At 33.9% G+C, this 57,671-nt stretch carries 57 protein-coding genes; 30 read left to right on the forward strand and 27 right to left on the reverse strand.

Translation table 11 applies throughout. The annotated features are described in order from the left end of the window. Together ABD940_RS09040 and ABD940_RS09045 are read right to left on the reverse strand one after the other, a co-directional pair. On the reverse strand, positions 1 to 5,929 hold a 5,929-nt coding region (locus ABD940_RS09040; protein ID WP_345202656.1), incomplete at its 3' end, for a beta strand repeat-containing protein. Between the two features lie 119 nt (positions 5,930 to 6,048). Further along, complete coding sequence (locus tag ABD940_RS09045) at positions 6,049 to 6,678, reverse strand: hypothetical protein (protein ID WP_345202659.1); 630 nt, start codon at positions 6,676 to 6,678, stop codon at positions 6,049 to 6,051. A 570-nt stretch (positions 6,679 to 7,248) separates the two neighbouring features. On the opposite strand from ABD940_RS09045, the gene ABD940_RS09050 reads away from it, so the two are divergent. Then, positions 7,249 to 8,859 carry a helix-turn-helix domain-containing protein gene (locus ABD940_RS09050; protein WP_345202661.1) on the forward strand — a complete coding sequence of 537 codons (1,611 nt, stop codon included), beginning with the start codon at positions 7,249 to 7,251 and terminating at the stop codon, positions 8,857 to 8,859. Positions 8,860 to 8,971: 112 nt separating this feature from the next. On the opposite strand, the gene ABD940_RS09055 is transcribed toward ABD940_RS09050, so the two are convergent. The 3 genes from ABD940_RS09055 to ABD940_RS09065 are packed head-to-tail and all read right to left on the reverse strand — an operon-like array spanning position 8,972 to position 12,441. Continuing rightward, positions 8,972 to 9,397, reverse strand: a complete 426-nt coding sequence (locus tag ABD940_RS09055) for a hypothetical protein (RefSeq protein WP_345202664.1) — start codon at positions 9,395 to 9,397, stop codon at positions 8,972 to 8,974. 6 nt (positions 9,398 to 9,403) lie between these two features. Beyond that, entirely contained in the window at positions 9,404 to 11,950 is a 2,547-nt protein-coding gene (locus tag ABD940_RS09060) for a beta strand repeat-containing protein (RefSeq protein ID WP_345202666.1), read from the reverse strand. Between the two features lie 5 nt (positions 11,951 to 11,955). After that, complete coding sequence (locus ABD940_RS09065) at positions 11,956 to 12,441, reverse strand: T9SS type A sorting domain-containing protein (protein ID WP_345202669.1); 486 nt, start codon at positions 12,439 to 12,441, stop codon at positions 11,956 to 11,958. A gap of 257 nt (positions 12,442 to 12,698) precedes the next feature. Here ABD940_RS09065 and ABD940_RS09070 point away from each other — a divergent pair, with 257 nt between their 5' ends. After that, entirely contained in the window at positions 12,699 to 14,615 is a 1,917-nt protein-coding gene (locus ABD940_RS09070) for an ATP-binding protein (RefSeq protein ID WP_345202672.1), read from the forward strand. Here the strand turns inward: ABD940_RS09070 and ABD940_RS09075 are convergent. Beyond that, the gene (locus tag ABD940_RS09075) at positions 14,595 to 15,302 is read right to left on the reverse strand and encodes a LytR/AlgR family response regulator transcription factor (RefSeq protein ID WP_345202674.1); all 708 of its coding nucleotides are present in this window, start codon (positions 15,300 to 15,302) and stop codon (positions 14,595 to 14,597) included. The two genes, ABD940_RS09070 and ABD940_RS09075, sit on opposite strands and share 21 nt — an antisense overlap. Positions 15,303 to 15,504: 202 nt before the next feature. On the opposite strand from ABD940_RS09075, the gene hflX reads away from it, so the two are divergent. From hflX to ABD940_RS09125, 10 genes are all read left to right on the forward strand, one after another. Beyond that, positions 15,505 to 16,737: a GTPase HflX gene (gene hflX / locus ABD940_RS09080; protein WP_345202677.1), complete on the forward strand. Its 1,233-nt coding sequence runs from the start codon at positions 15,505 to 15,507 to the stop codon at positions 16,735 to 16,737. After that, complete coding sequence (locus ABD940_RS09085; protein ID WP_345202679.1) at positions 16,737 to 17,366, forward strand: DUF4919 domain-containing protein; 630 nt, start codon at positions 16,737 to 16,739, stop codon at positions 17,364 to 17,366. The genes hflX and ABD940_RS09085 overlap by 1 nt, the downstream gene beginning before the upstream one ends. A 30-nt stretch (positions 17,367 to 17,396) precedes the next feature. Next, complete coding sequence (locus ABD940_RS09090; protein ID WP_345202682.1) at positions 17,397 to 18,677, forward strand: cation:proton antiporter; 1,281 nt, start codon at positions 17,397 to 17,399, stop codon at positions 18,675 to 18,677. Between the two features lie 20 nt (positions 18,678 to 18,697). Next, positions 18,698 to 19,345 carry a DUF4919 domain-containing protein gene (locus tag ABD940_RS09095; RefSeq protein WP_345202684.1) on the forward strand — a complete coding sequence of 216 codons (648 nt, stop codon included), beginning with the start codon at positions 18,698 to 18,700 and terminating at the stop codon, positions 19,343 to 19,345. A 4-nt stretch (positions 19,346 to 19,349) separates the two neighbouring features. After that, positions 19,350 to 20,060, forward strand: a complete 711-nt coding sequence (locus ABD940_RS09100; RefSeq protein ID WP_345202686.1) for a DNA alkylation repair protein — start codon at positions 19,350 to 19,352, stop codon at positions 20,058 to 20,060. Positions 20,061 to 20,081: 21 nt separating this feature from the next. After that, on the forward strand, positions 20,082 to 20,750 hold the full coding sequence (locus ABD940_RS09105) for a hypothetical protein (protein WP_345202688.1): 669 nt from the start codon (positions 20,082 to 20,084) through the stop codon (positions 20,748 to 20,750). A gap of 11 nt (positions 20,751 to 20,761) precedes the next feature. Next, positions 20,762 to 22,834, forward strand: coding sequence for a hypothetical protein (locus ABD940_RS09110; protein WP_345202690.1), 2,073 nt, complete (start codon positions 20,762 to 20,764; stop codon positions 22,832 to 22,834). Then, entirely contained in the window at positions 22,835 to 24,070 is a 1,236-nt protein-coding gene (locus tag ABD940_RS09115; protein WP_345202693.1) for a hypothetical protein, read from the forward strand. A gap of 23 nt (positions 24,071 to 24,093) precedes the next feature. Beyond that, a complete protein-coding gene (locus ABD940_RS09120) occupies positions 24,094 to 24,432 on the forward strand; it encodes a DUF6122 family protein (RefSeq protein ID WP_345202696.1) in 339 nt (112 codons plus the stop codon). A 64-nt stretch (positions 24,433 to 24,496) separates the two neighbouring features. Further along, a complete protein-coding gene (locus ABD940_RS09125) occupies positions 24,497 to 25,567 on the forward strand; it encodes a calcium:cation antiporter (protein ID WP_345202699.1) in 1,071 nt (356 codons plus the stop codon). A gap of 15 nt (positions 25,568 to 25,582) precedes the next feature. On the opposite strand, the gene ABD940_RS09130 is transcribed toward ABD940_RS09125, so the two are convergent. From ABD940_RS09130 to ABD940_RS09140, 3 genes are all read right to left on the reverse strand, one after another. Further along, entirely contained in the window at positions 25,583 to 25,963 is a 381-nt protein-coding gene (locus ABD940_RS09130) for a group III truncated hemoglobin (RefSeq protein ID WP_345202701.1), read from the reverse strand. 158 nt (positions 25,964 to 26,121) lie between these two features. Further along, a complete protein-coding gene (locus ABD940_RS09135) occupies positions 26,122 to 26,619 on the reverse strand; it encodes a hypothetical protein (RefSeq protein ID WP_345202703.1) in 498 nt (165 codons plus the stop codon). Between the two features lie 97 nt (positions 26,620 to 26,716). Next, positions 26,717 to 27,166 (reverse strand): hypothetical protein, encoded by a 450-nt coding sequence (locus ABD940_RS09140; protein ID WP_345202706.1) that lies wholly within the window; start codon positions 27,164 to 27,166, stop codon positions 26,717 to 26,719. A gap of 593 nt (positions 27,167 to 27,759) precedes the next feature. On the opposite strand from ABD940_RS09140, the gene ABD940_RS09145 reads away from it, so the two are divergent. The 3 genes from ABD940_RS09145 to ABD940_RS09155 all read left to right on the forward strand — a co-directional run bounded on the left by ABD940_RS09145 (position 27,760) and on the right by ABD940_RS09155 (position 29,664). Beyond that, complete coding sequence (locus ABD940_RS09145; RefSeq protein WP_345202708.1) at positions 27,760 to 28,731, forward strand: ion channel; 972 nt, start codon at positions 27,760 to 27,762, stop codon at positions 28,729 to 28,731. Then, positions 28,732 to 29,223 (forward strand): YkgJ family cysteine cluster protein, encoded by a 492-nt coding sequence (locus ABD940_RS09150; RefSeq protein ID WP_345202711.1) that lies wholly within the window; start codon positions 28,732 to 28,734, stop codon positions 29,221 to 29,223. Positions 29,224 to 29,340: 117 nt separating this feature from the next. Then, the gene (locus ABD940_RS09155; protein ID WP_345202713.1) at positions 29,341 to 29,664 is read left to right on the forward strand and encodes a hypothetical protein; all 324 of its coding nucleotides are present in this window, start codon (positions 29,341 to 29,343) and stop codon (positions 29,662 to 29,664) included. A 46-nt stretch (positions 29,665 to 29,710) separates the two neighbouring features. On the opposite strand, the gene ABD940_RS09160 is transcribed toward ABD940_RS09155, so the two are convergent. From ABD940_RS09160 to ABD940_RS09175, 4 genes are all read right to left on the reverse strand, one after another. Further along, positions 29,711 to 30,076 (reverse strand): iron chaperone, encoded by a 366-nt coding sequence (locus ABD940_RS09160; protein ID WP_345202716.1) that lies wholly within the window; start codon positions 30,074 to 30,076, stop codon positions 29,711 to 29,713. Positions 30,077 to 30,352: 276 nt separating this feature from the next. After that, positions 30,353 to 31,711 carry an NADP-specific glutamate dehydrogenase gene (gene gdhA / locus ABD940_RS09165; RefSeq protein ID WP_345202718.1) on the reverse strand — a complete coding sequence of 453 codons (1,359 nt, stop codon included), beginning with the start codon at positions 31,709 to 31,711 and terminating at the stop codon, positions 30,353 to 30,355. Positions 31,712 to 31,901: 190 nt separating this feature from the next. Further along, positions 31,902 to 33,011 (reverse strand): DNA-processing protein DprA, encoded by a 1,110-nt coding sequence (dprA, locus tag ABD940_RS09170; protein ID WP_345202720.1) that lies wholly within the window; start codon positions 33,009 to 33,011, stop codon positions 31,902 to 31,904. 34 nt (positions 33,012 to 33,045) lie between these two features. After that, positions 33,046 to 33,816 (reverse strand): rhomboid family intramembrane serine protease, encoded by a 771-nt coding sequence (locus tag ABD940_RS09175; protein WP_345202721.1) that lies wholly within the window; start codon positions 33,814 to 33,816, stop codon positions 33,046 to 33,048. A gap of 271 nt (positions 33,817 to 34,087) precedes the next feature. On the opposite strand from ABD940_RS09175, the gene ABD940_RS09180 reads away from it, so the two are divergent. Beyond that, complete coding sequence (locus ABD940_RS09180) at positions 34,088 to 35,017, forward strand: DUF3078 domain-containing protein (RefSeq protein WP_345202722.1); 930 nt, start codon at positions 34,088 to 34,090, stop codon at positions 35,015 to 35,017. Between the two features lie 159 nt (positions 35,018 to 35,176). Here ABD940_RS09180 and ABD940_RS09185 read toward each other — a convergent pair whose 3' ends face one another. The 4 genes from ABD940_RS09185 to ABD940_RS09200 form a co-directional block, all read right to left on the reverse strand. Next, positions 35,177 to 36,148 (reverse strand): T9SS type A sorting domain-containing protein, encoded by a 972-nt coding sequence (locus ABD940_RS09185; protein WP_345202724.1) that lies wholly within the window; start codon positions 36,146 to 36,148, stop codon positions 35,177 to 35,179. Positions 36,149 to 36,266: 118 nt separating this feature from the next. Further along, positions 36,267 to 37,697 (reverse strand): porin family protein, encoded by a 1,431-nt coding sequence (locus ABD940_RS09190; protein ID WP_345202725.1) that lies wholly within the window; start codon positions 37,695 to 37,697, stop codon positions 36,267 to 36,269. Continuing rightward, positions 37,690 to 38,256 carry an RNA polymerase sigma factor gene (locus ABD940_RS09195; protein ID WP_345202727.1) on the reverse strand — a complete coding sequence of 189 codons (567 nt, stop codon included), beginning with the start codon at positions 38,254 to 38,256 and terminating at the stop codon, positions 37,690 to 37,692. Before ABD940_RS09195 ends, ABD940_RS09190 begins: the two co-directional genes overlap by 8 nt. Before the next feature lie 100 nt (positions 38,257 to 38,356). Next, positions 38,357 to 38,932, reverse strand: coding sequence for a DUF4840 domain-containing protein (locus tag ABD940_RS09200; RefSeq protein WP_345202730.1), 576 nt, complete (start codon positions 38,930 to 38,932; stop codon positions 38,357 to 38,359). 200 nt (positions 38,933 to 39,132) lie between these two features. Between ABD940_RS09200 and ABD940_RS09205 the strand changes: the two genes are divergently transcribed. The 6 genes from ABD940_RS09205 (at position 39,133) to ABD940_RS09230 (ending at position 42,939) form a co-directional block, all read left to right on the forward strand. After that, positions 39,133 to 39,642 carry a hypothetical protein gene (locus tag ABD940_RS09205; protein ID WP_345202733.1) on the forward strand — a complete coding sequence of 170 codons (510 nt, stop codon included), beginning with the start codon at positions 39,133 to 39,135 and terminating at the stop codon, positions 39,640 to 39,642. Continuing rightward, a complete protein-coding gene (locus ABD940_RS09210; RefSeq protein ID WP_345202736.1) occupies positions 39,639 to 39,986 on the forward strand; it encodes a tRNA-binding protein in 348 nt (115 codons plus the stop codon). Before ABD940_RS09205 ends, ABD940_RS09210 begins: the two co-directional genes overlap by 4 nt. Before the next feature lie 14 nt (positions 39,987 to 40,000). Continuing rightward, positions 40,001 to 40,705 carry a 3'-5' exonuclease gene (locus tag ABD940_RS09215; RefSeq protein ID WP_345202738.1) on the forward strand — a complete coding sequence of 235 codons (705 nt, stop codon included), beginning with the start codon at positions 40,001 to 40,003 and terminating at the stop codon, positions 40,703 to 40,705. Between the two features lie 3 nt (positions 40,706 to 40,708). Continuing rightward, on the forward strand, positions 40,709 to 41,035 hold the full coding sequence (locus tag ABD940_RS09220; protein WP_345202741.1) for an SUF system Fe-S cluster assembly protein: 327 nt from the start codon (positions 40,709 to 40,711) through the stop codon (positions 41,033 to 41,035). Between the two features lie 199 nt (positions 41,036 to 41,234). Further along, positions 41,235 to 41,624 (forward strand): hypothetical protein, encoded by a 390-nt coding sequence (locus tag ABD940_RS09225; protein WP_345202745.1) that lies wholly within the window; start codon positions 41,235 to 41,237, stop codon positions 41,622 to 41,624. A 13-nt stretch (positions 41,625 to 41,637) separates the two neighbouring features. Continuing rightward, on the forward strand, positions 41,638 to 42,939 hold the full coding sequence (locus ABD940_RS09230; RefSeq protein WP_345202747.1) for a C2 family cysteine protease: 1,302 nt from the start codon (positions 41,638 to 41,640) through the stop codon (positions 42,937 to 42,939). Positions 42,940 to 43,012: 73 nt separating this feature from the next. On the opposite strand, the gene ABD940_RS09235 is transcribed toward ABD940_RS09230, so the two are convergent. The 4 genes from ABD940_RS09235 to ABD940_RS09250 form a co-directional block, all read right to left on the reverse strand. Beyond that, a complete protein-coding gene (locus tag ABD940_RS09235; protein WP_345202750.1) occupies positions 43,013 to 43,873 on the reverse strand; it encodes a sulfurtransferase in 861 nt (286 codons plus the stop codon). A gap of 61 nt (positions 43,874 to 43,934) precedes the next feature. After that, a complete protein-coding gene (locus ABD940_RS09240; RefSeq protein WP_345202752.1) occupies positions 43,935 to 44,336 on the reverse strand; it encodes an OsmC family protein in 402 nt (133 codons plus the stop codon). Positions 44,337 to 44,370: 34 nt separating this feature from the next. Beyond that, the gene (locus ABD940_RS09245) at positions 44,371 to 45,363 is read right to left on the reverse strand and encodes a tetratricopeptide repeat protein (protein WP_345202755.1); all 993 of its coding nucleotides are present in this window, start codon (positions 45,361 to 45,363) and stop codon (positions 44,371 to 44,373) included. Between the two features lie 3 nt (positions 45,364 to 45,366). Then, the gene (locus ABD940_RS09250) at positions 45,367 to 46,215 is read right to left on the reverse strand and encodes a hydroxymethylglutaryl-CoA lyase (protein ID WP_345202758.1); all 849 of its coding nucleotides are present in this window, start codon (positions 46,213 to 46,215) and stop codon (positions 45,367 to 45,369) included. Between the two features lie 651 nt (positions 46,216 to 46,866). Between ABD940_RS09250 and ABD940_RS09255 the strand changes: the two genes are divergently transcribed. The 4 genes from ABD940_RS09255 to ABD940_RS09270 all read left to right on the forward strand — a co-directional run bounded on the left by ABD940_RS09255 (position 46,867) and on the right by ABD940_RS09270 (position 50,102). Next, positions 46,867 to 47,502, forward strand: coding sequence for a hypothetical protein (locus tag ABD940_RS09255; RefSeq protein WP_345202761.1), 636 nt, complete (start codon positions 46,867 to 46,869; stop codon positions 47,500 to 47,502). 11 nt (positions 47,503 to 47,513) lie between these two features. Further along, a complete protein-coding gene (locus tag ABD940_RS09260; RefSeq protein ID WP_345202764.1) occupies positions 47,514 to 48,134 on the forward strand; it encodes a TMEM175 family protein in 621 nt (206 codons plus the stop codon). Between the two features lie 259 nt (positions 48,135 to 48,393). Next, positions 48,394 to 49,641: a peptidase T gene (pepT, locus tag ABD940_RS09265; protein WP_345202767.1), complete on the forward strand. Its 1,248-nt coding sequence runs from the start codon at positions 48,394 to 48,396 to the stop codon at positions 49,639 to 49,641. Positions 49,642 to 49,814: 173 nt separating this feature from the next. Next, complete coding sequence (locus ABD940_RS09270) at positions 49,815 to 50,102, forward strand: hypothetical protein (RefSeq protein WP_345202770.1); 288 nt, start codon at positions 49,815 to 49,817, stop codon at positions 50,100 to 50,102. A gap of 230 nt (positions 50,103 to 50,332) precedes the next feature. On the opposite strand, the gene ABD940_RS09275 is transcribed toward ABD940_RS09270, so the two are convergent. The 3 genes from ABD940_RS09275 to ABD940_RS09285 all read right to left on the reverse strand — a co-directional run bounded on the left by ABD940_RS09275 (position 50,333) and on the right by ABD940_RS09285 (position 52,577). Beyond that, positions 50,333 to 50,821: a CPCC family cysteine-rich protein gene (locus ABD940_RS09275; protein ID WP_345202772.1), complete on the reverse strand. Its 489-nt coding sequence runs from the start codon at positions 50,819 to 50,821 to the stop codon at positions 50,333 to 50,335. A gap of 112 nt (positions 50,822 to 50,933) precedes the next feature. After that, a complete protein-coding gene (gene thiL, locus ABD940_RS09280) occupies positions 50,934 to 51,995 on the reverse strand; it encodes a thiamine-phosphate kinase (RefSeq protein WP_345202776.1) in 1,062 nt (353 codons plus the stop codon). 90 nt (positions 51,996 to 52,085) lie between these two features. Beyond that, the gene (locus ABD940_RS09285) at positions 52,086 to 52,577 is read right to left on the reverse strand and encodes an acyl-CoA thioesterase (RefSeq protein WP_345202779.1); all 492 of its coding nucleotides are present in this window, start codon (positions 52,575 to 52,577) and stop codon (positions 52,086 to 52,088) included. A 114-nt stretch (positions 52,578 to 52,691) separates the two neighbouring features. On the opposite strand from ABD940_RS09285, the gene ABD940_RS09290 reads away from it, so the two are divergent. Genes ABD940_RS09290 through ABD940_RS09305 form a run of 4 tightly spaced genes read left to right on the forward strand, consistent with a single transcriptional unit; the run spans position 52,692 to position 55,885 of the window. Beyond that, positions 52,692 to 53,894: a BaiN/RdsA family NAD(P)/FAD-dependent oxidoreductase gene (locus ABD940_RS09290; RefSeq protein ID WP_345202782.1), complete on the forward strand. Its 1,203-nt coding sequence runs from the start codon at positions 52,692 to 52,694 to the stop codon at positions 53,892 to 53,894. Between the two features lie 15 nt (positions 53,895 to 53,909). Next, the gene (locus ABD940_RS09295) at positions 53,910 to 54,317 is read left to right on the forward strand and encodes an energy transducer TonB (protein ID WP_345202784.1); all 408 of its coding nucleotides are present in this window, start codon (positions 53,910 to 53,912) and stop codon (positions 54,315 to 54,317) included. A 15-nt stretch (positions 54,318 to 54,332) separates the two neighbouring features. Next, entirely contained in the window at positions 54,333 to 54,971 is a 639-nt protein-coding gene (locus ABD940_RS09300; RefSeq protein ID WP_345202787.1) for a DUF2306 domain-containing protein, read from the forward strand. Further along, positions 54,968 to 55,885, forward strand: coding sequence for a YARHG domain-containing protein (locus tag ABD940_RS09305; RefSeq protein WP_345202789.1), 918 nt, complete (start codon positions 54,968 to 54,970; stop codon positions 55,883 to 55,885). The genes ABD940_RS09300 and ABD940_RS09305 overlap by 4 nt, the downstream gene beginning before the upstream one ends. Before the next feature lie 117 nt (positions 55,886 to 56,002). Here the strand turns inward: ABD940_RS09305 and ABD940_RS09310 are convergent, their stop codons facing one another. From ABD940_RS09310 to ABD940_RS09320, 3 genes are all read right to left on the reverse strand, one after another. Then, on the reverse strand, positions 56,003 to 56,395 hold the full coding sequence (locus ABD940_RS09310) for a ribosomal maturation YjgA family protein (protein WP_345204698.1): 393 nt from the start codon (positions 56,393 to 56,395) through the stop codon (positions 56,003 to 56,005). A 70-nt stretch (positions 56,396 to 56,465) separates the two neighbouring features. Then, entirely contained in the window at positions 56,466 to 57,122 is a 657-nt protein-coding gene (locus tag ABD940_RS09315; protein ID WP_345202791.1) for a thioredoxin family protein, read from the reverse strand. 8 nt (positions 57,123 to 57,130) lie between these two features. Next, on the reverse strand, positions 57,131 to 57,616 hold the full coding sequence (locus ABD940_RS09320) for a TlpA family protein disulfide reductase (RefSeq protein ID WP_345202794.1): 486 nt from the start codon (positions 57,614 to 57,616) through the stop codon (positions 57,131 to 57,133). Between the last annotated feature and the right edge of the window lie 55 nt (positions 57,617 to 57,671).

Genomic DNA, 57,671 nt, shown 5'->3' on the forward strand with positions numbered 1-57,671 from the left:
ATCCTGTACCTACACTAAGACCAGGTGCTGCTGTTACCAACATTGAAGCGGTTACGTTTTCATCCCCTTCAATTGCGTCTAAACAACCATCATTATCAGAATCTAAATCAAGATAATCCGGAATACCATCTCCATCTGTGTCACAATAGCTTGTAAGCAAAATATTGTAATCATCATAATCTATGGTTTGCCCGGAATTTGTAAGTTCATAAATATAAACTCTCACCTTGTAGCTTGTACTTGGATTTAGCTTGTATTTATTAGTATTATATGGAACATAGGTAGCATTCTGCAATGCATTGATATCAGTAATCAAAACACTATTTGATGTAAAGTTGTCATCAGAAATGGCTATCGCTACTTTATATTTATTGGTAGCATGTGTACCGTCATTAGGCCACCAAAATCCATTTCTATCATTAATATAATGTGTTGAAGTACCGAAAGCAGCTGTAGTAAAGCCATACTCTACATAAGCATTCTTAACCACCGCATCAGCGTAATTAGTTGCTGTTATACCGGTAAGCCAAGCTAATGAAACATTCTTAGTTCTGCTGGTAATTCCAGAGCCTATGGTAGATTGTGATCCACTACTGATGTAAGTGCTTTGGACTCCGGTTGCACCCCATGAGTCTGCAGTATTATGAGTCCAGTCTATTACACTTCCAACATTGGTAGAACATTCATTAGCATCTAATATACCGTCATTATCATTATCAAGATCTACAGAATCAGCAATGCCATCATTGTCAGTATCAAGAGGCAATGTCGCATAAGTGATATATCTTCCTGTATTTTCAGCATCAAAACTGTGATTATGTACCCATTTTCCACCACTATAAATACCTGGTACAGATATCACATTGGTAGTGAATGCCGCATCATCAGCAATAATCATTCTTACATTATTTCCGCCTACAAAAGAAGTTCCATATGTAGAAAGATCTGCTGAGAAATAAACTGTACCCGTTGCATTCGTACGTTGCGACAACCATGTTCTCTGAATACGTTGCCCTGCAGAACCGTTAACCGTAATACTGTTTAGTGCTGTAGCCGTCACATTATTATCTCCGGCTACGAAATATTTCTGATCTCCTGTAAGTGCAGTTCTGGAAGCATCAATATTCTGAGAAACGAAGTCATTGCTTGTTGCCATGGTAAGAATAGTTCCGGCATTCACACTCTTAGAAACCTTTTGATGTAAAGATTCAATATCATCTTTAGCCAATCCAAAAATGTTATTGTTATAAGTGGTATTCAATGCACCACTCCAAACTGTACCATCTGCAGTAGAGATATAGTTGTCTGTAGCAACACGTCCTAAAGTAATACCATATTTGATTGCCAGATAAGTATCTACTTTTCTTCTTTCCGCGGCTGTGATATTTCCTCCACCATAAATAATAGTTTCACCAATATCTCCTACAATACCTCCATTGTCACTGCCACTGCCTGTAAAACGTGTATCTCCAAATACGTGACCTCCCAAAGCAAGTCCTACAGCAGTATTATTTGCAATAGCACCATTAGCAGCACCATTCAATCCTCTTGCTAATGTTGAAGCAGTAAAGGTATTGTACATAATGCTTGGAATTGCAGTAGAGAAATTCACACCGGAACCCACAAACTGTGTTCCTCCTCCCACAACTCTTCTTTCGATTGTTGGGCTTACAGGCCAGAATCCTGTATAATCCCAAGATGCAATACTGGCACCTAACGCATTATTTTCTGTAATACTGAAAAAGTGAGGAGTTGGGCTTCCGGGAGCCGTCATTCCTTCCTTCGTTACCGTAAAGATGTCATTGCTTGTATTGGTAATCGTTTGGGTAGTGATATTACCTAACCCCTGAGTAATTGCCGTAAAGTTGATTCCCGGATTGAAGTTGAAGTAAGCTGCAGCCCCGATTTTATATTTAGGTAATGCAACAGCCGGCATCTGAGCGACGATTGTACCTCCAAAGTAATCTTTCCAGGATGTTACATCCGTTGCGTTACCTGTGTTGGTCGCATCAATATCTGCTCTGTACCATTGGCTCAATCCGTTGATAACCCCCCCCGGAGCGTGTGCAAATGCTGCAAAAGTAAAATACTGACCGTTTGCCAATGTCACATCTGCATAGTTGTAAGTTACCCCATTTACAGTCTGAGTATTAACGGACATATCCGTTACCGTATCTGTATTGTCAATCACTGCATCAGAACTCTGAATCAGTCTAAGCGCAGATAAACCTGCAGGCCATGCTACACGTACAGTTCCAACGGTTCCCGTATTCTGAGCTTTCCAGATCGATTCAAAACGATAATTTACTCCTGTAATTCCGCTGATAGGAACGGAAAGACCTTGTCTTAATCCGTTGTCTCCTACCATCAGGAATTGTCCGTCCGTCAAAGTGTTAGTGTTTAAAGCATTGGTGTCTGCCAATGTTCCTCCAGCTCCGATAATTAATCTCTGTCCATCATTAATACTTTTTGATTGCTTTTGATTTAAATCAGAGACATAATCATATGCAACACCCAAAATGTTATTATTGTAACCTGTATTCACAGAACTGCTCCATACATTCGTAGAGCTACTGCTCAGGTAATTTGGAGTATTGACGATATCTAATGTAATACCCCCTTTGATAGCCAGATATGAATCGACCTTGTTGACATCATTTGCAGATAGTGCACCATCGAAAACGATAGTTTCAGATAATGTTACACCTGCTCCGCCGTCATCTCCTCCATTGTTTGCATTTCTACCAAATATAATACCTCCATTAGGTCCAGTGGTAGTATTTGAGTATGTAGAACTCGCTCCTGCTACACTTCCGTTTAGTGCTCTTGAAAATGCTGTGTTGGTAAAGCTATTTCGGGCAATGGTTGTATTGGTAAACTGAGTATATTTATACCCCGTTGCAGCAGAATAAGACATAACCGTTGTTCCTGCAGCATTTCTAAGTCCAACAATATCTGCCCCAATTCCCGGACTGTCATAAGATGCACCACCCGTTAAGTTTGAATAACCTAATCCAACAATTCTATCTCCTGTAGCCACACCAGTACTTGTATACACTGTATAATTTCCTCCTGTAGTAGGATTTAACACACTTGTGTTCCCTAATGCATTGGCAGCAACAAATGTTACAGCAGGGTTAAAATTAAAGTTAGCACCTATTCCGTCGATTGAAGTCGGAGCAGATGTAGTACTTGATAGCGCAGGTATAACAGGTACCTGACCTGCCGAATAATCTGTCCAGGTTGTTACTGCGCCAGTTGCCGGAGCTAATCCTTTATCAGCTCTGTACCAAAGTGAAGAAAGTACACCTCCCGGAGCATGAACGTATGCCGCGAAAGTAAAATAATTTCCATCACCAAGTGTTACAGTTGCTGTATTATAAGTCACACCATTAACTGTTGTCGTTCCGGACATCGGAATAAATGTATCTGTTGCATCTATAGTTGCATCCGTAGAACGCACTAAGTGGAATGCCTGCATTCCTGTCGAAGGCCAAGCTATTGTAACCGTTCCTACACTTCCTGTATTTTGTACTTTCCAGATAGAAGCAAAACGATAATTAGTACCTCCTGCCGGAGCAGCCGGATTAGCCAACGCTACAGAAAGCCCCTGCTTTAATCCATTATCTCCTACGATTAAGAACTGTCCGTTTGTAAGAGTATTTGTATTAAGAGCATTTGTGTTCGCTAAAGAATTTCCTGCTCCAATAATTAGCTTTTGTCCAGCATTTATACTAATAGATTGCTTTTGATCTAATGCAGAAATAAAGTCATTAGCAATTCCAAAAATGTTATTATTATAGCCTGCGTTTGTAGAACCATTCCATACATTAGCTGAAGTACTGCTTAAATAATTCGGAGTATTGGTATTATCTAATGTTATACCTCCTTTAATAGCAAGATAAGAATCTACTCTGTTAACCTCGTTTGCCGATAAAGCTGCATCAAAGACAATAGTTTCAGCCATTGTCATTCCAGCACCATTGTCATCACCACCTGCGTTTGCATTTCTTCCTAATACAATTCCTCCATCTGGCCCTGTTGTTGTACTGGAATAAGTAATATTTCCTCCAGGAACAGCTCCATTGAACGCTCTTGTAAATAATGTATTGGTAAAACTGTTTCTTACAATTGTAGTATTTGTAAGCTGATCATATCTATAGCCTGTAGCAACTGTACTAAATAAAGGAGCTGCTCCCGTATTTGTTCTAATAATCACGTTATCGGCACCAAGTCCAGGACTATCATAAGAATTACCTCCTGTTAAATTTGAATAATTTAATCCTACAACTCTATCCCAGCCACTTCCCGTAACCGGAGTAGTACTTGTATAGACTGTATAATTTGCTCCCGAAAGAGCATTTAGAACACCGGAGTTTCCTAAAGCATTTGCAGCTACAAATGTTACTCCTGGGTTAAAGTTTAGATTAAGTCCGGTTCCAGCCACTGAAGTTGGAGCTGAAGTACTGCTTGATAATGCAGGTATAACAGGCACTTGACCTGCAGAATAATCTGTCCAGGTTGTAACAGCACCAGTTGCAGGCAATAATCCTTTGTCAGCTCTGTACCAAAGCGAAGAAAGAACTCCACCGGGTGCATGAACATAAGATGCAAAAGAAAAATATTCTCCATCATTAAATGTTACAGTTGCAGTGTTGTAAGTAACTCCATTAACAGTTGTAATTCCTGTCATGGGAACAAAAGTGTCTGTGGCATCTATCGTTGAATCAGTAGAACGTATCAATTGAAAATTCTCGAGTCCCGCAGGCCATGCTATTGTAACAGATCCTACTCCTGTGTTCTGAACCTTCCAAATAGAAGCAAAACGATAATTAGTAGCACCTCCCGGAGCGGATGGATTAGCTAATGCAACAATAGGAGCTTGTTTTAAACCATTATCACCGACAATAAGAAACTGCCCATTTGTAAGGCTGTTTGTATTTAATGCATTGGTTCCAAATAGAGATCCTCCATTTCCAATAATTAGTTTTTGTGCAGTATTAGTACTTGTAGATTGTTTTTGATGTAATGCAGACGCATCATCTCGCCCAATTCCAAAAATATTACTTGTAAAACCTGAATTAGATCCTGCATTCCATACGATTTGGTTTGCAGACGTTACATAGTTTTGTGTTGACGTCAAAGTAATTCCGTACTTTACAGCCAAATAACTGTGAATTTTTTCAAGATTTGCATCGGCTAAATCTCCACCCGTTGTGCTATGGTAAAGAATTACTTCTGCAATATCTCCATAAAAATTATCCCCAGTTGTACCATCAGCTCCTATGTAAGCACCTGTTGTCGGCAATGAATAAGCTCCTCCAGTATATGGATAAGGAGACGTATAGTTTTTCTTTAATCCGTTATAAAATCCTCTTTGTGTTCCCTGTACCGCAGTTTTTGGAAGAATTGAAGAGTATATACCAAGATCCTCCGGTGAAGCAATTGCTGCTGCTGAAGAGTTAAAGTTATTTCCTATAGAAGGAAATGCAGTAGTGGCTCCTTGTCCTGAATAAAAGAATCCATCATCATTTCCTGCAATAGCAAACAAACTCTGATAGTTGGTATTTCTATTTGTTCCTTTTGCAACTACAATATAATGAACAGAGCCTGCTGTATTTAAATAAGCTGTAGTATTGTTTCTTAAATAATTATTGGTTCCATCAAAAGTAACTGTTGGATTAAAATTTAATGTACTATTATAAGTTGTCTGGTCATTATACGGCAGTATTGCGGATCCACTTGGTGTAAGAGGAACGCTGTTTGTCGAGGAAGATGTCCATTGAGTTACTAATTTACTTGCATTAGTAGTCACTCCGTTGTCTCCTTTATACCAAAGCGACAAATCTGTAGAAATCCCTCCCGGCGATTGTCCAAATAGTAGTAATGGCGCTGATATCGCTATTAAAAAAGTTAATATTCTTCTCATTATTTAATTATTTAGTTATTGTTTTTATCCTGTGATTCTTAATTGGGAACAAAGAAGCACAGTAATAATGGCATGATTATTAACAGATTCTTTTTGTTTCCGTTAATCTTAGCCTTATTTTAAAATAATTGAATGGAAAAATAGGGTGGCGGTCGCTGAAAATTTTTGCCTATAAGTGAAATAAAAAAAGTGTTTTCTTTGAAAAAACACACCAAGTATATGCTTACGAAAAGCATTAAGTTTAAAACGAAAAATTTATTTATTGAAAATAATTTGAGCTGCTGAGTAGTTGTCACCACTGCTTTATCCAGCCCTACATCAAAATGGGCAAATTCTTTATCGTGAGGGTTGGTAAAATAAAACTGAGGAACAGAAGGTGATTTTTGTACAGATTTCTTTGTGCTTTTTTTACTTTCCGCATTACTTTTTACCCTCTCTTTTTCTTTTTTCTTCGAGATTTCTTTTTTAGTATCGATCTTAACGATAACAATTGGCGTAGTAATTGAATTGTCTAAATTGGTAAATTGAGCATCATCTGTTACATAAATTTTGACAACATTATCCTCCTGAACATCATTAAAAAGTTTAAGAGAATCTGCTTCAACAATTTTTTCAGTTGAAATATTATCTGGAACAGTTGCGTTTAAAGGTTCACACCAGGAAATGACTGAAATAAAAAAAAGAAAGAATCTTCCCCTTGTAGCTAGGGAAGATCTCTCTTTAAATTTCTCACTCATTCGTGTTTTCATTTTTCAAGTGTGTTATTAGAATCGTTTGTGCCCAATAGGTATTTTAACATATCAGTTTTGGAACTCTTCCCCAGCAACTATCTATCCGAACTCCAAAGTGATATTATTTGTTTTTTCTTAAAAAAATCTATAATTAGAAAGCATCCACACAGCATTGTTTTCAATTTTAAATTAAAAACTAATAAAAACTCAGACGTGTTCTAAAGTGCCTGTTTTTATGATGTTTTAATTCAGAATTGCAAGCAATAATATAAATTAGTTAAAAAGCTCACAAAGTAATTATTGAATAATTTGATGATATATTCATTTTAAGCTGTTATTTGTTTTAAAGACAAAAAAAATTCATTTTACAAATAAGATAATATGATATTCAGTAATTTACATGTTTAATTGGCTGAATGATTACAGGAAATGATTAAAATAAAAATTAGAATAGAAAAAAGATATGTGTACTTTTACAATAATATTGCGATAACATATATTTCAATAAAAAAAGGTTATTTAAAGAATATTAACAACTATGCTTTTTTAATCTTTAAAATCCAATAATTTTTAAAAAAAAATAATTCCATGAAAAAAAATTTTTATTTGCTTTTCCTTCTGTTTTCATTTCATTTCTTGTATTGTCAGCAATACCCCAAAACTGTAAAAGACATAGAAAGTCAGTATAAAAAAAATATATCGAAGTATCCTACCCCCAATGATATAGAGAAGCTAAAGGAATTAATAACTGCTTCAGATAAAATTGATTATAAAGAAGGGGCAATTAAAGGTAAAATGATTTTACTTAATATTTACAATGAGCTTTCAGATTATAAAACATCCTTAGCATTAATAAAAGAAATAGAAAGTTCAGATTCTGTAGGGAATGGTAGAATGTCTAGTCTCAGTATATTTAAGTCAAATATTAACAAAGCAATGGGATTAGATAAAGAAGCTTTAAAAAATCTCCAAAAAGCATTACAATATGCGAAATCAGTTTCGGATCCAGATGGAAGACATATAAAATCGGCGCAGGTTTACGCTAATCTTGCCTTATATTATGATTCTAAATCCCCTAATGCATTACTTTCTAACTTGCAAAAAGAACTATATGAACTAAAACAATTAAGTGAAAAGACTTCTGAGGAAAAGATTACAAAATACACTAAAATTGTTCTAAATAATATTAATATTGGTAATTATTATCTAGGGGTTGTTAAGCCAATGCGTCTGGATCTTGCCGAGCCTTATTATCTCGGTGTCTATTCATATAAAACGAGCCAACCTATAGTTTTTGAGAATAATGCAATGAATATCTTAAAAGGAGTTGGTCGTTTTTATCTTGAAAAAGGTGATTATCATAAAACCATTGAAATGGCAAATGAGATTCTTGTAAGAGAGAAACAAAATAGAAATCCCACTCATAGATTATTTGGTTTCCAGCTTCTTGCAGACTCGAATGAAGAATTAAAAAACTCAAAAGAACAAGCTAAATATACTTTACTTTACGCAAAATTGAATGACAGTTTAAACCTGATCGCAAAAAAAGAAGTTGGAAAAGAAGTTGATCAATTAATAACCACCGTAAAGAAAGAAAAGGACAACGAACATAATTCCAATCTAAAAACTATCCTTTTGTTAGTAGGTGGATTTATTATCATATTTACCTTAAGTATATGGTGGTATTGGAGGAATAAGAACAGGAAACTTAAAATAAAGTACCATGAGGTAATCAAAAAGCTTAATGAAGAGTCTGATCTTAGCGATACATCTCTTGAAATAGATGAAATAAATAGCGAAACCGAGACCGAGGCTAAAGCTCCAATTAAAATATCAGAAGATAAAGTAAAAATAGTACTTGCACGAATGAATAGATTTGAGAAATCAAAAAAATTCCTGAAAAAAGACATCAGTTTACCGTGGCTTGCCAATTATGCAAATGTGAATACTAAATATCTTTCACAAATTATTAGAAATGAAAAGGATAATAATTTCAACGGATATATAAACCAGCTCAGAATAAATTATATTTTAAGAAAGCTATATGAAAGTCCGGTTTATAGAGAATACAAAATAAGTTACCTTGCTGAAGAATGCGGGTTTGCTTCCGCTCAAGTATTTGTAATTGCTTTTAAGAAAGAAACAGATCTTACTCCTTCTTACTTTATCCAAAACCTGAATGCCGAAAGTATCGCATAAATCAAATACTAGTATTAATCACTATTGGAATTGTAAAATAAACATACAGATAAAAAGGCTGCCTCATTTTGAAGCAGCCTTTTCCTTAGTTGAAAAAATCTATTTGTGGTTATTAATTTTTAGGAATAGTTTTTTTAATGTCTTGTATTGTTAAATTAGAGCTTGGCAATAATCCTTGTGTATTGGATCTGCCATTTGAAACCGCAGCCGATTTCTGAGATTTTCTTCCAGGAACTGAAGCCAAAACTTCATCCATACTTGCTGTATTGGCAAGTAACTTTCCTGAGTTGTTACTGCTTGATTCCTGTTTAGGAGCTTGTTTTTTTACTTCAAGTCCCTGATCTGAAGCCAAAACAATCGTTGTGGGAGGCTTTTGAGCTGCTCTTTCCTGAGCCTGTTTCATCATTTTTGCCTCAAATTCCTTTGATTCTTTGTATGATGCTGCTTCCTGTGTCTGGGTTTCTGAAACTTTTTTATTTTCCTGTGCATAAATATTTAAGCTTAATGCCAGAAAAGCGATGATATATAGTGATTTCATGGTCGTTTATTTAATGTTTACTAATACTTTTATTTTTCCGATTCCGTTTTGGTCATAATCCTGAAGTGCTTTACCGATTACCTGTCCTATTTTTACTTTTTTAGGATTGGCTTTCATGGCAACTCCGGATTTTGATGAAGTCACTAAAAGATCGCCTCTTTTAATTTTTCCTCCTTCCATGCAAACTTTCGTAGGAATTACCCCGATTACTCCCATCGGAACTTTTCCGAATAATTCAGAATCAATATTTTCTTCTGTTAAAAGAACTCCCGGCTTTGTTGCATAAACTCCTGCAACCAGATTAGAATATGGTTTTGAAGATTTTTCTACCGTTCTGTCCGAGTCTGTTGAAATAATTAAGATATCTCCCGGTTCGTATTCTGAAGTATTTCCTTCTACATCAAAAGCTTCGGCAACGTCGGCACCACTGTTTTGAGTTCCTCCGTTGAAGAATCCTGTACCAGCTTTGTTAATTCTCGCCACATTTGTACTTGCACTTTGATAGACCGCAATATTACCTGATGGACCTTGATGATTAACAAGTAAGGTAGATCCTGTACCAGTTGTGGTTATATGAACGACCGGCTGACCGTTTGCATTATTAAAGTTTCTAAAGTATCCTGCTTTACCAGTTCCAAAGTTAGGAACCCAACCATAGATAGCATTCCCCGTTCCGTCTACTGAAGCTTCAACACCATCTCCGCTTCCGCCGGCATTCGCTGTAATTCCGTTTCCGGCACCATCTGTTAATGCCAGTAATGCAGGTCCGTTTCCACTGGCATTTCTTTGATAGAATAAACCTGCGTAACCGCCGGTGCCAATAGATTCCCCGTAAACTCCCGCCGTTCCGAAATTGGCAAATATTGAATTTACTTTACCGTGTAAGGCAGCAGAAGTACCATTGGTATTATCTACAAAGAAATCTCCTGCCATACCGTTTCCGACTGTTTTTGCAGTCACTACAGAATTGGTGTTTGATGTATTGAAGTTTTGGAATTCCGCAGGTTTTCCTAAGCTAAATGTTGGTGTCCAGCCATAAATTGCACGACCGGCTCCATCAACATTAGCCTCTACTGCGTCTCCATCTTTTCCGGCATTGGCAATGAAAGCATCACCGTTACCGTCTGTAATGGCAACCAAAGCACGCCCGTTTCCGGTTGTATTTGATGAATAGAATAAACCACCGAAACCTCCCGTTCCTGAAGCTACTCCAAAAATACCTGCAGCTCCGAAGTTTCCAAATATAGTTTTGGTTTCACCTCTTACGGCAGCACTTACACTGTTTGTATTATTAGAAAGGAAAGAAGAAACGTTTCCTAAAGTATTATCAGGAATATTTCCTGTACTGTTAGATTCTACTTCGAAAGTATTTCTGTCATTTGATGCATTTAAGTTTTCAAATCTTCCGGCACGTCCTTTTCCACTGCTAAGACCAACCTGACCAAAAACCCCTACAGAAGTTCCTGTTGTATTGGTGGCAACAAAACCTCTTACTCCGTAACCTCCGCCGTCGTTTCTACCGACAACGGCTCCTGCAATATCACTTGTGTTTCTTCCTACAACTGCTTCACCTGCGCCATTATTATCCCCGATAATTCCGGCAGATGTTTGTGCTGAAGTTGCTCCATGCACAGCAAATCCAGATCCTGTAGAACTTTCGATACCGGATCCTGTTCCTGTTGAGGAGACATTTATTACTGTTCCGTTTCCAACGGTATTAGCGTTAAGAACATTATTGCTGTTAGCATTATTAAATATGCTTATCGCTGCGGCAATACCATTTGTACTTGTTGCGTTCAGACCAGTTCCCGAATTACTGTTAGCATACAATCCGTACCCCGCTGCTGAGGAATTTCCATAAACTCCAATACCTGCAGGAGTAACTCCGTAAACTCCCCATCCGCTTCCGTCCTGGCTTCCCCAAGTTCCGATTCCTAAACCTCCTGTTCCGCTGTTCATCCCGCGAACGGCTGAAGAAAATCCTCCGGGAGCTGTACTGGTAACCATACCTCTTACCGCGGCAATACTTGATGTTGTTGTACCGTTAACCCCTTCCAAAGATGTTCCGTCTCCTGTGTTTGTTAAAGAAAATAAAGTTCCGGCATTATTCACAGAATTTGTATAAGGAATTGTGAATCCGCCACCGCCGCTACCGGCAGTTTTTGCGTACATAGCGTAAGGAACGCTTAATAGTTGACTTGTTCCTGTAATGGTATACGTTGTACCACCTGTAGGATCTGTTTCTGTTTTTAAATAATAGCTTCCTGAAGGCCAGTTTATCGTATTGAAAGTTCCAGAAAGAACTGTTCCTGTGCCAAGTTCCATAGTAAGAAGCCCGTTTGCGTTGGTGCTTCCTGTTAGTCTTTCAGAATAAACGACTGTTCCTGCTGGAGAACCCTGCAAAACACTCACTCTTACTCCTACACTTTGATTAGCTAAAACCTGTCCTCCCGTGTTTCGGACGATTGCCTGGTAACTCATTTTTTCGGGCGCCTGTGCAAAGGCTAGGTGTGTACCCAACACAATTCCCGCTGTCAGTAATATTTTTTTCATGGTTGTTATTTTTTAATGATTTTAAATGTTTTGATGTTTTTACCTTCTTGAGTGATCCTGATGATATACATCGCAGATGGAAGAGATGAGAAGTTGAATTCAGATTTTGTCTGAGTGATTTTATCCGTTTTAATCAGTTTTCCCTGAGCATCGTAAAGCTGATACTCGGAACCTTTAAAACTATTTGTCGTAAAGTCGAGATACAGATAATCTTTGAAAGGATTCGGATAAATTAAAATGCCTTCTTCAGTTGAATTTGAGGTTTCATTGGTTGCAAGTGTAGTGATTTCGTAGACCTGTTGTACGCCTTCTGAAACCTGACGGCTACTCCCTTTCACGAGGTAAGCGACCTGTCCTACACTATAAGAAACTGTGCCGTTGCTTCCTGTAGCATTTGCTCCTGCTGTCATTACCGATGACTGTGCTTTCATCAGACTGACGGGAGTTAAGAGCAAAATAAGAAAGAAGCATGGAATAGATGTTCTTTTCATATAAAATGGTTTTGTGGTTATTAATTGGTTTTGTCAAAATTTTAAAGAGAATTCTGAAATGCTAAATTACCATATAACGAAAACGGATATTTTTAAAATAGATAAACGACTGAAAAAATCGACGAATGACATTTAATAAAATATTATCTTAGTGGAAATAACACATTATGATTGCAAGATGTATACTTTTCATTTTATTCTTGCCTTTAACACTGTATTCGCAGGAATTTTCGAAACTTGAATACTTTAAATCGGAATTGAAAAAAAATATTTCTGAAGAGAAACGTTTTGACTTACAGCAAAGTCTTATCAATATTTACAGAATTTATAATCCGGACAGCTGTCTTTTTTATACACAGAAAAACCTTGCTTTAATCAAGAAAGAGAATTGGAACTCAAAAAAAGGAAAAACGCTTTTAGGCTTAGTAAGTTTTTATACCGAGAAAAACACTATTAATCAAGCTCTTAAATATAATAAAGAATCTTTTGCAATTAATACAAAAAACAATGATGAATATACATTGGCAGATAATTATTATATGTTTGGAAGACTTTCTCATCAGAAAGGAGAGCATGCAGAAGCTGTCAAAAATTATTTGAAATCAATTGACCTCGGTACGAAAAGTAAAAACCTCTGGATCGTTAATTCAGCATACAGAAGCCTGGCGTTCTTATATTTAGATGAATCCAATAAAGAAAAATCTTACGAAAATATCAACAAAGCACTGAGAGCCGCTCAAGAATCCAATTCGCAGGAAGCATTAGGATTTTGTTATGGTGTTTTGGCGGAAATCGACAGAAGTCTGGGAAAATTAAAAGAAGCTCAAATTAATTTTGAAAAAGCTGATCAATATTTCAAAAATACACAAAATGAATACGGACAGGCTTGGCTTTTTACCAATTGGTCACTTTTGGATGTCAACAAATTGATGGAAAGTTATCAAATGCAGTTGAAAGCGCAGGAAATCTGGGACAAAACTTCGCCCAATCATTATATGTCTGTTGCTAATCATTACAATATAGCTTATACATATCTGGATTTTTATAAACAATACGGAAAATATCAGAATCAACTGAAATGGAATAAAAATCAACTTTTAAAAGAAGCCCAAAAAGAATTTGATATCAGTAAAAATATTGCTGAAAAAAATAATAACAAGCAATGGGTAATGTTCAATTATCTTGGAATGTCGGAACTAAGCAGATTGAAAGGAGATCTAGATGATTATGCGGAAAATATTCAGGAATATTACAATACAAAAGATTCTATTTATTCCCAAAGTCGAAAAAATGAAATGGCAAAACTGGAAAGCCAAAAAATTGTCGAACAGAAAAATAAAGAAATTATACTTAATAAGCTGATTATTAAAAATAAAGAAAGAGAAAAATTATATTACATTTTAGGTCTTTTTGCACTTTTGATCATCGGAGTTTTGATGTTTTTTCTGTATAAACAATCGAAAAAGAACAGCGACAGACTTCAAAAACTAAATACAGAGCTGGATAAAGCCAATAAAACCAACATGAAGTTTTTCGGGATCCTCAATCACGATCTTAGAAGTCCTGTTGCGGGATTAATTTCATTTTTACATCTTCAGAAAGAAGCTCCGGAAATGATGGACGATGAAACAAAAATACGTCTGGAAAACAAAGTCATCAATGCTTCCGAAAAACTACTGCAGCAAATGGAAGATCTTCTGCTTTGGAGTAAAGGTCAGATGGATAATTTTTCTCCTGAAATTAAAACCGTTTTCATCAAAGATATTTTTAAAGACATCGAAGAAAATTTTTCATGGTTGGAAAATATTGAATTTAAGTTTGATTTTCCTGAAAACATGACTATTTCAACAGATCAAGAATATCTTAAAACCATTACAAGGAATTTAACCAATAATGCTGTAAAAGTTTTGGAACAAAAAGAAGGTGAAAAAATAATTCTTTGGAAAGCCTTTTCAGATGAAAAGAATAATTACCTCAGCATAACAGATAATGGAGAAGGTGCGTCGATAGAAAAATTTAAAGCATTATTTGATGACAGCGTAACGATCGGAACCAAAAAAGGATTGGGTTTACATCTTATCAGAGATCTTTCCAAGGCAATTAATATGGAAATTGAAGTTAAATCCGAACAAAATAAGGGAAGTACAATTACATTAAGCTCCAAAAAAATCTAAATTACCTTTATATGCTCTTCCAATCGGCAATTTTATCTGATGTACCAATTCCACTTCATGCGTATTTTTACTTCTGATCAAATGTCTCGGAACGGCATAACTTTTATGAATTCTTATAAAGGAATCGAAATAACTTTTATGCAAAATATTTCCGATAGAATCCAAAATACAGTGTTTTTTCTCTGTAGTTACAATTCTTGTGTAATCTTTCAGGGCTTCAAGATAAAGAATATCGCTTATTTTAATCTGTGAAATACTGTTCCCTTCTTTTATTCTGATATTGTTTTCACCGACAAGTGCGTCAAAACTTTCAGATTTTTCCTTCATTTCAAAAAAGTCAAAAAGTTTGTGCATAGAATATATAAAACGATCTGATTTTAAAGGTTTTGTAAGAAAGTCAAAAGTATCAACTTCAAAGGTGTTGATTGCATATTCAGGATGTGAACTTACAAAAATACACGCAGGAATTTTTTGTGTCATTTTTCGGAATTCGATGCCGCTCATTCCGGGAAGATCTATATCTAAAATAATAAGATCGATTGCAGTATTAAGATGAGGAATAGCCTGTTCGGCAGAATCGAAAGAGCCTACAACAGCAATGTTTTCAAATTGCTTGATGTGTTGATGAAGAACTAATCGATCCAGCTCATCATCCTCAATAATCATACATCTAATATTGCCAATCATGATTTGGATGTTAGTTTTTAAGGTAAAATCTTAAATTTCAGTGATGAAATCTAATAATTCTATGGTTAAAGTTATTAAAATTCTCTAAATCAATTATATTATAAATTTAATTTAACATTAAACTTTAGGTGCCACAAAAATCATTTTGGATTTTTTCCTGAAAAATGGTATCTTGTAAATCTTACAAATACAGATAGATTTAATGCTAGAAAAGAAAGAACATAATTACGAAAAGGCAGTTTTGGTAGGTGTTGTTACGCAACATCAGGATGAAGATAAACTTCAGGAATATATGGACGAACTGGAGTTTTTGGCGTTTACAGCCGGCGCAACAGTAAACAGACGCTTTACTCAGAAATTAACACAGCCTGATTCCAAAACCTTTATCGGAAGCGGAAAAGCTCAGGAAATAAAAGAATACGTAAAAGAAAACGAAATAGGAACAGTCATTTTTGATGACGAATTATCTCCTTCACAGCTTAAAAACCTGGAAAGAGAAATGGAAGTTAAAATTCTTGACAGAACCAATCTTATTCTCGACATTTTTGCCCAAAGAGCAACGACTTCTTATGCAAGAACGCAGGTGGAATTGGCTCAATATCAATATCTTTTACCTCGATTGACGAGAATGTGGACTCACCTTGAGCGTCAGAAAGGGGGAATCGGGATGAGAGGTCCCGGTGAAACGGAGATTGAAACGGATAGACGTATCATCCGTGACAGAATTTCATTGTTAAAAGATAAGTTGAAAACAATCGACAAACAAATGGCAACTCAGCGAAACAATCGCGGAAAGGTTGTACGTGCTGCTTTGGTAGGTTACACGAACGTCGGAAAATCTACTTTGATGAACGCATTGTCAAAATCTGATGTTTTTGCTGAAAATAAATTATTCGCAACTCTTGACACAACGGTAAGAAAAGTTGTGATCGGAAATCTTCCGTTTTTATTGACGGATACGGTAGGATTCATCAGAAAATTGCCTACTCAGTTGGTAGAATCATTCAAATCTACGTTGGATGAGGTTCGTGAAGCGGATCTTTTGATTCATGTGGTTGATATTTCTCACGAAAGTTTTGAAGATCATATTGATTCTGTTAATCAGATCTTAATGGAAATCAATGCGCATCAGAAACCGATGATCATGGTTTTCAATAAAATTGATGATTTCAGCTATGAGAAAAAAGATGAAGACGATTTGACTCCATCAACAAAGAAAAATATTTCTCTTGAAGAATGGACGAAAACGTGGATGGCAAAATCTAAATATCCTACAGTTTTCATTTCAGCATTAACGAAAGAAAACTTCCCGGAAATGAAGAAAATGATCTATGATGAGGTAATGAAAATTCATATCTCAAGATTTCCTTACAACGATTTCCTTTTCGAATATTTCGATAACGACGATGAAGAAGAAAACACAGAAAAAGAGTAATGAAATATCACTTTTTCCTATTGTTGCTTTTTGTATCGGTTTTTGGTTTTAGTCAGAAATCAAAAATTGATTTTAAAGCTATTGAGAAAGATCTTAAAAATGAAAAGTCGCCTTATAATTACGAAAAATTAATTTTTAAGTATAAAGGTTATCCGAAATCTTTGGATACAATAGAAGCACAGCATCTTTACTATGGAAGAAATTTCCGTAAAGATGTGGTTTCTACATTGGATGATGATTTTAAAAATCTGGCAGAAGCTTTTAAGGCTGCAAATTATGATGAATGTATAAAACAGGGTAAAATTCTATACGAAAAAGATCCTACCAATCTGGATATTCTGTTGATTTTGCTTAAAGCTTATGATTCTAAACAGGATCCTAATAACGTCATTCATCATCTTGGACAGTTTCGTGCATTAACGGGCGCAATCAGAGCTTCCGGCGACGGAAAGACAGAAAAGACTCCTTTTCAGGTAAATTCTGTAGGCGACGAATATATCTTATTGAATATCCTGAACATTGGGCAGGATTATACAAGAGGTTCAAAAGCTTCGCGCGACGGAATTCTCGACATTTGGGAAAAAGACAACAACAAAGTTTATATCAAAGTACTTTATATCGATTATTAACAAGATAAAATTTTTTAAAACACCAAATTAGTGGAATTATATTATTCATTTTCAGCTTTAATAGTTTTAGCATCAATATTTTCATACCTTAATTACAGATTTCTGAAACTTCCGAGTACTATCGGAATTATGGTAATTGCCATCGTCGTTTCAATATTTTTGGTTTCCTTCGGAGAAGTTGTTTTACCTAAAACATACGGACATCTTCATAAACTAATGAACGGCATCGATTTTACAGAGGTTCTGATGGGAGCAATGCTTAATTTCCTTCTTTTTGCAGGAGGAATTCATATTAATATAGATGATCTTAAAGAGCAATTCCGTCCTGTGCTTATATTTTCTACGGTAGGTGTCGTTATTTCCACTTTTGTGGTAGGTTTTGGAATGTTTTATATTTTACCGTTTTTAGGGATCCATCTTCCTTTTATTTATTGTTTACTTTTCGGGGCATTAATTTCACCAACAGATCCGGTCGCAGTGTTGAGTATCCTGAAGCAGGCAAATGTTTCCAAAGGACTGGAAACAAAAGTTGCCGGAGAATCTTTGTTTAACGATGGTATGGCGGTTGTTGTTTTCACGGTTGTTCTTCAGTTGGCACTTGGTGATAAAGTAGAACTTGGAGTTGAAAACATTGGATTGTTGTTATTAAAAGAAGCAGGAGGCGGACTTTTACTGGGTATCGTTTTAGGATGGATAACTTCCAGATTAATGCGAGAAGTTGACGATTATATTATTTCTGTTTTGGTAACATTATCGGTTGTAATGGGTGGTTATCTTATTGCAAGGCAAATGCATATTTCCGGACCCTTAACGATGGTAGCAGCAGGATTATTTATGGGTAATTTTAATGTTAAATTTAAAATGAAATCCATTACTCAGGATTATTTAATTAAATTCTGGGAACTGATTGACGAAATTCTGAATGCTGTTTTGTTTTTATTTATCGGCTTTGAACTATTGATGATCAAAGACTTAAATCATTTTGTAGTTCCCGGATTGGTTGCCATCGTAATTGTGTTATTGGCAAGAGTTATTTCTATTTGGGGACCTACAAAATTTATGAAAAAGACCTTCAGCCCGCAAACCGTGAAAGTTTTAGTCTGGGGAGGAATCCGGGGCGGTGTTTCTATTGCTTTGGCAATGTCTATTCCTAAAAATGAATACAGCGAAACTATTTTAAGTATTACTTATTGTGTAGTTGTGTTTTCGATTATTGTTCAGGGACTTACGATTGCAAAAGTTGCCAATCCAAAGAAGATTGCTATAGAAGAGGAAGAGCAGGAAAGTATTACTTTAAATAATATTGATTAAATAATTGCAAATCAATTCAAATGAAAAAAATAATATTCATATTTTTGCTATTATTCTCTCAGATTTATTTCTCTCAGATCAATGTTGAAGAAATTAAAAAGAATGTCAAAGAAAATCCTCAGAAATATTATACCGACTACCTTGAAATTTTTAAAAAAGATCCATTAAAACTTTCTCAGGAAGAGATGAATCAGCTTTATTACGGGAGCCGTTTTGCGGGTACAGAATATAACATAGCCGATTATAACAAAGATTATGAGGAAATCTGGAAAATTGCTTCACGAAGAGGATTGTCAAAGGTAAAAGCTCAAAAAATAATAGCAAAAGCTGAAGCCGCTTACAATAAAGCTCCATTGAATAATGAAATATTAGCTGCAATGGTAAATATATACAATGCGATTGGAGAAAAAACAAAAGCAGAAATATGCATATTGCAGAACAATAGAATTATTAAAACAATTGATGAAAGCGGAACTGGGAAATCAGAAAACTCGCCAATCTGCGTAATCACAGCCGGAGATATGATGAGCATTGCAAAACCTGTAATGATGATGGGCAGAGCTTTTAAACAAAAAGATATAAAAACAGATGATAGCTCTATTCTGACAGAATATTCTAATGCTGGAATCAGCTTATTTGTTAAATGTATCGGATGTTTTAATTTTTAATGTTATGATTAAAGAGATTGAAGAAGCTTTAGCCGTCTTATCCATTCCCGAAAAGGCAGAATTTTTTCCTAAATTTTTTAAAACAGGAAAAGGTGAATATGGAGAAGGAGATTTGTTTCTTGGCGTAAAAGTTCCGGATCAAAGATCTGTGGCAAAAGAATATTATGCAAAGATTTCTTTGGATGAATTAAGCCAATTGCTTTCTTCTAAATACCACGAACATCGATTGACAGCATTATTTATGTTGATCTCAAAGTTTGAAAAAACAAAAGACAAAGCTGTAAAAGAGGAAATTGTAGAATTTTATCTGAATCATTTACAGCATGTGAATAATTGGGATTTGGTAGATTCAAGCTGTTATAAAATTCTGGGTCGATATGCCTTTGAAAATCAGAGAGAAGACTTGCTAAAGAAACTTTCGGATTCCGAAGAAATGTGGCACAAGAGAATTGCCGTTGTAGGAACAATGCATTATATAAAAAAAGGTTCGTTTGAGCTTACAAAAGAATTTGTTACTCAAAATTTAAAGCATACTCATGACTTGATGCATAAAGCAAATGGTTGGCTGCTTCGCGAAATGGGCAACAAAAATGAAAAAGAACTCATCGATTATCTCAACACATATTATAAAGAAATGCCAAGAACCTGTCTGAGATATGCCATCGAAAAACTGGATGAAGACCTTCGACAGGATTATCTGAAAGGCAGAATTTAGAAAAATATAAAAAAACAAATTATGAAAACTTTCCTTAAACAGTTTTTTCTGTTGATTCCTTTGTTGTTTTTAACAAGTTGTTTCGATATTTTAGATAAAATAAATGTGAAAGCTGATGGAAGCGGTGAATATACTATTATTCTCAACGCAAGCAAAAGCAAAACCCGATTGGCTTCCATCTCAAAAATGGAGACAATTAATGGCAAGAAAGTTCCTAAAAGACCAGAAATTGAATCTAAGATCAATGAAGCGGCAAGAATTTTCAAAGCAACTCCGGGAATTTCCAATGTAAAAACTTCGATGGATTTTGATAATTATATCATAAAATTAAGCTGTAATTTCAAGAAAATTGAAAATATCAATGCAGGATTGGAACAATTAAAAGCTAAAAACATTCTTGGAAAAATGATTCCGACGCAGATTTACAGTCAGAATATTGCAGGTAAATCATTTACAAGAAACAAAGTAAACACTTTCAAAAGTGACTACGATAAGATGAGTAAGGCTGATAAAGAAATTTTTAATGATGCAAAATACACTTCCGTAATGCAATTTGAAAATACGGTAAAATCTCAGACGAACAGCTCTTATCTGCTTTCACCAAACAAAAAGGCGGTAAAACTGGAAGCCAATATTCTGGATCTTATCCTTCAGAAAAAACAATTACAAAATAATATTCTATTTCAATAATTTCTCACACCATGAAATCTATTTTACTAAAAACACAAGTTGCTTTATTGCTTTTCGGGTTTACGCTCGTTTTTGCGCAACAAAAGATGAAACTTCCGAAAGACGCTCTTTTTTACATGGAAATCAATGGAAAACAGCTAAATAAAAAGGTAAACTGGCAAAAACTGAATCCTTTTTTGCTGGAAGTAACGAAAGAAAACAAAGAGAAAAAATCATCATGGAACGATTATTCCAAGACAGGAATTAAATATGATGCGACACAATATCATTATGCAAGTTTCAATGATTCTGTCAAAACGTATACGGCTCATTTTATTTTAGATAACAAAGAGAAATTTCAGGAATTCATTAATTCATCCAAGAAAAAAGGATTGGAGATTTCTAAGAAAAATAATTATTCATATGTAAATCTTGATAATGATATGTTTGTAGCATGGAACGGAGATCGTGCCGTCCTGAAAATGATCAGTTATGATAAACCTTACAAATATGATGATTCTGATATTACAGCAGACAGTGCCGCAATGGTTGTAGACAGTGCTGCAGTAATGGTAGACTCTGCTGCAGTTGCTGTTGATTCTGCCTACGTTGAAATACCTGAAGAACCTTTCAATTATAAAGAAGAAATAAAATATCTGAAAGATGATATTAAAAATTTAAAAGAAGACATTAAAGAGCACAATGCAGAAATTGCAAGAATGCAAAAGGATATCAAGTATCTTGAAAAACACCACGAATATCCAAAAGAGAAAAAGGGATCGACAGATACAAAATATTCCGGCGAAAGCGAAGATATAGTTTCTGAGCCTAAAGTTGAAATTCCGCCTCCGGGAATTGATGGTGAAGATGTGGGAGAAGATCCGGCTTATCAAAAAGAGCTTGATTCCTTAAATATCGAAAAATTCAAGATTGTAAAAAAACTGGTGGAAGCTGATTTCGACAAATATTTTAATTCAAATTTTGAACTTGAGGTTTCTAAGGATATTCTTTCCTTCCGTGATGCAAATTCTGATGTTTTTGTGTATACGGATTACGGCAGAATCGTGAATGAAGGATTGTATGGCAAAATGATGAAAAATTATGAATTCGGACAGTTTTTCAATAAAATGTACAATTCTAATTCTTCATACAATTTGTATTTTGATAAAGAAAAAGTAAGATTGGTAAGCAGTTATCAACATAAAGATTCTGAGGTTCAGAAAAACTTTTCCGCAATTTATAAAGGAAAGAAAAATAAGAAACTGATGTCGCTTATCAATGACAAAAGCATTGGTTATTACTCTATTAACGTAGACGGAAGCAAATATTTTGATTTGATGTACAGCTTACTGAAAAACTCGGGAGAAGCAGAATATCAGAAAGAAATGGAACTGATGATGGAAACCATGAAGATCGTTCTCGACGAAGAAGCTATCTCCAAAATTGCACCAGGAAACGGCATTTTCGTGTTGAATGAATTAAAGACAAAAACAGTAGAATACACAGATTACGATTACGACGAAGATTACAATGAAAAAGAGGTAAAGAAGACAAAAGAAGTAGCAATGCCAAATTTTACAATCGCTTTTGCTACGGAAAATGAAGGATATTGGAATCGCATTTTCAATGTGTTGACAACCAATAAGAAAACAGTGAAAAACTTCATTAAAAAAGGCGATTTTTACACTTTTAAAGATGATAAAAAGGATAGTTATTTAGACCAATTATTCTTCACAGTGAAAGATGGAGTTGTTTATATGACAACTTCTACAGACAATATTCTTCCTAAAGATCAATCTGATATTTCTAAAAACTGGGCAAAAGATTCGGCTAAATATCCGGCTTCCGGAAGATTCGATATTGAAAGGCTATTAATTGGTCTGGAAAAAGAATTTAAAAGTCCTTCTGAAAGAAAAACATTGGATTTTGTGAAGAAAAATGTAGGCGAAATGTATTTTAAATCTGAAGTAAAAGGCGACAGAATAGAAACCGAAATAGATTATTCTATTAAAAATTCATCAGAAAACAGCTTGATGTATTTCTTCGATTTGTTTGATGAAATCTACAAAATCAACGAATCTGAGAAAAAAACGCCCATATTATAAATGAAAAAGAAACTTATTGCATTAGTTATTTTTCTATTTGCGACGGTTATTTATTTTGTGTTTTATCATAAAAAAAATACGGTTACAATTGCTCCTGCAAATGCAGATGTAATTATTTTAGTAGACACAAAAAAGTTAACAAGGCAATATGTTTACAGTCTTGCAACTCATCCTTCGCAATGGTTTGGAAGCAAAAAAGAAGATAAAAATTCAATTTCTATAGTAAAATCGGGAGTGGAAATTCCCGATTTTTTTCAGATTTTCCATCTTAAATATTCAAAATTTTCCGATTGGTATAGTATTTTCGAATTGAAGGACAAACAAAAGTTTGCAGCATTTTTAAAACAGCAAAAATTTATAGACCAAGGAAATAATATCTTCAGAAAAGATCAGATCTATATTAAAATATTGGATAAAAAGTGCATTATTGGAAGTTCTGATCAGGATTTTGAAAGTATAGATTATCAATTACTTCCGTCTTCTAAAATTAATATTTTTGATGCAAATTCACTTATTACAAATGGTTTAGGAACTATTTTATTCAACTCTGGAAAAGGCAGCTCCAATCTTTCTATTGAATTAAATTCGGATGAAATTATCATTAAAAATAATTTGGATTCAAACGATCCGCCTTCTGTAATTTCTAAATTAGAGCAGACAAAATCTTTTTTAGAAACAGAATTAGATGCAGAAAATATCAAAAACCTGAGTTCTCTTTTTGGCAAAAATATCTTAGAATCTTCGCAAATTACCTCTCTTAAAGCAACAGCCGATCTTGAACAGGTAAACGATACGATTATCACTTATGGCTATGATGATAATTTCAATGAAGTTGAAAAAAAGAGCATTCAAAAAATCATTCAGCCGAATTATGTTATTGATCTTCAAAGCTCAGATGTTAAAAAAACAGAGGAATATTTTCAGAATAAAAAATGGATCAATGCTCAGAAACAATTTACAGCGCTTCCGTTTCAGCCTAATCATATTGAAAAAAATAAAACAGGTTTTGAAATAAAATCCATCAGAAAATCCGTTCAATTATCTTCTAAGTTAAACGAAAATTATATTTTTGTCAGAAATAATGCTTTATTACTCTCTTCTTTTAAATCTTTAAGTTCATCTGAAAAGAAATTAATTTCCGATATTGATTATATCTTTTATGGAAATAATGATCAGGATTATTATTTGAAATTACAATTTAAAAAAGGAGAATTGCCTTTGATTTTGAGATGGTAAAAAAGCTGCTTTAAAATTTGCTGATGGATTCTTCTGACATTGTATTGATAAAAACTTTTACGCATTATTTCTTACATTTTGTTTTTCCTGTTTTCATCGCCTTAATTTTTTACCGCGAAAACTGGAAAAAGGTTTATTTAATTCTATTAGCAACAATGCTTGTAGATTTGGATCATCTTTTTGCTACTCCTATTTTTGATCCGAACCGCGGAAGTATCGGATTTCACTTTTTGCATTCTTATTATACTATTGCGGTGTATTTTTTGATGCTGTTTTTTAAAGGAAATATCAGAATTGTCGGCATTGGACTTTTGTTTCATATGCTAACAGATTTTCAGGATTTTTACTTCTGGAGTCATTAAAATATGATTAATATTTTCTTTTAATATTTAAAATCTCATTGATTTTTTGTATTTTAGAGACAATATGAAATTAAAAGAATTCTTGCATTATACTTACATTTTTCCTCTTTTGGCAGTGGGATATTATTTCTCCGGACTTATGGGAACAGGTGTTTTGTTTGATATAATTGCCGGAATTTTATTAACAGGAAGCGTTTTATCTGCCGTTCATCATGCTGAAGTTGTTGCCCACAAAGTCGGGGAACCTTTCGGAACAATTATTTTAGCACTTTGTATTACTATAATTGAAGTAGCTTTAATTATTTCCCTAATGGTTGCAGGTGGAGATCAGGCAATTACGCTCGCAAGAGATACGGTTTTCGCAGCCGTAATGCTTATTCTTAACGGGATTTTAGGAATCTGTATTTTGGTAGGAGGAGTAAAATATTATGAACAGTTTTTTGCACGAACTTCTGCGACAACTTATTTGGTAAGTATTGTTTCTATTTTGGTTTTAACTTTAGTACTTCCGAATTTCACTTCAAGTGTTAATGGTCCCTTTTACAATAAGCCTCAATTGATTTTCATTTCTATCGCCTGTCTTGTCATTTATGGTATATTTTTGATGGTTCAGACTGTAAGGCACAGAAATTATTTCATCGTTCCGGAAGAGCATCCGGAAGGAGTTTATATTCCGTCTAACTCAAAAACAGTTATCAGTTTTGTCTTTCTGGTTATTTGTCTGGCAATTGTTGTAATGATGGCAAAAGGTCTTTCCACAACGATTGAGAATATGGTTCAGGGATTTGGAGCGCCAAAATCTTTGGTTGGGGTAATTATTGCTGCTGTAGTTTTACTTCCGGAAGGTGTTGCGGCAATCAGAGCGGCTCGAAGCAATCAAATCCAGTCGAGTCTGAATTTGGCTTTAGGATCAGCTTTGGCGAGTATAGGACTGACAATTCCTGCAGTTTCTGCGGTTTGTATAATGTACGATATTCCGCTGGTTTTAGGCTTGGACAAAAAAGATATTATTCTCCTTTCTTTATCGGTTTTTATCGTCATGCTTTCGCTAAGTCGAGGAAAAACAAATGTTCTTTATGGAACTGTTTTGCTGGTTAATCTTGCGGCTTATATTTTTACGGTAATCGTTCCTTAATTTAGCTTAAAAAAATCACAGTCTCTTTGCCAAATCCATTTTGAAAGACATTAGTTTGGCAATATTTTCAGATTTATAAATAGCCATATCTGCATTTTCACCAACGAAGTTTTCTTCAATTGTGGTTCTCCAAAGTTCCAGCCATTTGTCGAAATGCTTCTGTTCCATAGCTTCAATTTCATTAATAGGAAAATGAACGCCCATCGGATTTCCCTTGTAAGACATCTGTCCAAAAAGAACCGATTCCCAAAACGAATACATTTTCGGCAAATGCTTATCCCAATCTACTTTGGCAACATCATTAAAAAAATGCGAAATCGTCTCATCTTTAACGACTTTGCCATAAAATGAATTCACAAGATGTTCTATATCTTCCCTTGATTCCAATTTTTTCATACATCAAAGTTAATTTAAAATCAATTGTTAAATTCAATCGTTGAGTTGATAAATTTCACTATCAAAAGTTTTTTTAATTAATGAATGTAAGTTGCTGAAAACTAAGAGCTCTTTTAATAATTATATTTTGATGACTAAAATATTTAGTATTAAAAACTTTAATTTTCAAATTTTATAGGTTCGCTCCATAGAATTTCATATTTTTTATTTTCGATTTTTTCCCAGTAAGATTCGAAAGAATTAGATTTATCTGGAAAAATAATTTTTTTGTATCCAATTTTGAAATAATTACTTTTTGAATTAGGATTTTTTATCACCAGTAATTTATATTTTTCAGAAGTATTTTTTTTTAACTCTATACTTACAGGAAAGTTAGAATCGCAGTTAAATCCTTCAAACGAAAAATTAGTATTATCAAGTACAAAGTTACTAGTATATGAGCAACTCATAATTCCATACGATTTATTATTTTTTTTATTTTTTATAAATTGAATTTCGACTTCTTGACCAATTTTTTCAGGATGGTATTTTTTCAAATATTGATTATTATTTCGATTTAAATTTATTTTCACAGTTTTAATATTCATTTTTAATTCTGGTCTTTCTTTACAAGAAAATATTAAAAACGATATCAATAAAAATAGTGGGAATCTCATTTTGGAATACGAATTTTGTTATATAGCAGATAATGGTTCGGGAATTTTAGCACTAAAGTCAATCGAGGAACAAAGTCTAAAATGGGGTTTCTCGTTATTATTTTTTACCTTTAGGCAATGCAATTATTTCAAGGAATCTCAATGCATCTTCAATAATATATGGCCTTGTGCTTTCTTTTGGTCTCCAATCCTGATGAAGAAAATATCGAATTAACTCGGCTATAACAGCCGGCCGATTCAAATTGATGTCACCAGTTTGTTCTTCATTAGCCGGGTAAGGTTCATTATCGGGTAACTTATACAACCAAATTACTCCATCATCGGGATAACCTATGCACCATTTTTCTTTTTCTATATCTGACTTAAGAGTTAAATTATCCTCTTCTCGAAACGATAGTTGAAGCGGAGATTTTTTATATCCTTCAAGATAAATCGCAACCTTTTCAACGCATTTTGAGTGTTCATAATTTGTTAAATGAACATGCAATCTTTTCCATAAGTAAGTCTCATTATCTATTTTAATTTTCCTTAATATATTTTTTTTCATTAACTGTCTTTTTAAAATGCGCTATAACTTTCGTAAAGTTATTTATGATACTAATATAAAAATTTATTTTGATGAATTGATTTTTAAGTGCTTATAAATCTTTTTCAACTTATATTATCTTTGGATTGACGAATCTTTTGTTTTTTTAGATAAAAACCTAGACAGATAAAATAAATTTCATTCCTCTGCAGGAGTTACATATATATTAAAAAAGTATGCTAATGCGACCAGATTTATTAATCCTGAAATTATTCCATATGCTTTAAGGCACTCAAAAGCGATGCATCTTGCTGAAGCAGGATTAAGCTTATTTTGAATAAGAGATTTTCTTGGTCACTTTAGTATACAAATTACAGATAGGTATACTCGAACTGATTCTGAATGGAAAAGAAAAGCACTAGAATCTATTTATGAAATTTCTTGAAAACAATATTTTATCTTTGCATGTTATATTTAAACTTAAAAAAAATTAAGATGTTTCGACAGACTCAGCATAACATTCCTAATACTATATATTTTAGCGTTGTCATTTGCGGTTGTCATGCTGAACCTGTCAAAGCATCTCACATTAAATCAAACAAATGATATAAAAAATGGCACGAGGATTCAGACAAAAAATACATCAGAAAAATACCGAAAACAGTGGCTTCGGAGACAATGCTTCGGGGAGATTTATCAACAAAGACGGGCTTCCGAATGTCAATAGAAAAGGAGTGAATATTTTCAATCGTTTCAGTTGGTATCATACAATGCTGGATTTGTCTACATTTCAGTTTCTTTCGTATTTGGTCATCGCTTATATTTTGGTTAATCTTTTCTTTGCCTTAATTTATTATCTAATTGGCGTAGAACATCTTACCGGAATTGACAAAAGTGATCCGATCAATGAATTTATCGATGTATTTTTCTTTAGTTCGCAAACTTTTACGACGGTTGGTTATGGAAGAATTGCCCCGGTTGGTTTTATGGCTAGTTTGGTGGCAACTTTTGAAGCTTTCTTGGGATTGCTTACCTTTGCGATTGCAACGGGGCTTTTTTACGGAAGATTTTCCAGACCGAGAGCTTATTTGAAGTTTTCTGATATTGCGGTTATTGCGCCTTTTAAGGAAAGTTCGGCATTGATGTTCAGATTGGCACCTTTTAAAAATAATGCATTGACTGACGCTGATGTAGTTGTTTCCACTGCAATTGAAGTTATAGAAGACAGTGTTCCGAAGACTAATTTTTATCAGTTAAAGACTCAGTTAAGCAAAATCAATACATTAGCTCTGAATTGGACGATCGTTCATAAAATAGATGAAGAATCGCCGTTTTATGGATTTTCTGGTGACGATTTTAAGAATACGAATATTGAGATTATTGTTCATGTTCGGGCTTTTGATGAAGTGTTTTCGAATACGGTGGTTCAAAGGTCTTCTTATGTTTCAAAAGAAATAATTTATGGAGCGAAGTTTATTCCGATGTATTATCCTGATAAAGAGAATCTTTCTACAATTTTGGATCTGGATAAAATTAATGATTATCAAAACGCAGATCTTCCCGTTTTTGCGGAAGAGCAATTATAAATGAATTTAGAACTTTACAAAAAACAGGCTTTACAAAAACAAAAAGAGCATAAAAAATTTCTGGACGGATTGAAAAAGAAACCGCCCAAGAATCTCGATTATATTGTTCAGGAAACTCATGATGAAGTTTTTGAGAATGTAGTTGATTGTCTTCAATGCGCTAATTGCTGCAAAACAACGGGACCGCTTTATACGGAAAAAGACATTGAAAGAATTTCAAAGCATCTTCGTATGAAACAGGCAGATTTTGAGGCAAAATTTCTTCGTGTCGATGAAGATAACGACAAAGTTTTACAAAATCTTCCCTGTCATTTTTTGAATGATGACAATACTTGCTCAATTTATGAAGTTCGCCCGAAAGCCTGCAGAGAATATCCTCACACTGACAGAAAAAAGATTTATCAGATTAATAATTTAATGATTAAAAATACTGTGATTTGTCCTGCAGCTTATGAATTTGTAGAAAGAATTATGAAAAATTTGGCAAAGTAAGCTATAATCCAAAATCGCTCTTAAAAAATTATAAAGTCCGTTAAATAAATACTTTAGATATACTATTCAATAATAAAGTGGCGTTTTAATTAAACAACCATTTAAAATATTAGTATTATGAAAAAGTTAGTTTTAACAGCAGCGTTTACATTAGTCGGAGTAATCGCGGTATCGGCTCAGACAGGAACACCTCAAAATCCGTCTCAAAATTCTAATGACCAGTCGACAACTCAAACAAAACAGAATTCACAGGCAGCATCAAACTGGGGAACAGCATCGCAAAACCAAAATACAACAGCTACAGCGACCGTGGAGGCGACTCCCGCAACATCTGCTACTGATGCAACAGCAAACGTAAGTGCAGATACGACTTTGGATGCAACAAAACCAACGGACGCGACAAAAGAAGAAAAGAAGTCTAAAAAGAAAAAGTCTAAGTAGTTTTAAATTTAATCAAAGTAGAAATGGAATCCTGGAATATAATATTTCAGGATTTTTTTTGATCAATTTCTGTAATTCTGAATTGTACAATCTTTTTAATTAAATCTAAAGGAAGGTCTTTATTTACTGGAAATTGTACAGCTCCTTTTGAGAATTTGTAATTATTTTCATTAAAATCTTTTTCAAAATTTTTGATACCTTCTGCTCCCGGATATAAACCGATATGTTTTTTGTAGCCTGCAAAGTAAACCAAAGGTTTCTTTTTATATTTAAAAGCGGGCATTTGGTAGCCAATATATTCTTCAATCTCAGGATTTTGAGCGTGAATGATTTTTCTTATTTCTTCTAATTTCTGCTGAATTTCCGGAAAGAGGAGAATATATTCGTTGATATTTTCAAAAGTGTTTTTCATTTTTTAAAATTAATGATTTTTGAAATATGATGATGCTTCGACAGGTAGCATGATAACGCTACAAGTTAATCGCTAATAAAAAGTTAGTATTAGAGATGTTCATGTTGAGCGTGTATAAGCATCTGTAAACGAATTTTTTTAAATATTATAAAAAACAAAAAAAGCGCTGAAATAAATCAACGCTTTCTCCTTTCACTTTTTACTTTTTTCCCATTTATAATCCCGGGAACAGGTTATAATTAAAAAAGGTCGGGAACATTTCCCAACCTTTATATTTTATACTACTCCTTGAGCTAACATTGCTTCTGCAACTTTCACGAAGCCGGCGATATTTGCGCCTTTTACGTAGTTTACATAGCCGTCTTCCTCTTTTCCGTAGTCTCTACAAGCTTTGTGGATCCCGATCATGATCTCTTTCAATCTTGCATCTACTTCTTCAGAAGTCCAGTTTAGACGAATTGAGTTCTGAGTCATTTCTAATCCTGAAGTTGCAACTCCACCCGCGTTAGAAGCCTTACCTGGAGAGAACAATACTTTATTGTCTAAGAAATAGTTGATCGCATCTAAAGTTGAAGGCATATTCGCTGCTTCAGTTACACAAACGCAACCGTTTTCTACCAATAATTTAGCATCTTCAAGATCCAATTCATTTTGAGTTGCAGAAGGGATGGCAACATCACACTTCACTTCCCAAGGACGTTTTCCAGCGAAAAATTCTGCAGTTGGGTATTGTTTTACATAATCTTCCGCTCTGTTGTTTCCAGAATTTCTAAGTTCTAATAAATAATCGATTTTTTCTCCATCGATTCCGTCTTTATCATAAACATATCCATCTGGTCCGGAAATAGTTACTACTTTTCCTCCAAGTTCAGAGATTTTTTTGATAACTCCCCAAGCTACGTTTCCGAAACCTGAAACAGTTACTGTTTTATCTTTAAAAGTCTGTCCGATTGTCTTAAGCATCTGCTCAGCAAAGTAAACAACTCCGTATCCTGTAGCTTCAGGACGGATCAGTGAACCACCGTAAGCAAGACCTTTACCAGTCAATACACCTGTAAATTCATTTCTGATTTTCTTGTACTGTCCGAATAAATATCCGATCTCTCTTGCTCCAACACCGATGTCTCCTGCAGGAACATCAGTTTCAGGACCGATATGTTTGCACATTTCTGTCATGAAAGCCTGGCAAAAACGCATTACTTCCATATCAGTTTTACCTTGTGGATCGAAGTCTGAACCTCCTTTTCCACCTCCCATCGGAAGCGTCGTTAAAGAGTTTTTGAAAACTTGCTCGAAAGCTAAAAATTTAAGCACAGAAAGATTTACCGTAGGATGGAAACGGATTCCTCCTTTGTAAGGTCCGATTGCAGAGTTCATTTGGATTCTGAAACCTCTGTTTACCTGGATTTCTCCTTTATCGTCAACCCATGGAACTCTGAAGATGATTACTCTTTCAGCTTCCGCCATTCTTTCAAGAAGTTTCATTCCTGTGTATTCCTTTTTGGTCATAATAAACGGAATTACAGTAACAGCAACTTCTTTTACGGCTTGTAAAAATTCTGGCTCATTAGGGTTTTTTGCCTCAATTTTTGCAATAAACTCCTGGATTTTCTGGTCAATATTATATTGTTCCATATATTAGGGTTGAATATTATTGCCAACAAATTTAATTTTTTTTTCAAGATTCACAATACCTCAATTGATGATTGTTGAAAATTTAATAATATAATCTCTTAATATTATTAAATTGATAATTAACGCTTTAATATTGTTAAAAATTAAATGTTATGTTTAAAATAATGCAATATTAAGAAATCGTTAAATGTCATATTGCCATAAATTGTCTCCCGGAAAATGATTTTAATTTCCCTAAAAGTTCCAATTCTAAAATTATAGGTAAAATTTTGTGTGAAGAGAGATCGATTTTCACTGCCAAATCATCCAAAGAAATTTGAGGATTTTCATAGATTGTCTTAAATATTAATTCCTGGTTTTCAGTTAATTGAATGCTGATTTCATTTCGTGGAAACAATTCCTCAGTTTTCATTTTTGGATTATTAAATCCTAAATTATCAATGAGGTCTTTTATCGTAGAAATTGTTGAAGCTTTGTTCTGAAAAATCAAATGATTGCAGCCCTGACTTTGTTTATCTGTAATTTTTCCGGGTAATGCAAAAACTTCACGATTGTAACCATTTGCGAAGGTTGCTGTACTTATCGAGCCTCCTCCGAATGCAGTTTCCACGACAATTGTTGAAGGAGAAATTCCCGCAACAATTCTATTTCTCTGGATAAAATTTTCCCGATCAGGTTTTCTTGAAGAATTGAATTCTGTGAATAAAGCTCCACCTTCTTCGACTATTTTCTCTGACAATTTTCTGTTTTTTGCAGGATACAAGGTATGAAAACCATGCGCCAAAACCGCAATCGTTGGAATTTGATTATGAATCGATTGCTCGTGAACTTCTTTGTCGACACCTAAAGCTAAACCGCTCACTGAAGTATAATCACAAGATTTTGTTTCTTCAAAAAAATCATGGATAAACTGTTTTCCGTAAGGCGTCATATTTCGGGTTCCGACGATGCTTACTTTTGGTTTAGAATGATCAAAACTTCCTTTTTGATATAAAATAGCAGGAGCGTCTTCGCATTCATTTAATAATTGCGGAAGTTCCTGAAGGTGCCTTAAATTAATTTTGATATTATTTGTTTCGCAAAATTTTAACTCTTTCTCTGCAAATTTCAGATGTTCCGGGTTTCCAATATCATAAACTATTTTTGATCCGAAACCATCGAGTTTTTTATATTCTTTCTTGGTCTTTTCCCAAGCATTTTTTGCACTGCCAAAGGTTCGGACAAGTTTATTGAAATTGATGTTGCCTATTAAATTACACTCGCGCAAAGCGATTGCATAAAGATGCTCTTCAGAATACATTTGTGTCGTTTTGACAAATGTAAAAAATTTTCTTTTATTTTCCTCTTAATTCATCCAGACGATCCCAAATATCATCTTTCTTTTTGTAAGGCAGTTCCAAAAAATCATCAGGATGATTTTCTTTGTATTCCTGCCAAAGTTTATCATCTTTTTCACTGTAATAGTTAGGAAATTCCCAAATATATTTTTTCTTTTTTTCACCGACTTTTTTAAATAATAAAGCAAGAATAATTCCTACGACCGCACCCGCAAGATGAGCCTGCCAGGAAATTTTGCTTGGTTCCTGAAGATTTGAAAACAATTCTTCCGGCAACATTCCCCAAACTAAACTTCCATAGTATAAAACGACTAATAAAGAAATAGTCAGAAGTTTTACATTCCATTTGAAAACTCCGCTGAAAAACAGAAAAAAGGCAAGAACATAAACAACGCCACTTGCTCCGATTGTGCAGGTATAAAGATAATCGCCTGTCATAATATCAATCGGCGGAAGAAGCCAGACCAAAAATCCTGTTGCCAACCAACCGATAATAAAAACTTTATTGGCAACCAAGGGATAAAATTGATATAATAAAAACATCAGGACAGCAATCGGGATAGAATTTCCGACGATATGATCCATGTTTCCGTGTAAAAGAGGTGAAGTGATAATTCCCAATAAGCCTTCCGGCAACAATGGTATTATCGCCCCGAAACAGCTTTGAAAAAAGCCGTGCATCTGTAAGAAAAAGCCCAACCACATCGCCGCAAGCATTAGCAATGGATATAATATGGCTTTTTTGGAAATTACATTATTTTTAAACATAGTCTTTCAACGTCAAATGGAAAGCCAATGATAAATTTCGGAAAAATTGGCGATGAAACATTGAGTTTCAATTTTATTTCAGACAAAAAGTTATGATTTTAATCAGTTTTGAATTTTTAGCATAATATTTTGTCATTGAAATTTTGAAAGTGGCTTGGTTTTAGTTGGTTAAAAGTCCGAAAATGCAGTGTTGAGAATATTTAAGGTAAGATTTAGTCTGTTTTTAATAAAAATTATATTTAATATTTTTGCAAATCAAAATCTTGGACTCATGAAGAAGTTTTTATTGATACTTACCCTTTCTTTAGGGATTTTTGGCAATGCACAAGTCGTAATAATTGATACCGGAGCCGTGAAAATCGATACGGTAAAACACTGGTCTGTTTTAGGAAAACAATCTTTAATGATTAATCAGGCTGCCTTTTCGAATTGGGTAGGTGGTGGAGCTAACAACGTTGGTTGGCTTGCAGGAGCTGATTACAATATTACTTATGAAAAAGACAAAGATCTTTGGGAAAATATCATTCTTTTAAATTATGGTCAAAATAATACTCAGGGAATCGGAGAGAGAAAAACTCAAGACTTAATTAATGTTTCCACCAATTATGGGAGAAAAGTTTCAAAAAGCTGGTATCTTTCTGTGGGAGCGGGTTTATTGTCCCAGTTTTCTGCGGGATATGAAGACGGAAACAATCCTGAAGCAAAGAAAATATCCAATTTCATGGCTCCCGGTTATCTGAATGTCGGTATGGGTATCACATACAGACCAAATGATAATTTAAATGTTACACTCCGTCCAAGTAACGCAAGATGGGCTTTTGTTTTGGATAAAGACCTGCAATTAGCCGGAAATTATGGTCTGAAAGCGGATGGAGATTCTTCGATATTACAGTATGGTTTCCTTGGAACGGCTTATTATAAAGTCAAATTAATGGAAAACGTCAATGTTACCAACACGGCTTCCGTTTTCTCTAATTATCTGGATCATCCTGAAAGATTGGTTTTAGCTTATGGAATGGTTTTGAATTTAAAGGTTAATAAATTCATTTCTTCCAATATTACGGTCGATGTGATGTACGATCATAATCAGGTCCAAAAAACACAGCTAAAACAGACTTTGGGAGTTGGTTTTGCCTATACTTTAAATAATGGAGTGAAGCGTTCTGACAGAAAGGATAGTCAGTGGTGGATTAAGAAATAATTAATTTCAAATTAAATATATAAAGCTGTTTCAAAAATGAGGCAGCTTTTTTATTCAAATCATATCAATATTAAATAAAAAGAGACCATCTTTAAAAGACAGTCTCTCGTGAGAATTATTGAAAAAACTAAAATCCACTGTATTGGACTTCTTTATGCTCTATTTTTTGATGAATTTATTTTTAAATATTTTTCCGTCTGCATTTTTAGAAACAACAATATATGTTCCCGGAACAAGACCACTTACATCGATTGCTTCAGAATAGGTGTGATCTTTCTTTTGCTTAATTAATTTTCCTGACATATCAATAATAGAAACTTCAGGATACTTTTTATCAGATTCTCTTCCTATGTACAGGAATTGTGAAGTTGGATTTGGGTAGATATTTAAGCTGTTTTCTTTCAGTTTTACTTCGCCCGTTGAAAGATTGCTGCAAAAATTCCAGTTTCCGAAATTTAATTGAATAAATGCAAAATCACCTAAAAACTCACATTGATCGGGACAATATTCTGTACATGCATAAAATCCGTAATTTCCTGTAGAAGTTGCAGTATAAGAATCTCCTGTAGCGCCAGGAATTATACAAGGATCAGTTGATGAAGCCGGAATAGTTGCCGGAACACATTTGAACCATGTATGAGTTCCGTAAACCAATGGAAATCCGTCATTAAGCTGTACAGAAGCCCCTTCACAAATATTATATTCTCCCGGTCCGATTTCCTCAAAAGTTCCGGGCTGAAAATCTGCAATCATAAACGGAAGTCCGTAAGCATATCCATCTGCCATTACAGGTTCGCTCTCCGCTGTACAGTCGTTCTGCGTCACTTCAACTTTAAAATAATATAACATATCTGTTGATCCGTTGATTGTTAAAGTCTGAGAAGTCGCTCCGGTAATTGGAACCCACGGATTTGTGTTCGGAGTTTGCCAATCCCACTCCTGTTTGTACCATTGATAGGTTGCGTAAGTCTGCGTCGTAGTAAGTGTTTCGCTTTCAGAATTACAGAAAACGACTTTGTCCGGAAACATTGTTCCTAATCTTGGACTTGTGATTACTGGTGTACATTGTTGGGCTTTCAGATTTAAAAAACTTAAAAATAAAAGACTTAAAAAAATTAGTTTTGTTTTCATATAAAGAATTTTATTGTGTGGCTTGGTGTTAAAAAAACGTCTGTTTAATTGCAATACTTTCCTAAACACTTTAAATATTTAAGTGCTTAAAAACTTTTGATTATATTTTATTATGAAATTATTCCAGCAATACTCTGATCCCGAATTTCAGATTGAAATTCAGGGGTTTTTCTTTATAAATGGTATTAAGTGAGCTGTTGTCATTAAAATGATATCCAATTCCCGGCTCTGCATAAATTCCGATGTTTTTAATAACTTTCAACTGTAATCCAACTGCCGTATTTACAGAAACCTGAACCGGCTTTTCGCTGATGTTTTCTTTTGTATTCTCTTTCACTACTCCATCCACGATATATTTTGTTTTGATATCCCCCGAAACGACTTTTTCTACAATTCCGCCACCTGTCACATAACCTGTAAAAGCTCCTTTTTGAATTACGTTATAATTTATCTGAACCGGAATTCCCACATAATGAATATTCTGTTCACTGCTGATAAAATTATTATCACTTCCGGAAGTAAGCTCTGCCGAAAGTTTTGTATAATTGATTCCTGTTCCGACGCTCCATCTTTTTCCTAAATTTTTAAAAACAGAAGCCCCGAAAGTGATCGGTGTTTTGTGTTTGATCTTGGCATCCACTTTTTTGTCCTGATTTGCCAAAAGAATTGCCATCAAAGGATTTTCTTCATAATCCATACCCCAAACTTCCGGAAGACTTAGTGTAGTTCCGTTTAAAGTAGCATATCCCGGAAACTGGTCGGTCGAGTTTGAAGAAGCATTTCCTGTCAGTACCCCTACTGTCCAGGATTTTTTAGTTTTACTTCCAGCTAACTTTGTTTTTTCCGCTTCCTCAAATTTCTCCTTCCATTCTCTTTCCTCTTTCGTAAGAAGTTCGTGAGTTTCGGTTTCCTCTTCATTATTTTTTTGTCCTTCGACGGCATTCTTATTTTGCTCCTGAGCTAAGTTTTGATCATTTTGATTAAATAATTTCTCAGCCTGATTTTGATTTCTGTTCTCAGAAATTTCACTTTTCCAAAGAACGTTTTCGAGATTTTTTGTTTTATTTAAAAGATTTTCAACACTGTTTTCCCTGAAAACCTGATATATATTTTTTTCTTGATCTGAATTAATTTTATTTAAATCATTTCTTTGCTTAAAAGAATTTTCAACAGCTTGATTTTCTTTAAAGTTTGATAATTTCGGATCATCAGAAAAAATTTTTGTAGATTCTTGATGCTTCTGATCAGCATATTTCGGTTTTTCGGAAGGTTGTTTTTTACCGTTAAAATCAATCAGCCTGCCCAAAATAAAGAACATTGCAATTGCCGCCGCAACACTGCCAATACGATACAATAAAGTTCTATGATTAATTTTAATAACAGCTTTTTCCTGCGCTTTCAAGTTATCACTCATTGCGCCAAGAACAATATTCTTCGCTTCCTCTTCATCAAACAATTCATCCCTGATATTTTTCCACAATCCTTCAGGAACATCTTCCGTGTGATCTTCCATTTTTCTGCGCAGATCATTTAACCATTCATTACTCATATTGCGCCGCTTTAGACATTTTATATTCTTTTATTTTCCGGGCAAGCATTGATTTTGCTCTATGCAGCTGCGACGCGGAAGAATTTTCTGCAATTCCCAGTATTTCTGCAATTTCTTTATGACTTTTTTCCTCAAAAACATATAAATTGAAAACGGCTCTGTATCCTTGCGGAAGCAATCGTATCATTTTCATGATGGTCTGTTGCGAAATTTCTTCAAAGTTGGGTTCTTCATCATTTTGCTCATCAGGAATTTCAAAATCTTCTGAAACTTTTTTAAGTTCAGGATTTTGTTTGATGTGCTTTAAAGATTCATTCACTACAATTCTGGTAATCCATGCTTTTAAAGAACCATTTCCCCTGTATTCAAAAGAACTTATCGATCGGAACATTTGGATAAAACTGTTCTGCAGAACATCATTAACATCTTCTTTATCAATAACATATCTCGAACAGACATAGATAAGACTGCCTGAATAAGCTCCGAAAAGCTCCTTCCAAGCCGATTCTTCCTTTTGCAAAAGGCGGTTTACCAAAATCTGTTCCTGATTTTCCTTCATTAACAATTATCAATCATCCAATTTTCACTCTCAATTTAACATAATGCAAAGATAGGCAGCCTCAAATTGAGGCTTACCTACTTGACAAATAACCATTACTTTAATTTTTAACACTGATCGGGATATCATATTTTATAGTCTGATAAGGGGCAAAATCCACCCCGTCAATGGTTATTTTTTCCGCTTCCAATCCAAATCTTATCGACCAGTCGTACCCTACAAAGAATCCTTTTTGTTTAGCAACCAATTTTACCATAGCATTTTTCGTTGTTCCGTCAACAGGAATCTGAATTTCTAAAGTTTTTGGTTCAAAAGTTAATTCTACGACGTTTTGGTCTGTATTTAATTTTGATTTATAATTCAATTTATATTCAACTTTTCCGATGTGAGCCAAAGCTGTGTCTGCTTTTACCGGATCCGTCACAATCGTTTTTACAATTTCTCTTAAAGGAAAATCTTTAAAAGTGATGATCGTATCTTTTGCTGTAAAATCAATGAGCTTTTCATTAAATTTGCCGTTTTGTGAAGTCACTAATCTTGCTTTATAATTTCCGTTCACATCACTTACCTTCACCGGAATCGGCTCATATCTATCACCATTACAAGATGTTAAAGAAAATCCTAAAACTGCGATCATCGCAATCATTAAAAAATTAAGTACTGTTTGTTTCTTCATTATTTTCGATTTTTAACATTAAACATTATTCATTGAGTACTCAATTATATAAATCCGATTTTGCTGAAATCTTGCACGGGAATTAACAAAAATGTTTCAGAAAATTCATAACTAGTTGATTTTTAATAGCAAAATTTTTCTATTTTAAAATCATTTTTAAGTTTCATTATTTTAATACATTTGTTAAAACATATTTAAAGATGAATTTCGAACAAATTAATTTACACCTTGAAGCTTACAAAGAACACGACCAGATCATTGATGCGGCAGAATATTTAATCCGTTCCTTTAATCTTGAACATGAAAACTTCGGGGGATTTGGTCTTCGGGAAGAAGTTTTTCCAAATTCTTTGGTTTTAACGGCAGAAGGAGAATTGGGCGGTTTACAAAAGGTAATGATCCCTAAAAATCTTTTTGATTTTGATCTTAACCTGGTTCTTAATCTCGTTGCTCACGAAATGCTTCATGTAAGGCAAAAAGCTCCGGGACATGTAATCGAAGAAAAGAGCGAAAGAGAATTTCTGGCATATTACGAAATGCTTTTCCATACCGTTTTTCCACAGATTCCGGAAGTTTCCAACTTTCATAAGAAGGATTTTGGAAATAAAGCTTTAGAATATTACAAAAGAATGGGCGAAGGTTCTGATTTGCAGAAAAAATATGCAGTCCAAAAAACAGAAGTACAAAATTTAATCAATTCATTATCATGACAATAAAACCCGAAATTTCATGGGGAGATTTTGAAAAAATAGACATCCGGTGCGGAACGATCATTTCAGTAAACGATTTTGAAAAAGCAAGAAATCCGTCTTATCAATTGGAAATAGATTTCGGAGATTTAGGTATTAAAAAATCATCTGCACAAATCACTTCTTTATATCAGAAAGAAGAATTAATCGGTCAGCAAGTTTTGGCTGTTGTTAATTTTCCTAAAAAACAAATCGCCAATTTTTTCAGCGAATGTCTGGTTTTGGGTGTTTATGGTGAAGATCAAAAAGATGTTACTTTATTAACGCCTTCATTACCAACAAAAAACGGAATGCAGGTCGGTTAAAAAACTTATAAAACATGATACAAAAAATTCCTTTAGAAAGAGTTTTATTCCTTGATATTGAGACTGTTCCAGGCTTCGGTTTGTGGGAAGAACTGTCCGAAGCCGAACAGATACTTTGGGACAAAAAAACAAGATTCCAGAGAAAAGATGAGATCTCTGCAGGAGAATTTTATGAAGACAGAGCCGGAATTATGGCTGAATTTGGAAAAATTATCTGCATCACAATCGGGATGACTGAGAAAAATGATACTTTAAAGATCAAAAGTTTTGCGGGTGATGACGAAAAAAAATTACTGATGGATTTTGGTGAAATTTTTAACAGTCAGAGACTTCGCGATGTGATTCTTTGCGCGCACAACGGAAAAGAATTTGACTTTCCGTGGATTGCAAGAAGATATTTGATCAACGGAATAATGCCTCCTACTCCATTTCAGATGTTTGGAAAAAAGCCTTGGGAAATTCCGCATATCGATACGATGGAACTTTGGAAGTTCGGAGATTATAAAAGTTTCATTTCTCTGGAATTACTGGCTCATGTTTTCGGAATTCCGACTCCGAAAGACGACATCGACGGCTCAATGGTTTCATCAATCTACTACATAGAGAAAGACTTGCAAAGAATAGTTGACTATTGTGAAAAAGATGTCTTAACTTTGGCAAATATTTTCCGGCGTATGCGTCAGGAAGATTTGTTGAAAAGGTACATCAATTTAGATTAAAAAATGAAATTTACAGACGATCAGATTGCCGACATCGGTGAAGAAATCATCACAGTTTTAAAAAGTGTATATGACCCTGAAATTCCGGTAGATATCTACGAACTGGGATTGGTTTACGACGTACAGATCTCCGATGATGCGGATGTTAAAATCATCATGACACTTACGACTCCGAACTGCCCCGTTGCAGAAACGCTTCCACAAGAAGTAAAAGATAAAGTTACGGACGTAGAAAATGTAAAAAGCGTGGATCTGGAACTTACTTTTGAACCAAGCTGGAACAAAGATATGATGAGCGAAGAGGCTAAGTTTGAGCTTGGAATGCTTTAATCATTCAAAAAATTTAAGACATTGTATTTTGAAAATTAAAATACTTTGCGACAACAATTTAATACCTTACTATTAAATATAGAGCTGTTTCATTTCGAGGCAGCTTTTTTTATTCCGTTTATTCCCCATTACGAATTAGTGAAATCACTAACAGATAGATTATCAACATCCTATAATTTTGGTTTCAGAAATCAACAGTATGAAAGCAAATAAAGTCATTGTATCATTTAATAACGGAAGTGTTCCGCCGCAATATGCTTACAGATATCAGATCATTTTCTCCGAACAAGAAGGAGATGCTGAAATGAAACTCTTCAAAGGATATGATACGGATGAGAAAATGATTTTATCAGAATCAAAGAAATTCAATATTGAAATTTTTCAAAAGCTTCTTTCTTTATTAGAAAAAAAAGAGAATTCTGAAAAACCGTCAAACATGACAGGAGGAAGCCAGAAAAGCATCGATATTAATGCTAAAAAAATCATGATCGAAGCCGATGATGAAGCCGGAATTTCTCTCTTCAACCGCTTTTTATATTTATACAGTCCTGATTTCTTAAACCTTATTAATAAAAACATTAACCCTTAAAAAACCAATTATCATGGATCAAGCACCTAAAGAAATGTTTGTAGGAGTAATCAATCCTTATGCATTAACCGAAGCGATTACAGGAAGAAAATTTGACTGGAAAGACGCAAAATCTTATCAAATTCTTGAAGAAACACTGGAAACAAACTATGCCGAACTTTTCGATATTAAATTCAATTCTCCATTATATGCCGGCTTGGAACTGAACAGAGACAATACAGTAAAAGCCGTAAAAATGGAAGATATCAAAGTAAGATCAACAGACAAACTGCAATCTGTAGATCTTTCAAATATCAAAAGTCTTAATGATCTTTCAAACACAGGAATAAAGGATCTTAATACTATCGCTGTAAAAAATGCAAGACTAGACAAAGGCGATGTAAAAGTGGTCTTAAATATTCCAAAATTGAATAATACAATCAATAATAAACTCATCTCCCCTTCTATTAAAAATATCGTTTTCGGAGTTGCAACAGCTGTAGGATGGACTCCTGCAGGAACATCATGGAGCGACAGAGGAAATTTCTTTAACGATGTTACGGAATATAATGATCCGATTCAGGGTTCTGTAGCGAACTGTTATTTCATTGCAGCGATTTCAGCCATTGCATGGGCATCACCATTTTCTATTGAACATAAAGTAAGAGCAACAGGAACCGGAGAAACTGATCGTACAAACGCCATTCAGTTTTACACAAAAGGAGGCGGAAAAGATGCAGCCAGCAAACTTGTGGAAGTAACTGACAATACGATTATTAACTCTTCCAGCAATCCTGTATACTGCAGAAGTAACGATGCCGGAGAAATCTGGCCCGCAGTTTATGAAAAAGCTTTTGCTAAATGGATCAATAACACCAATGACGATAAGCCGGATATTTCAAAAACCGCTTACGGAGATCCTGTAAAAGCCGTTGCACAGCTTATGAACACGACTCCATATTATTATTACACTTCGACAAGAACTGCACTTGATCTTTTTGGGATTGTAAGAGAAAATTCTATGAGTATGAAAACAATCAATCCTATGGTTGCATGGACTTACGGATCAGGAAAAGATTACTCAGGCTCGAATATCGTTGGAAATCATGCGTATACAGTTTTAGGTTGGTCTACCTTCAATGGTAAAAACTATATCATTCTGAGAAATCCATGGGGAGTGACTGAACCGAATGGTTTAAATTCTTATCAGGGATTGATCAGTTTCTTTGACGGAAGCTTCTGGAGACCAATCAATATGATTGGAAATGATGGAGTTTTCGCACTAGAAATCAGCGCATTTAAGAATTATTTTGAAGCTTTGGGCGTTGCAAAATAATTGATTGATAAATATTACATTATAACCAATTTATATATTTCAGCTTTCACGGGTTTCTGATCTGTGGAAGCTTTTATATTTCTTTGGCAATTTCTTTTCCTTCCCTTCTACTCCATTCACTCCACGAACCGACGTATAGATTCGGAATTTTTAAACCCGCATAGTCCAAAGTCAAAATTGTGTGACAAGCTGTAACTCCGGAACCACAGTGAATTATTAAATTTTCAGATTTTCCCTGTAAAAGTTTTGAATATTTTTCTTTTAAAATTTCAGGAGAAAGGAAGTTTCCGTTTTCATCAAGATTTTCAGAAAAAGGAATATTGATTGCTCCTAGAATATGTCCTGCAACCAAATCAATGGGTTCAGATTCACCATTGTAGCGATAAGAATCTCTCACATCGATTACAGTTGAAGAATTGTTTGTTAATTCATTTTCAACAACTTCCAAGGTTAAAGCTGGAAGAAGCCAGTTTTCTTTTTTAATTAACCGAGCTTTTTCATAAGTTTCTTCCCCTGAAGAAAATTCCAACCCTTCTTTTTCAGCATTTTGAAAACCACCATCTAAAACCTGCACATTTTCGAATCCAAAAGATCTCAACATCCACCAAGTTCTTGCTGCTGCATTGGCTCCGTTTTTATCATCATAAACAATAATATGAGAATCTTCCGAAATTCCAAGTTTGGAAAGTGTTTCCGCAAATTTCCCAATTTTCGGAAGAGGATGTCTTCCACCAAAAGCTGCATCTTCACCAATTTCAGCAAGATCTTTATCTAAATCGACGAATCTCGCTCCTTTAATATGTTTGTTCAGATAATTTTGATGAACATTTTTTCCTACTCTTGCATCAAGAATGATAAGATTTTCAGTTGGAAGATTTTTTAATTCTGAAGGTGAGATTATTGGTGAAATTTTTTGACTTGGTTTAAATAACATTAATATCGTAGAAATTTTCAACAAAAATAAAACCGCAGAAAATTTCTACGGTTTATTTATTTTATTGATAAATGAAAATCATTGTCTGTACCAAATCCGGATGAAGACTTTTCGCAACCGGACAATTATGCGCCGTTTCCTCTATAAAAGCTTTTTCTTTGTCGGAATAAGAATCTGAAAATACAAAATTGCAAACAATTTCGCCGATTCTTCTTGGTTCACCTTTCATAATTTTTTGAAGATTACAATAAGCACCGTCAATATTAATCTTTTTTTCTTTGCCTAAAATCGCAATGGTTGTAAGCGCACATTCTGCAAGAGAAGTTGCGCACAAGTCCGTAGGAGAAAATTTTTCTCCTTTTCCGTGATTGTCTGTTGGCGCATCGCTTTCAATAAAAGTTCCGGATTGTAAATGTTCTGCTGAACATCTTAAATCTCCGATATATGTAATTTTTGAAGTCATTTGATTTATTTTAAATTAGTTTTTATAAGTAGAACTATTTATACTTATTATCAAGAATTTCCTTTATTTCGTTTCTCAGACTTTCCAAAGTAAAGCTATCGTTTTTGAAACCGATCGGATATGTTCTGTGACCATCTTCAGATTCTTCGCAAATTACAAATTCCGGATCCGTTTTTTCAACCTGAAGAGTCTTTTCAATTTTAAACTTACGCTCTATTTTATCTCCTTTTTCATTATTTAAATATAAGACATAAAGTGGTTGTAGCATATCTTTAGGTTTTTCAAAATACTTATAAACATTTACTACTTGGTTTTTCCAGTTAAATTGCTCAACATTAAGATTTTTAAACTTCATTTCATCTTCCGGTAGTTCTTTTTTCTCGTACAGAATTCTCATTTTTTCAAAATAGCTATTCGCTTCTGAAAATTTATTTTGAGCATTTAAAGATTTAATAAGTTTAGTGTAAAGCTCATACTGTTTTGGTAATGAATCAATTGCATCTTTATATATCTTTTCTGATTTTGCAAAATCTTTTTTCTCAACATAATAAAAGTTTCCTGCAAATAAAACTATTTTAGTATACCACTCATCTTTTTTTTCAGACTTTTGAAGTGCTTCTAGAAAGGTTTTTTCCTGATTTACAATATCTCCTTTGATAGTGTAAATACGAATTTTCTCATAATAAAACTCCGCCACTGGAGCAGATTCTAACCCTATATTAATATTTTTTAATGCCTCATCATATTTTTTCTGATACATCTGCGAAAGCCCTTTCTGAAAAAATAGAATAGGATTCTCAAAACCTTTTTTTAATGCTTTATCATAGTATTCTATTGCTTTATCATCGTTTTCTTGTCTGAAAAATGCAAAACCTAATTTGTAAAGTTCTTCTCCCGTAAAGCTTGGGCTTTCTTTTTCCAACGCAGTGATTTCTTCAAACTTTTGTTCATCAAAAAGCTTGTCAATTTTCTGAGCAAAAACACATGAAGAGAAAGTAATTAAAGGAATGATTAAAAGTTTTTTCATATTTTAGAAATGAAAAATATCTTTCGCTTTGTTATAAGAACTTTCGAAGTTCAATAAATTCAATTTATGATCAGCCTTTTCCACGCTCATGAAATTGATCACCTGCTCTGTCGGCATATTTCCTACCAAATCATCTTTTGCCATCGGACAACCTCCGATTCCTTTGATCGCACTGTCAAATCTTCGGCAACCTTGGTTGTAAGCAGCCTTTAATTTTGAATAAGAATCTTCGTAACGATTGTGAAAATGTCCTCCGAAATTAATTTCAGGATATTTTGATGGTATTTTTTCAAATAAAAGAGAGATTGTTTCCGGTGTTGCAACTCCCGTTGTATCAGAAAGTAAGATATCTTTAACTCCAATTTCTGAAAATCGTTGAGCCCAGAAATCCACATCTTCCCATTTCCACATTTCCCCGTAAGGATTCCCGAAAGCCATTGAGAAATAGATATTTAATTGCCTGTTTTCACTTTTTACAAGTTCAAGCATTTTAACAATTTCATCAAAAGCTTCCTCCTGGTTTTTATTGGTATTTCTGTGCTGAAAAGTTTCAGAGATAGAAAACGGAAAGCCGATAATATCTACAGACTGATGTTTTAATGCCTTTTCAGCACCTCTGTAATTGGCTACAATCGCAGAAACTTTTGTATCGGAGCGGGATTTATCGATGTTTTCGGCAACCTCATCAGAATCTGCCATTTGTGGGATTGCTTTTGGAGAAACGAAACTCAGGCAATCCAATACATCAAAACCAACATCCATGAGAGAGTTGATGTAATCTATTTTTTTATCAGTCGGGATAAATTCACCCCAACCCTGCATTGCATCACGCGGACATTCAGTAAGGAACATTTTTTTCTTTTAGATTTCTCAAATATAACAAAACTAATCAATTTTAATTTTGTCTTTTACAAAGCTATCATTATTTTGATTTTCAAATATTTATAATTGATTTAAAATTTCAATGAATGATATTTGATTTCAAATAAATTATTCCAGCTAAAGATTTTCACATTTTTATTAAAAAAGATTCATTTTGAATCGTGTATTAAACATAATATATAAAAACCGATCTGCAGTTAATATAATTATACTTCATGATCAGTTTTCAGAAAAATATTAATCTTTAAAATCATTTTACAAAAAAACACTACAGACAATCAACATATTAAATTGAAATCATACAATTAAAAACATCCAATTTTTTCTATTTAAACGATGTTTATACTTTTTAAAAAATAATGTAAATACCGAGCACACTAAAATTTGCAAATAAAAACATTAACCAATTGATAAACAGACCAAAGAATAAATTTACACTGATAATAAATTTCGAATTCTTATCAACAACTTATCATTAATTTTTGGATTACAGTATTGGCTTTCATCATCTTTGAAAAAATAAAAAAACACGACTATTCTTTTCAGCACTAAATCAAAGTAAGAATTTCAAAAATTCTAACCTTAAATGTTGATAGAATTAACCATTAATTCTCACTAAACATGAAAAAAAAAATATCGATTATTTTATTCGTTTTACTAAACGTTTTCAGCTACGCACAATCTCAGGTGTACATAGATGTTTTAGGCGGACATAAAGGTCTTACTTCAGAATTTTTCTTTTTAGAGCCTATTGACAAAGCTGGTAAATGGAATGTTATTTCCCGAAGCGAAATGCATCTTCCAGAATACGAAACGGAACATCCGCAATTTGTTAATTACAATATTCTATCTTATAATTTAATTAAAAATTTTGGCGTTACAGCCGGAACTTATGCTTCTTCCACTCATCCTTTCAGCGCAAGACTTGGATTGGGATACTTAAAAGAAAGTGAAAAATTCATGGTTTACGCGAATGTTTCAAGTGCTGTAACTAAAGATCCTGATGCACAGATTATGGTGATTTTGGGATATTTACCTGAGATCAGTGAAAACTGGCGACTTGTATTCCGTACAGAATTAAGAACCGCTATCAGTTACGATCATGGACATGAATTCAGCGCACAACAGCTTAAATTAGGATTACAGTGCAAAGAAAAAGTAGGCTTCGGAATCGGAGCTGAGTTTGAACAACATGGTCGTGGTGAACATTTGGAACACGAATTCAATATTGGTCCTTTCGTAAGACTTAATTTTTAACATTTACATTTATGAAACTATCATATAATAAACTTGCGGGACAAAGCGCAGGACGTATCGACGCAATCAGCGATGCTGTTTTCGGGGTTGCCATGACATTATTGGTACTGGAAATTAAAGTTCCTGAATTTGAAGGAAACATTACTGAAATGGAACTGGCTCATTCTTTTTTTGCTCTAATGCCCAAATTCCTTGTCTATTTTCTGAGTTTTATGACCGCAGGAATTTTCTGGACGGGTCAGTCTGCACAATTCAGGCACATTAAAGGCAGCGACCGTAATTTAAACTGGATCAATCTTTTATTCCTGTTGTTTGTTTCTACATTACCTTTTTCGACAGCGTTTTTAGGAGATCATATTAGTTTTAAATTTTCAATTTTCCTTTATTGGCTTAATATCTTTTTAATGGGATTGATGCTTTATATCAACTGGCATTATGCTTATAAACACAATTTCATTAATGAAGAAACAGTAAATGAAGTTTATATTCCTATCAGGCGCAGGATTATTTATGCGCAGGCTCTTTATTTTGCAGGAGCGTTACTTTGCTTTATAAATCCATATCTGAGCATTGCGTTTATTATTGCTGTACAGCTTAATTATGCTTTTGCATTCTTTGGAAATAAAAAATAGGTTTTCAGAATCAAAAAATATTTGAGAATATTTTAGTTAATCCTTAGTTAGTTTTCATGTTAAATATTGTATTCTCAGAGCACCTAAAATAAAATTAAGACCGTATTACTGAATGATGATTTTGTATTCCGTAAATTTTGTTCGAAATAGCTGTTTTTGTTCAAAAACTTTTAATTATTTTTGGTGTGTGTAAGTTGCCCTTGTCGATGTCTGATTTCATTAAAGGGCAATTTGCACTATTTTAAATTTACAATATCTGATGAGTACTATGGAATTCAACCAATTGTGGAAAGAAAAGCTACTGAACCGTTTTCTTAATTATGTAAAAATATATTCAACAAGTGATGCAGAAAGCGAAACAACGCCGTCTACAGAAAGACAGTGGGATATCGCAAAATACATCGTTGAAGAATTAAGAACCATTGGTTTGGAAGATGTTTCAATTGATGACAACGGTTATATTATGGGTTACGTCCCTTCAAACCTTGAAAATAACGATAAACCAACAATTGGATTTATTTCGCATTACGACACTTCCCCTGATTTCAGTGGCGAAAATGTAAAACCTCAGGTTTGGGAAAATTATGATGGAAATGACTTGGTTTTAAATCAAACTACAGGATTCACTCTATCTCCTTCAAAATTCGAAAGTTTAAAAAAATATATCGGTCAGACCTTAATTACAACTGACGGAAATACACTTCTTGGAGCAGATGATAAAGCAGGTTGTGCTGAAATCGTTACTGCTGCAGAATATCTGATCGCTCATCCTGAAATCAAGCACGGAAGAATTGCAGTTGGGTTCACACCTGATGAAGAAATCGGAAGAGGTGCCCATAAGTTTGATGTAGCTAAATTCGGAGCTGAATTTGCTTACACAATGGACGGCGGAGAAGTTGGAGAACTTGAATATGAGAACTTTAACGCAGCCGGAGCTGTTGTAAAAATTCACGGATTAAGCGTTCACCCAGGTTATGCATATGGAAAGATGATAAATGCCGTTTTACTGGCTTCTGAGTTTGCACAATCTCTTCCTGCAAATGAAACTCCTGCAACAACAAAAGGTTTTGATGGATTCTATCATTTAATGGACTTAAATGCGGATATTTCTGAGGCTAAACTTCAATACATCATTCGTGATCACGATGAGGAAAAATATGAAGCAAGAAAGAAATTCATGGAAGAAAAAGTTGCTGAATTTAATCAAAAACATGGAACAGGAACGGCTGAAGTTGAGATTAAAGAGCAGTACAGAAATATGAAGCAACAGTTTGAAGGCAAAATGCACATCATCGATATTGCTGCAGAAGCAATGAAAGAAGCTGGAATCGAGCCTAAAATTAAAGCAATCAGAGGTGGAACGGACGGAGCACAATTATCTTACATGGGATTACCTTGTCCGAATATCTTCGCGGGAGGTATTAATTTCCATGGATCTTATGAATATGTTGCTTTGGAGAGTATGCAGAAAGCAATGGAGGTGATTTTGAATATTGCGAAAGCATAAAACTATCTTTATATAAGCTAAAAAGACTGTCTTTAGGGCAGTCTTTCTTATTTATGATAATCTAAAGTGATATTTACAAACATAAAAATCATATCATTACATATTTATTCTGATTTTTTTTTTTAAAATTAATGGTCTGATTTTTGAGAACTATAAAAACAAAAATTTAAAAAATGGAAAAGAGATTATATTCAGCTGCCGTAATTCTTTTATTTGGAATCGGCGTATCTGCACAAAAAACCGAGCCAGTAAAGCAAGAGGTGAAAAAAGATGCTAAAAAAGTAGGAACAGCCGTTAAAGACGGTGCAGAATGGACCGGCAAAACTGCTGAGAAAGGTTATGATGCCACAAAAAAGGGTGTAAAAAACGCAGCAAAATGGACTAAGAAAACCGCTAAAAAAGGAACAAATGCGGTAGATAAAACTTACCAAGACGCAAAAGCAGATATCAAGAAAGATTAATAACAAATATTAAAAAACCACTACAAAGGCAGTGGTTTTTTAATATTTTAAGTGCAATCGCTTTATAATTTCAGGTTCTTATTGCAATATTTATTCTTTTTGAATCTTGTTTTCTCTGCTTGATTTTAGGTTCCGTCTAAGCCTTCTCTGATAATTCCATAAGCTTTAAAAGTTACTGAAACATATTTTTCCATTATGAATTTTTAAAATCCACTTTTCTAAATTTAGTTTCAGGATTTTTGAGAACATCCTTTAAATCTTTTCTCACATGCTCCAAATTTCAAAAAATTAGACCTTCCTTCTCTCAATGTCATTACATTAGGATTACTTGTAGAATCCATATCAAAGATTCCGTCATCTTCCCAAAAACAAATAGGGCAAATTTCAAAACTTCCCCTTTGCTCAACAGTAAAATAACCACAGCAAAAGCACTGTAGATAGTTGACACCAATTTTGGGAATCCCATATCCATCTATTTCAACTTTAATATTTTTATTAATGTTTTGAAAAAACTCAAAAACTTCGTTTTTAAAATTTTCTTCATCAATGCCTAAATCCACATCACAATATAAACCTCCTTGCATATAATTTTCACCATATCCTCCTCCCCAAAATATTGATTTGGATTCTATAAACTTAATAAAATCATTCATTATTTCATCTGTAAAATGAAAGGCGTCATTATCACTAAATGCTTTAAACACAAAAAGATCTTTCATAATTAATAATTAGCTCAATGCAATTTAAGTTTAAACTTATAACATTTGGTATGTTTTAAACAAAAAACCACTACAAAAGCAGTGGTTCTCAATATTTAAAATTAATTAAAAGCTACTCCTGTTGATTTCCTAAAAAAGCATCCCAACCTTGCGCCGTCAAAGCGATCAATTGATTAGAACCTCTTGCCACCATAAAATTTCCTTCTTCTTTCTCAACGGCATGTCCGATAATTGTAAAATCAGGGTGATTTTTAATCTTATCAAAATCATTTGGAGAAATCGTGAATAATAATTCATAATCTTCACCTCCGCTTAAAGCTGTTACAACAGGATTTAGATTCATTTCATCCGCCGTAGAAATCGTTAAACTATCCATAGGAACCTTTTCTTCATACAATCTGAAGCCAACATTCGACTGATCGGAAAGGTGTAGAATTTCTGAAGCTAACCCATCAGAAATATCGATCATAGACGTTGGTTTGATATCCAATTGTTCCAAAATTCCTTTTACATCAGTTCTTGCTTCCGGTTTCAATTGTCTTTCTAGAATATAATCATAACCTTCCATTTCAGGCTGCATATTCGGATCGGCAAGGAAAACAGCATGTTCTCTTTCTAAAATCTGAAGTCCCATATAAGCTCCACCCAAATCACCCGTTACAACAAGAAGATCATTTGGCTTTGCAGTGCTTCTTTTAACAATATTTTCTTCATTCTCAAGTCCGATAGCTGTGATACTCATTACAAGTCCTGCATTGGAACTCGTTGTATCTCCGCCAATTAAGTCAACTTTATATCTTGTACAAGCTGCTTGAATTCCTGAATAAATTTCTTCCAAAGCTTCTACCGGAAAACGATTGGAAACTGCCAAAGAAACCAAGATCTGTGTCGGCGTCGCATTCATTGCTGCAATATCGCTAAGATTTACAACAACCGCTTTGTAGCCCAAATGTTTCAACGGAACATATCCTAAATTGAAATGAACTCCTTCCGCCAAAACATCAGTCGTAAGGACAACTTTTTTATTTTCAGGATTAATAACTGCCGCATCATCTCCTACTCCAAGTTCCGAAGATTCATTGGATAAAGGAAAATGCTCTGTCAAATGTTTAATTAATCCAAATTCTCCTAATTTCGAGATTGGTGTTAATTCCTGTGATTTATCTTCAAACATATTTTAATTTATAAGTGATGATTGATAAATGATAAATGATTTTGAAGACGTCTTATTTCTATCAACGATCATTTATCACTTATCATTTATTTAATTGAATACCGACGGATCAATATTTTCCGGACGGAAAGGTAATTTTTTAAAATCTTCTCTCGTCAAAACAACTGTATTTGCACTTTTATATTTGTTCATTGCTTCCACTACATCATCCGGCGGTGTTGTCATCTTTCTCAACATTGTATCGATCCAAACCCCGGTTGCTTCAGAAGTTGCACAATGATCTCCATCTGGAGTATAAAATTTGTGCACAAAACGATAAATAGAACAATCTTCTGCACAAGCATCAATTTCCAAACTTACAATAATAGTCTGATCTGCAAATATTTCTTTGAAAAAAGAAAATCTTTCATGCATAATTACAGGACCTATTCCCCATCGGCTCATTTGTGTTACACCCATTTTTTCCAGCTTCATGAAAGCCATTCTTGTCTGAGCACAATATTGAACATAAGATGAATTTGCTAAATGTTTGTTGGCATCAAGATCACTCCAACGAACTTCGAATTTATGGTAAAAAATCATTTGAAAATCGGTTTTAGTATAATTAAATTATATTCTTCAAAATTACTCAAATAAGATGGTTTATAAAAATTGTAGTTTTGTAAAAATAATCTTGAGCATAAGATTACAATAATTATGAAGCAAATTATCATTATCGGAGGCGGTGCAGCAGGTTTCTTTGCAGCATCGAATCTTGACGAAAAGAAATATAAAATTACCATTCTTGAGCAAAATTCAGATGTTCTTCAGAAAGTTAAAATTTCTGGGGGAGGACGTTGTAATGTAACTCATGCCTGTTTTGATCCGAGAGAACTTGTACAGTTTTATCCTCGTGGAAATAAGGAATTATTAAGTGTTTTTACCAAATTTCAGCCGGGAGATACGATGGATTGGTTTGATCAGCGAAAAGTTTCGTTGAAAATAGAAAATGACAACAGAATTTTTCCGGAAAGTAATTCTTCACAGACAATAATTAATACTTTTTTGAATGAAATTCAGAAGAAAAATGTTGAAGTAAAAACAAAATGTTCTGTCAAAGAAATTGAAAAATTAGACGAAAAATATGTCGTTAAAACAAGTTTAGGTGATTTCGAAGCCGATTTTGTGATTTATACCACCGGAAGTTCTCCAAAATCGTTGAAAATGATTGAAAATTTAGGTCATAAAATCATTGATCTGGTTCCGTCGCTTTTTACTTTCAATATTAAAGATGATTTGCTGAAAGATATTGCCGGAACAAGTTTTGAAATGGCAGAAACCTCTATTCCGAAACTGAAAACAGAAGAAAGCGGACCGATGATCATTACCCATTGGGGACTTTCAGGACCTGCGATTCTGAAAATTTCGGCTTGGGAAGCCATTAATTTGGCAAAAGTGAAATATAACTTTGAAATTTTGGTTAATTTTATTTCAAAAGATATTGATGATGCTGAAGAATTATTTCAGAATTTCAAACAATCAAACCCAAAGAAAACAATCGGACAATCAAAAATATTTGATATTACGAATCGTTTTTGGCAAAGAATTCTGGAAGTTTCAAAAGTTGATTTGAACAAACAGGTTGCCCAGATTTCAGGAAAAGAAATGCAGACTATTCTTGAAAATTTATGTAAAAAGAAATTCCAGGTTACAGGAAAATCGACTTTTAAGGATGAATTTGTAACCGCCGGAGGCGTTGATTTAAAGGAAATTAACTTTAAAAATATGACCTCTAAAATTTTGCCTAATTTTTATGTTGCCGGAGAAGTTCTGAATATTGATGCGGTGACAGGAGGTTTTAATTTTCAGGCTTGCTGGAGTGAAGCTTGGTTGATTGCGCAGGATTTGAATGGCTTATAAATAAACTATTATAACATGAAAAAACTACTCGTATTTATTATACTATTAAGTTCTATAAAAATTTTATCACAAGAAACTGTTGTTGCAAAGACAAAAACAATTCTTTCGAACGATACTATTTATGAAGAGGTAGACAAAATTCCAGAATATCCCGGAGGAATAGAAGCTTTCAGAACAAATTTTATGCAAACCAGTGATGTCGCTAAAATTAATGCTACAGGTATTATAAAATCTGAAGTTCAATTTGTTATTTCCCCAGAAGGAATCATTACAGACATCAAAATAGACGGTGATAACAAATCTATGAATAAGGAAATGGAGCGTTCCTTAAAAGCAATGTCAAAAACAAAGTGGAAACCTGGAGAAATAAACGGTCAACCCGTAAGATATAAATTCAGATTTCCTATCGCAATGAATTTATAAGAAAAGAAATACAAAATGCTTTCAGTCAAAAAAAATATTTCGAACATTCTTAAAATCCTTTTAATTATCGGGTTCGGATATTTCTTTTGGCTAATGCTGAAAATCACTTTGGAATATATTCCGTTAAGAGCTGATATTAGCTTTTTAATGATCAAACAAACAGAAGTTACAGACAGATCGGAGTATCTTTACTTTTTTTACACTCACGTTTACACAAGTATTTTTGTTTTGCTGAGTGGATTTTTAGCTATTCTCAGAAAAGATTTTAGATTAAAAAATTTCCATAAAAACGCAGGAAAGGTTTATATTTTTCTTACCCTGTTTTTTGCAGCTCCATCGGGAGTTTACATGGGAATTTTTGCCAATGGGGGAATTTTATCTAAGACTTCTTTCGTGATTTTAGGCTGTTTATGGTGGTTTTCAACTTTTAAGGCGTATCAGTTAGCACGACAGAAAAAATTCAAAGAACACAAACAATGGATGTGGCGAAGTTTTGCACTGACTTTATCTGCAATCACATTGAGAATGTGGAAAGTAATTATTGTATATTTATTTCACCCGAATCCGATGGATGTTTACCAAATCATTGCATGGTTGGGATGGATTCCGAATCTATTATTAATTGAATATTTAATTGCAAAAAAATACATATGAAAATTTTAAAATTATCGTTAATCTCTTTATTTACAATTAGTTTAGTTGCCTGTAGAAAAGACGCAAAAACAACAGATTCTTCAAAAGACAGTCTGACCACAAAAAATGATTCTGTAGTTGTTCCTGAAGTTTACAAAGAATATTACGGAATTTATATGGGAGATTTTGCCGGAAAAGGAATGGTAACATCCGAGGACGGCGAAGAATATGAAGGTGATATTTACAAGAAAATTGCCCTGAAAATCAACAGAATTACAAAAGACAGTGTTTACGGACAAAGTATTGTTGATGGAAATCAAAGACCTTTTCGCGGAGTTTTTAACGAAACTTCAAAATCATTTATCCTTGATGAACCCGGAAATGATAAAACCGATGGAAGATTTGAGGTGAAACTAAACAATGACAGCCTTACCGGAAACTGGAATGCATTCAATAAATCGGCGGTAAAAGCTCCGAATAAGACTTTAAAACTGATTAAAAAGGAGTTTGTTTACAACCCAAACTTTATGCTTAATGAAAACAACGATTTGATCGACTGGGAAAATCCTAAAGATTTCGTAGAAAAATACACCGATGAAGAAACAGGCAAAACAGAGACTTACACTACGTCTAAAAACAGAGTTGCTTCTGATGCGGTTTTCAAAATCAATGCTTCTAAACAGAAATTAACGGAAAAAGAGCTTAAAAACCTTCGAAAACTGGATATGGAAATCATTAAAAATTCAGTTTTTGCAAGACATGGCTATTCTTTCAAAAAAGCAACTTACAGACATTTCTTTGAACAGACAGATTGGTATATTCCGGTTTCCAATAATGTTGACAGTGAACTTTCTCCAATGGAAAAAGAAAATGTAGCCTTACTGAACCGTTTTATCAAATATGCGGAAGATAAATATGACCAGTTTGGAAGGTAGTTTTTAAAATAACTATTTGAGATCTTTTAGACTTCGCTAAGGATGACATCACTACAAATTAACCTCTAGTAAAAAAAGTTAGTATTAGAAATGTCATCCTGAGCTTGTCGAAGGATCTTAATTATTTTGAATATTATTTTTCTGCAGCTTCACAAAAAGAAAAAGCAATAAACATCCGACTGCATAACATAAAATATCGATCCACGAAAACGAATTTCCTATCACGATATACATCAGACTTCCCTCACGGAAGCCTAATTTTTCAGCAATATTGAAGTATTGGGCAAATTCCACCAGAAAGGAAAAAATTAAAATTCCGAGAATTAGTTTTTCATTATTTTCAATTTTGAAGAAACTTTTAATAAAAGTGTAGATCAAAATCACGACAATAACATCTCCGAGATAGGCTCTCACGAAAAAAATATGTTTTAATTTGGTCGCAATGAGAACCTCAACCAGAAAAATTGTTATGGTAAGTAGGAAATATTTTAAGCTAAATTTCAATTTCATCATTTTAAGTTTTTAAGCATAAAAAATCGGCATCCAAATGAACACCGATCTATCATTTTTTGCAAATATATTATTTCTTTACTTTCACCGTGCATCCGATCGCGACAGTTTTTGTCATTTTTATCGGTTCATTTTTAATCAAAGCATTTACCGCATCCTGAACATAATATTCTGAAACATCGTTCGGGTTTTCGTAATTATTGTCGATTGCTCCAATGTATTTTACGATATTTTTGCTTCCTTCTTTTTGCAAAAGGAAAACGTGAGGTGTTTTCGTCGCTCCGTATTGAGGGAAAATCTTCTGCCCTTCATCTACTAAATACGGAAATGTGAAGTTTTTCTGTTTTGCTCTGTCAATCATTTGTTTATAATCATCTTCAGGCTGAACATTCGGATCATTTGGGTTGATCGCAATCACAGGATAACCTTGAGATTTGTACTTTTTGTCTAATTCAATGATTCTGTCTTCGTACTTTTTCGCGTAAGGACAATGGTTGCATGTGAAAACCACAATAAATCCTTTCGCTGTTTTAAAATCACTCAAAGAAACCATTTTCCCGTCAACATTCTTTAGTTTAAAATCTGTTGCTTCATCTCCTATTTCATAGCCTTTTACAGAAGATTTGTTTTCTTTTTGAGGCAGATTTTTATCTTTATTAATTGTCGTAAAACTCAGTAAACCAAGTCCAACAATAAAAGCGGTCATTAAAATTTTAAAATTTTTCATGTTATTATTTATAGATTTTTTGTAATCGTCTGTTCCAGTTCTTCTTTGCTCATTTCGCCGTCGTTGAAATGTACTTTTTCACCATTTTTATAGAAGATCGTCACGGGAATATTTCCGTCCCAGTTTTTTTCAAAACGCGGAATCCACGTATTCATCCTTTTGATATCATCTAATAAAATAACTTCGGCTCTAATATTTTTATTTTTGATAAATTTTAAAACTCTTTCTTTATCAACCAACCTGTCCAAAGAAACCAAGATCATTTTAAATTGAGGATTGTCTTTATACTTTTCATTGATTTCCATAAAATGCGGAAGTTCTTTCACACAAGGAGCGCAAGTTGTTGCCCAGAAATTCACGACAAGAAGCTTATCATTTTCCTTCTGAATTCTTTTTTCAAGGTCTTCATATTTTACTGTTTCAATAGTTGTTTGCTGAGCTTTAAAAATAGTCAATCCTAAAAACAGAAATAATATTTTTATTAAATTCTTCATACTCAAAATTACAAAAAGCTTTTGTTCTAATATGAATATCAGATTATTAAACTTA

This window comes from Chryseobacterium ginsengisoli, from assembly GCF_039542325.1.
Classification (GTDB): domain Bacteria; phylum Bacteroidota; class Bacteroidia; order Flavobacteriales; family Weeksellaceae; genus Chryseobacterium; species Chryseobacterium ginsengisoli.

Excerpts from the sequence above, each read along its gene's own strand:
- ABD940_RS09045 (WP_345202659.1), bottom strand. The coding sequence starts at position 6,678 with ATGAAAACACGAATGAGTGAGAAATTTAAAGAGAGATCTTCCCTAGCT.
- ABD940_RS09050 (WP_345202661.1), top strand. The coding sequence starts at position 7,249 with ATGAAAAAAAATTTTTATTTGCTTTTCCTTCTGTTTTCATTTCATTTC.
- ABD940_RS09055 (WP_345202664.1), bottom strand. The coding sequence starts at position 9,397 with ATGAAATCACTATATATCATCGCTTTTCTGGCATTAAGCTTAAATATT.
- ABD940_RS09060 (WP_345202666.1), bottom strand. The coding sequence starts at position 11,950 with ATGAAAAAAATATTACTGACAGCGGGAATTGTGTTGGGTACACACCTA.
- ABD940_RS09065 (WP_345202669.1), bottom strand. The coding sequence starts at position 12,441 with ATGAAAAGAACATCTATTCCATGCTTCTTTCTTATTTTGCTCTTAACT.
- ABD940_RS09075 (WP_345202674.1), bottom strand. The coding sequence starts at position 15,302 with ATGATTGGCAATATTAGATGTATGATTATTGAGGATGATGAGCTGGAT.
- hflX (WP_345202677.1), top strand. The coding sequence starts at position 15,505 with ATGCTAGAAAAGAAAGAACATAATTACGAAAAGGCAGTTTTGGTAGGT.
- ABD940_RS09085 (WP_345202679.1), top strand. The coding sequence starts at position 16,737 with ATGAAATATCACTTTTTCCTATTGTTGCTTTTTGTATCGGTTTTTGGT.
- ABD940_RS09095 (WP_345202684.1), top strand. The coding sequence starts at position 18,698 with ATGAAAAAAATAATATTCATATTTTTGCTATTATTCTCTCAGATTTAT.
- ABD940_RS09100 (WP_345202686.1), top strand. The coding sequence starts at position 19,350 with ATGATTAAAGAGATTGAAGAAGCTTTAGCCGTCTTATCCATTCCCGAA.
- ABD940_RS09105 (WP_345202688.1), top strand. The coding sequence starts at position 20,082 with ATGAAAACTTTCCTTAAACAGTTTTTTCTGTTGATTCCTTTGTTGTTT.
- ABD940_RS09110 (WP_345202690.1), top strand. The coding sequence starts at position 20,762 with ATGAAATCTATTTTACTAAAAACACAAGTTGCTTTATTGCTTTTCGGG.
- ABD940_RS09115 (WP_345202693.1), top strand. The coding sequence starts at position 22,835 with ATGAAAAAGAAACTTATTGCATTAGTTATTTTTCTATTTGCGACGGTT.
- ABD940_RS09120 (WP_345202696.1), top strand. The coding sequence starts at position 24,094 with ATGGATTCTTCTGACATTGTATTGATAAAAACTTTTACGCATTATTTC.
- ABD940_RS09125 (WP_345202699.1), top strand. The coding sequence starts at position 24,497 with ATGAAATTAAAAGAATTCTTGCATTATACTTACATTTTTCCTCTTTTG.
- ABD940_RS09130 (WP_345202701.1), bottom strand. The coding sequence starts at position 25,963 with ATGAAAAAATTGGAATCAAGGGAAGATATAGAACATCTTGTGAATTCA.
- ABD940_RS09135 (WP_345202703.1), bottom strand. The coding sequence starts at position 26,619 with ATGAGATTCCCACTATTTTTATTGATATCGTTTTTAATATTTTCTTGT.
- ABD940_RS09140 (WP_345202706.1), bottom strand. The coding sequence starts at position 27,166 with ATGAAAAAAAATATATTAAGGAAAATTAAAATAGATAATGAGACTTAC.
- ABD940_RS09145 (WP_345202708.1), top strand. The coding sequence starts at position 27,760 with ATGGCACGAGGATTCAGACAAAAAATACATCAGAAAAATACCGAAAAC.
- ABD940_RS09150 (WP_345202711.1), top strand. The coding sequence starts at position 28,732 with ATGAATTTAGAACTTTACAAAAAACAGGCTTTACAAAAACAAAAAGAG.
- ABD940_RS09155 (WP_345202713.1), top strand. The coding sequence starts at position 29,341 with ATGAAAAAGTTAGTTTTAACAGCAGCGTTTACATTAGTCGGAGTAATC.
- ABD940_RS09160 (WP_345202716.1), bottom strand. The coding sequence starts at position 30,076 with ATGAAAAACACTTTTGAAAATATCAACGAATATATTCTCCTCTTTCCG.
- gdhA (WP_345202718.1), bottom strand. The coding sequence starts at position 31,711 with ATGGAACAATATAATATTGACCAGAAAATCCAGGAGTTTATTGCAAAA.
- dprA (WP_345202720.1), bottom strand. The coding sequence starts at position 33,011 with ATGTATTCTGAAGAGCATCTTTATGCAATCGCTTTGCGCGAGTGTAAT.
- ABD940_RS09175 (WP_345202721.1), bottom strand. The coding sequence starts at position 33,816 with ATGTTTAAAAATAATGTAATTTCCAAAAAAGCCATATTATATCCATTG.
- ABD940_RS09180 (WP_345202722.1), top strand. The coding sequence starts at position 34,088 with ATGAAGAAGTTTTTATTGATACTTACCCTTTCTTTAGGGATTTTTGGC.
- ABD940_RS09185 (WP_345202724.1), bottom strand. The coding sequence starts at position 36,148 with ATGAAAACAAAACTAATTTTTTTAAGTCTTTTATTTTTAAGTTTTTTA.
- ABD940_RS09190 (WP_345202725.1), bottom strand. The coding sequence starts at position 37,697 with ATGAGTAATGAATGGTTAAATGATCTGCGCAGAAAAATGGAAGATCAC.
- ABD940_RS09195 (WP_345202727.1), bottom strand. The coding sequence starts at position 38,256 with ATGAAGGAAAATCAGGAACAGATTTTGGTAAACCGCCTTTTGCAAAAG.
- ABD940_RS09200 (WP_345202730.1), bottom strand. The coding sequence starts at position 38,932 with ATGAAGAAACAAACAGTACTTAATTTTTTAATGATTGCGATGATCGCA.
- ABD940_RS09205 (WP_345202733.1), top strand. The coding sequence starts at position 39,133 with ATGAATTTCGAACAAATTAATTTACACCTTGAAGCTTACAAAGAACAC.
- ABD940_RS09210 (WP_345202736.1), top strand. The coding sequence starts at position 39,639 with ATGACAATAAAACCCGAAATTTCATGGGGAGATTTTGAAAAAATAGAC.
- ABD940_RS09215 (WP_345202738.1), top strand. The coding sequence starts at position 40,001 with ATGATACAAAAAATTCCTTTAGAAAGAGTTTTATTCCTTGATATTGAG.
- ABD940_RS09220 (WP_345202741.1), top strand. The coding sequence starts at position 40,709 with ATGAAATTTACAGACGATCAGATTGCCGACATCGGTGAAGAAATCATC.
- ABD940_RS09225 (WP_345202745.1), top strand. The coding sequence starts at position 41,235 with ATGAAAGCAAATAAAGTCATTGTATCATTTAATAACGGAAGTGTTCCG.
- ABD940_RS09230 (WP_345202747.1), top strand. The coding sequence starts at position 41,638 with ATGGATCAAGCACCTAAAGAAATGTTTGTAGGAGTAATCAATCCTTAT.
- ABD940_RS09235 (WP_345202750.1), bottom strand. The coding sequence starts at position 43,873 with ATGTTATTTAAACCAAGTCAAAAAATTTCACCAATAATCTCACCTTCA.
- ABD940_RS09240 (WP_345202752.1), bottom strand. The coding sequence starts at position 44,336 with ATGACTTCAAAAATTACATATATCGGAGATTTAAGATGTTCAGCAGAA.
- ABD940_RS09245 (WP_345202755.1), bottom strand. The coding sequence starts at position 45,363 with ATGAAAAAACTTTTAATCATTCCTTTAATTACTTTCTCTTCATGTGTT.
- ABD940_RS09250 (WP_345202758.1), bottom strand. The coding sequence starts at position 46,215 with ATGTTCCTTACTGAATGTCCGCGTGATGCAATGCAGGGTTGGGGTGAA.
- ABD940_RS09255 (WP_345202761.1), top strand. The coding sequence starts at position 46,867 with ATGAAAAAAAAAATATCGATTATTTTATTCGTTTTACTAAACGTTTTC.
- ABD940_RS09260 (WP_345202764.1), top strand. The coding sequence starts at position 47,514 with ATGAAACTATCATATAATAAACTTGCGGGACAAAGCGCAGGACGTATC.
- pepT (WP_345202767.1), top strand. The coding sequence starts at position 48,394 with ATGAGTACTATGGAATTCAACCAATTGTGGAAAGAAAAGCTACTGAAC.
- ABD940_RS09270 (WP_345202770.1), top strand. The coding sequence starts at position 49,815 with ATGGAAAAGAGATTATATTCAGCTGCCGTAATTCTTTTATTTGGAATC.
- ABD940_RS09275 (WP_345202772.1), bottom strand. The coding sequence starts at position 50,821 with ATGAAAGATCTTTTTGTGTTTAAAGCATTTAGTGATAATGACGCCTTT.
- thiL (WP_345202776.1), bottom strand. The coding sequence starts at position 51,995 with ATGTTTGAAGATAAATCACAGGAATTAACACCAATCTCGAAATTAGGA.
- ABD940_RS09285 (WP_345202779.1), bottom strand. The coding sequence starts at position 52,577 with ATGATTTTTTACCATAAATTCGAAGTTCGTTGGAGTGATCTTGATGCC.
- ABD940_RS09290 (WP_345202782.1), top strand. The coding sequence starts at position 52,692 with ATGAAGCAAATTATCATTATCGGAGGCGGTGCAGCAGGTTTCTTTGCA.
- ABD940_RS09295 (WP_345202784.1), top strand. The coding sequence starts at position 53,910 with ATGAAAAAACTACTCGTATTTATTATACTATTAAGTTCTATAAAAATT.
- ABD940_RS09300 (WP_345202787.1), top strand. The coding sequence starts at position 54,333 with ATGCTTTCAGTCAAAAAAAATATTTCGAACATTCTTAAAATCCTTTTA.
- ABD940_RS09305 (WP_345202789.1), top strand. The coding sequence starts at position 54,968 with ATGAAAATTTTAAAATTATCGTTAATCTCTTTATTTACAATTAGTTTA.
- ABD940_RS09310 (WP_345204698.1), bottom strand. The coding sequence starts at position 56,395 with ATGAAATTGAAATTTAGCTTAAAATATTTCCTACTTACCATAACAATT.
- ABD940_RS09315 (WP_345202791.1), bottom strand. The coding sequence starts at position 57,122 with ATGAAAAATTTTAAAATTTTAATGACCGCTTTTATTGTTGGACTTGGT.
- ABD940_RS09320 (WP_345202794.1), bottom strand. The coding sequence starts at position 57,616 with ATGAAGAATTTAATAAAAATATTATTTCTGTTTTTAGGATTGACTATT.